The following is a 57,671-nucleotide window of genomic DNA, read 5'->3' on the forward strand; positions in this document are numbered from 1 at the left end:
GAGAGCCGGGGCTCGCGGTCGAAAACCCGTGCGGTCCACCCCCGCGTATGCGAGAATGCCGCACCGGGGTCGTCGCTGGTGGACGACCGGGACGAACTGGAAGTGACGCATCAGGGGGAGTGGACCGCACATGGTTTCGAGGATCGCGGCGTTGATGACGGGCCTCGCGGCGTGCTTCATGCAGGCCCAGGCTGCGGGCGAGCCTGCGCTCAAGGTCGGCGTCTTCGACGTGGACGCCTCGCCGGCGATCGGCAGCCCGATGGCGTACAACCCGACCCGGGAGGTCCAGCTTCCGCTCCGCTGCCGGGGCGTCGTCCTGACCGGCGCGGACACGCCGATCGTGCTTTGCGCGGTGGACTGGATCGGGATCGGCAACGACGGTCAGGCTGAGTTCCGCAGGGCACTCGCCGAGGCCGCCGGGACGACGGTCGATCGCGTCCGGGTCCATACGCTCCATCAGCACGACGCGCCCCATTGCGACTTCACGGCCGACCGGTTGCTCGCGGAGCAGGGGATCAACGCGGAGTTCTTCGACGCTGCGTTCAACCGCCGTGTGATCGCGAATGCCGCGGCGGCCGTCCGCTCGGCGATCGGCGCGGCCAGGCCGGTGACGCATTTAGGGCTGGGCGAGGCCGAGGTGGAGAAGGTCGCCTCGACCAGGCGGATCCTCGGGCCCGACGGCAAGGTCCAGTACGTCCGCTACACGGCGTGCCCGGATCCGAAGGTCCGCGACATGCCCGTCGGCACGATCGACCCGATGCTCAAGATGATCAGCTTCTGGGACGGCGAGACGCCCATCGCGGCGCTGTCGTATTACGCCACCCATCCGCAGAGCTACTACCTGACCGGCAAGGCCAATCCGGACTTCCCCGGCATGGCCCGCAATGCGCGGCAGGACGCGACGGGCGTCCCCCATATCCACTTCAACGGCGCCGGCGGTGACATCGGTGCCGGCAAGTGGAACGACGGCTCCCACGCCAATCGCCAGGTCCTGGCCGACCGCGTCGCAGCGGGCATGGAGCGGGCCTGGAAGGCGACGAAGAAGACGCCCATCGCGGCCGCCGATGTCTCCTGGAAGGTGGCCTCCGTCGCCCTGCCGGTCGCGCCGCATCTTGACGAGGCGAAGCTGGTCGCGACGCTGAAGGACGCGGCCGCGAAGCATCGCGATCGGGCCATCGCCGCCAATGAGCTGGCGTGGCTCCGCCGCTGCAAGGCCGGCGAGACGATCGAGCTGGCGTGCCTCCGCCTCGGATCGGCCCGCGTCCTGCACATGCCCGGGGAGCTCTTCGTCGAGTACCAGCTCGCCGCCCAGAAGCTCCGGCCGGATCTGTTCGTCGCCATGGCCGCCTACGGCGACTATGCGCCCGGTTATATCGGCACCGAGATCGCCTATTCCCAGGGGGGCTACGAGACCGAGCCGAGGTCCTCGCTGGTCGCGCCGGGCGTCGAGCGGGTGCTGATGGAGGCCATGGGGCGGTTGCTGCGAGACTGACGGAGCCGTTTCTCACATCGCCGGGAAGGTGGCGGGGTGGCCGTGGTGGAACACCACGGACGATCGGGCCGTGGCGGCGGACGGACCTTGCTGGTTGACTGAGGCGGTCCCGTGGTGTTTCACCACGGCCACCCAAAGACCCTGCGCGACGGCAAGCGGCCTCGGTCCGTGATTTCGAGGTTCGGGATGGCGACAGCTCCGGCCATCCCGCGGAAGTCCCGGACCATGGAGTTGACCTCGCCCCCGTGGTAGCCTTGGCGCAGCGAGCCCATCAAGGCTCCTGACCTCTCCACGAAGAAGGCGATGTCGTCATGATCATCCGCTGCGTCCGTCCGCTCGCCGTGTTCCTGGCACTGGCCGTAACCACCCATGCCGGCGCCGCTCTCGATAAGCTCCCGCCGCTCGCCGCCTCCTGGATCTGGCTCGACCGCGACACGCCGCCCGCCGAATCCTACAACCTGGTCATCCTCGCTCGCCGCGATCTTTCCCTGGAGGCCGTCCCGCGGACGGCCGTCCTGCGGGTCACGGCCGACACGTATTACCGCCTCTCCATCAATGGCCAGTGGGTCGCCGACGGCCCCGGCCGCGGCTGGCCCGACCACTTCGAATACGACGTCCTCGACGTGACACGCTACCTCCGGCCCGGCACCAACCAGGTCGAGATCCTCGCCCGCTATTACGGCGTCGGCGACTTCCACCACGTCCCCCAGCGCCCCGGGCTCCTCGCCCAGCTCGACGCCGCCGATGTCGAGGGCTCCTTCCGCACCCTCCTCACCACCGACTCCTCCTGGCAGGCCGCCGAGGCCACCGCTTACGTCCGCAATACCCCCAAGGTCAGCATCCAGATGGAGCCGTTCGAGATCCACGACGCACGCCACTCGGCCGACGCCGAGGCCCCTCGTTGGTCTGCCGCCCGCGTCGTCGCCGCCACCACCGGCGGCCCCTGGTCCGGACTCAGGCCCCGCGACGTCCTGCTGCTCACGCGAAAGCCGTTCCCCATCAAGAGCTTCCTCGCCGCCAGCGTCGTCTCGGCCAGGGGCACGAACTTCTGCCTCCCCGCCGCCGTCCTCATGCATCCCGGACTGATCGAGGCCAACAACCACACCGCGATGTCCTGCGGCATGGCCACGGTCCTGGAGAACGCCCGGCCCATCACGCTCGACCTCGAAACCGACGGCCTCGACGCCGCCATCGACGGCAAGCCGATCAGGTCCGGAACCCCCGTCTCGCTCGAACCCGGCAAGCACCTGGTCCTCGCTTATGTCTCCGCCATCTACACTCACAACAAGGAGCAGTCCTTCCGCATCCGCCAGACCGACGGCTACACCCTGTCCAACCCCCTTGACCCCGCTCACGAAAACCCGTGGTGCTTCCTCCCCTACGCCGAGTTCGCCGCAGTCGGCTCCGACCAGACCTGGAACGGCTTCACCGCCGAGGTCCCCAGGCTCAAGGCCGCCAGCGACGGCTTCAGCAAGGCCCGCGCCGAGGCCCTCCGTGACGTCACCAACCTGGACGCGTTCAGGACGGCCCTCGCCCCTCGCGCCCGCCTGCTCTCCTCCTCCACCATGTTCGTCCTCGACCCCTACTGGCAGTTCACCCACCGCAAGGTCGAGGCGGGTCATACGCCGAAGGTCGACCACCCCGAGGCCCTCACCGCGGCGGGCCCCGCGGGTGCCGCCGTCGTCCACCCCAGCGCGGGCGGCGACGTCGAGCTGCTCTACGACCTCGGCGAGCAGAACGTCGGCCACTATGACCTCGAACTCGACGCCCCCGCCGGCGCCACCATCGACATCTTCGGCGTCGAGTACCTTGCCCCCGACGGCCGGATCCAGTTCACCGGCAACTACCGCAATGGCATGCGATTCATCACCCGCGAGGGCCTCAACCGCTACACCTCGCTCAAGCGACGCAGCCAGCGATTTCTGTTCGTGACCTTTCGCGGCCTGACGGCGCCGGCCACGATTCGAAAGCTCCGGCTCATCGAATCGACCTACCCCGTCCAGCCGATCGGCTCCTTCGCCGCCAGCGACGAGCGTCTCACCCGGATCTTTGACATCTCGACCCGCACGCTCAAGCTCTGCATGGAAGACACCTTCACCGACTGTCCCCTGTACGAGCAGACCCACTGGGTGGGCGACGCCCGCAACGAGTCCCTCTTCGCCTACAACACCTTCGGCGCCCACGACCTGGCCCTGCGCTGCATTCGGCTCACCGCCGAAAGCGTGGGCCGGCTGCCGATCGCCGGCTGCCAGACCCCCTCGTGCTGGGACGTCCTCATCCCCAACTGGTCGTTCCTCTGGGGGCTCTCCGTGTGGGACTACTACGCCGAGACCGGCGACGCCGACGCCGTCCGCCCCTACTGGCCCGCCGTCGTCGCCAACCTCAAGGGCACGGAAAAGCTGCTCAACGACCGGGATCTCCTGAGCGCCCCCTACTGGAACTTCTTCGACTGGACCGGGATCGACTCCGCCCACCACACGGTGCTGCATAACAGCCTCTTCTGCGTCGGTGCCATCGACGCCGCCAAACGCCTGGGCCATGCGGTCGGCGATCACTCGCAGGACGCCTGGCTTGATTCCTTCCGCGGCCGCCTCGTCGCGGGCATCAACCGCACCTGGAATGCGGCCAGGGGCGCCTATCCCGACTCGATCCATGAGGACGGCTCAATCAGCCCGTCCACCTCTCAGCACACGAGCTTCCTCGCGCTTCTTTATGACGTCGTCCCGCCCGAGGCCCGCGACGCCGCCGTCCGCAACACGGTCGCTCCCCCTGAAGGCACGGTGAAGGTCGGCTCCCCGTTCGCCGCCCTCTACCTTTACCACGCGCTCGAGAAGATCGGTCGAGACGACGCCATCATCGCGTCGATCCGCGAGAATTACCTCCCCATGCTCGACGCCGGCGCCACCACCGTCTGGGAGTCGTATGCGTCCGGCACCACCGGCGGCGGTGGCTTCCCCACCCGGAGCCACTGCCACGCCTGGTCGTCGGCCCCGAATTACTACCTCCCGCGGATCATCCTCGGCTACCGGGCCACCGCGCCGGGCGCCGCGGAAGCGACGATCAGCCCCCGTCCCTCCGGCCTGAGCTGGGCTCGCGGCACGGTCGCCACCGCCCGCGGCCCCGTCGTGATCGACTGGAAGCTCGACGGCAAGACGTTGACCGTCACCTGCCGCTCCCCCGCCGGCATGACCGTGCACTTCGCCCGCAATCCGGCCCTGGAGGGCAAGACCATCGTTTTCAACGGTCGGCCCGTGGACTGAGCCCCCGTGCCGTCGGCGCCTCCTACCTGGCCGGCAGGACGGCGATGCAGGCCACATCGCCGGACGAGCCTGGGCCTCGGGCCGTGCGCGAGAGGACCTTGCCGTCGGCGGCGAGGTGAAGGATCTCCGGCTTCGTCCCGACCCAGATCGAGCCGTCGAGGCCGAAGGCGACGGCGGTGGCACGGGGCGGCACGGCGAAGGTGGGCAGGGAGCGGCCGTCGGCCGAGAACCGGAGGACCTCGGCGTCCAGGCCGATGGTCGAGACGACGCCCGTCCCGGGGTCGCAGGCGACTCCGTAGAAGTCCTTGCCCTCGATGCGACGGACCCGGATCATCCGCCCCTCCGCGTCGAGGTGCCAGAGCCGGTTTGCACTCCCTGCCAGATCCGGATGGCTGCGCTCGCCGAGCCAGACGCTTCCGTCGGTCGGGTTGACGGCGATCGAGGCGTACGAGAAGCCGTCGCAGGGCTTCGCGAACAGGATCTCACCCCTGCGGTTCAGCTTGCGAATCCACTTGCTGGCCAGCCAGAAGGCGTCCGTCTTGGGGTCGTATGCCATGTCCATGCCGGCGACGGGGTACGAGTCGACCAGCTTGCCCGAGGGATCCAGGACCACGGTCTCCCCACTGTCGAAGGTGTGGCCGCCACTGCACCAGAGGTTGCCTGTCGCCGGGTCAACGGCCAAGCAGGACGCCCGGATCCCGGCGGCCCGCCAGAGCAGCCGCCCGTCCAGGTCCAGCACACTCAGTCGTTCCGCGACGTTTTCCGCCACGTAGATCCGTCCTCGAGCCGGATCGACCGCGATCCTGCGGTCGCTGCCCGACTCCATGGCCACGGCGAAGTCCTTCAGTACGCGAATCTCGCGGCCGCCGCCATCAAGGAACCGCAGGGTATCGTGCTGGGGCCGCGCATTTTCGAACTCCGGATCCGAGTCCTCGAGAACAACCGCGGCCGGAAGTGTGGACGGCGGGGTTTCCTCGGCCGGGGCGACCTCGAACTTCGTGATCGGGAACCGCGAGGGACGGCCGGCAAGCCTCGCGGGGTCGAAGAGGCTCTCGTCCGCGAGCGATCGCATGACCAGGGCCTTCAGGGCTTCACCGTGCAAGTCCTTCGCGAGGATCCGCCCATCGGGGCCGATCAGGAAATTCGCCGGGACGGTGCGGAGGAGGTAATCATGGCCCGGACCGGTGTGAAGTGGCCCGGCAAGACCCTGCGGCCAGACGAGGCCATTTTCCCGTGCTACGGCCCCAGAATCGGGCAAGTTCCCATTGCACGAGAGTCCGATCAGGGCGAACCGCGGGTTGCCGCCCAGGGCCTGGTGCAATTCCCTGAGCACGGCCGCATCGGGCTCGTGAAAATGGGTCGAGGCCATCCAGAAGTGAAGCAGGACGAGCTGCCCCGCGAAGTCCTCCAGCCGGATCCGACCGCCTCCGATCTTCGGCACGGTGAACCCCGGGGCCAAGGCACCGACGGCCAGGCCTGGTAGCGGCGAGGCCGCGACGTCACCCAGGTCAAGGGGGACGGTTCGCGGCCCCTCGGGGACCACCACGGTCCGCGACGTCCGGACGATCTGGGGCGGCTCCTCACCGTCCCGGAGAGGCCGGTCGTTCAGCGTCAGTCGCAGGTCGTACTCGCCGGCGGGGACGTCCTCGATCCGGAAGCGTCCTTCAAGGTCCAGCGCGGAGGGGTACGAGCGCCGTCCCTCGCCCTGCGATCCCCAGCGGTTGGTCTTCGTGACCAGCTGTACGGGCTGCCATTGGGGCCAGTTGACGGCGACCGGCGGCGCCCCGGCGAGCAGGACGCGGCCGGTGACCGCCCGGCCCCGGCCGCCGATGGTGACGTTCACGGAACCGCCGGCGGGGACCTCGATACTCTCCTGCCAGCCCCAGGACGTCATGTGGTTGAGGCTCAGCCCGCGGACGAGCTTGCCCGGCCCCGGCAAGGCCCTCTCGATGACGAACCGTCCCTCGGCGTCGGTCCTGGTCGAGCCGCTGAGGATCAGCCAGTAGTTTTCCCCCCGGCGGTTCGGCAATTGCGGCGTGTAGGTGATGGGAACTTGCTTGCCCGGCGAGTCGCCGAGCTGCACGCGGCCCTCGATCCGCCCCCAGGGCGTAACCACAAGCCGGGGCGTTTTCGCGAGCTCATCCGGATGAATCGCGGCGAAGCCCTCGTCATGCGAGACCAAAACCAGATACGGATCATCCTGGGGTGGGATCATGAATCGCCCCCGATCGTCGGCCGCCAGGAGGGCGCTCCGGCCATTCGACAGCACGCGGGAGCCGGACAAGCTGGTGTACTCTCCTCGCTTGATGATGGCGACCTGAGCCCCGGCGGCGGCCTTGCCGTCCGCGAGCACGGCGACGGCCTCGATCGCGCCGATGTGCGCGGCCGCGAGAGGCGGCCGCGACGGCTCCCCGGGGACCTGCGACGTTTCGGCCTGCGCAACAGCAAACCCACCAACGATCGCCACGATCGGGACGAAAACCGTCAGTGCCGACAGCACAGCCGCTCTCGGCAGCGGCGACCGATACAGCATGCGGCCGAGTGCCTCGATTCGGCGACGAACCTGGGACGGACGGGCCATCGCCAGCCCATGCGCGGGAGAAATGCCGGACACCCGAACCGCCATCCGGGCGAGCGTCCGACCGTAGCCGGCGACGTCGCCCAGCAGGTCGGCCGCGACCGCGTCCGAGACGCCGTCGCAGGCCAGGGCGTGCGCCCCGCGGATCCGCCAGGCCAGGGGATGGAACCAGAGCACGATCTCCGCCACGCCCGCCAGTGCGTTCCAGACCAGATCCAGGCCCCGGACATGGGCGAGCTCGTGGGCCAGCACGGCACGTAGCTCGTACGGTCCCTCGATGTCGATCCGGCCCAGGAGCAGGACCGGCCGCCGCAATCCGACCAGACAGGGCGAGAGCACGTCGTCCGTGGCCGCGATCCGGACCGGCCGGACTCCCAGGTCATTGCCGATCCGCTGGCCCTCGTCCTGGATCGACTTCGGGGCATCCTTGGCCCTCGCGAGGATTCCCCGAATCCGCCAGCCGCCGATCGCCGTGCGGAGCGACAGCACGACCACCCCGCAAAGCCACGCGGTGAAGAACCAGTCTCGCGGCTCGGGTAACCTGAATGAGAACACGGGCGACGGCGCCTCGACGGAACCACCGGCGTCCTCACGCCTCGGCGGCTCCTGCCGCGTGGGGACGGGCCGCGGGGCGGGCGGAATGGCCATGGTCCCGGAGACGGCCGGGAGGGGGTCGGTCACCGTGGTGATCACGGGAGGTGGTTCCTCGTCCATCTCATCCGCGATCGGAGCGGCCTTCACGGACGGGCCGGACAGCCGCCAGGTAAGGATCGGCGGTGTCATCGCAAGCCAGGGCAGGGCGGCCAGGCCGCAGAGCACGGACCTCCACAGGGCCACTCGCCACCGCGGGTTGCACCGCAAGAGCATCACGTGGGCCGCCCAGGCCAGCACGAGCAGGACCGTCGCCTTCGCGAGGACCTGCGTCATCGGCGAGACTGTGGCGAACGACTCGGACAGCCGCATCACGACGCCTCCCCTCATCTCGGCCCTCCTCTGTTGGATGTTGATGAATCGCCTTCCTCATCCGCGAGCCGCTTCAGCTCGAGAAGCTCCTCCGCGCTCAGCTTCTCCGACCGGATCAGGTTCATCACAAGCGCCCGGGCCGAGCCGCCGCAGTACGCGTCGACCAGCTCGTCGAGCATCGTCCGGAGGGCCGACCGCGGCCGCGTGGCCGCCCGGTAGACGTACGCCTTGCCCACCTTCTTCCGCGTGACGTGCCCCTTCTCCACGAGGATCGTCAAGTACGACCGCAGCGCGGGGTTCTTGATCGGCTCCGGGAACCGCCCCTGCAATTCCGCGGGCTTCATCTCTCCGTGCTCCCACAGGAGCCGCATCACTTTCAGCTCGCCCGGCGTGAATCGCGGCATCGTTCGCTCCCTCCCTCTTGAATATGCAGAACATACTGCACGTGCCGGCCCCGATCAAGCCTGATGTGCAGTATATTCTGCATGTTAGGGGAGGGCATTCCGATCGATTCCCGGAAGGACCGTGCCTCGGCCGGCGCTCGACGCACTATCAGGATGGAGAGAGAATGGACAGTCGGTGGGGAAGGCCCGGGGGAGCGGCGATGAAGGCAGTATCTGGCAACGTGGGCACGCTGGCTCGGAACCTGGAAGCGGTCTTCGGTGGCTGCATGCCAGCCGCATCCTCCGAGGGCGACCTGCTGCGGCGGTTCGTCGTCGACGGGGATGAGGGGGCGTTCGCCGCGATCGTGGAGCGGCACGGGCCGATGGTGCTGGGCGTCTGCCGGCGGATCCTCGGGCCGGGGGCCGACTCCGACGACGCCTTTCAGGCCACGTTCCTGGTGCTGCTCCGCCGGGCCCGGTCGGTCGAGAGCCTGCCGGAGCTTGCCCCCTGGCTCCACGGCGTCGCCTGGCGGGTCGCCGCGCGGGCTCGCGCGGGGAAGGCGCGACGGCGGATCGAGGAGGCGAAGGCCGCCCGTGGGGAAGCGACCGGGCCGCATCCCGGATCATCCGCGGAATCCGCGGAGGTCCGGTCGATCGTCGACGAGGAGATCGGCCGCCTGCCGGAGAAGTACCGCCTGCCGGTGGTCCTTTGCGGCCTAGAAGGTCTCTCGCGGGAAGACGCGGCCGACCGCCTTTGCTGGCGGCCCGGCGTCCTCCGGGGCCGCCTCCAGCGAGGGCGGGATCGGTTGCGGGACCGTCTGATCCGCCGCGGGCTGGCGCCGACGGCGGCCCTGGCGGTCGCCGAGGGCCTGGAAACGACGGCGCCGGCGGCGGTCGCGCCGGAGTTGCTCGCCGCGGCGCTGTCGGCCGTCGTTCGCGATCTGGCCGTCGGCGCGGTGGCGAAGGAAGTGACGCCGACTGCGGCGGCGACGCTGGCCGGGGCGTTCCTCCGCGGGCAACTCCTGGTGCGGACAACGGTTGCCGTGACCGTGCTGGCCGCGGCGGGACTGACGGTCGCGACGTTGTCCGCGCTCGTGCTGGCGGCCGGGCTGCGGACGGCCGAGCCGCCGGTGGTCGAAGCGCGACCGCAGGATGTACCGGTCTCGAAGGTCCGCCAGTTCGAGGTCAAGGTTGTTGGACCGGGCGGCAAGGCAATCCCAGAGGCGACGGTGGAGATCCAGACTCCGGAGCTGGGGATCCGACGGGGCAAGCTCGTCGGGCGGATGCTGTTCAGGAGTCTGTTCACGACCACAACCGATGGGCAAGGCGTGCTTGTCATCGATCTGCCACCCGACTGCAAGGACCTCCAGATCCTCGTGAAGAAGCAGGGCTACGGGCAATATTACGCGGAATGGCGATCAGGCGAGCACGCGACGGTGATCCCCGAACATGTTGCGGCCGAGCTCGATCCGGCCTGGCAGATCGGCGGGGTCGTCGTCGATCCCGACGGCAAGCCCGTGGTGGGAGCCTCCCTGGGGTTGAGCATCGCCATCAAGAACCCCCCCGGCCGCGCGATGCCACTTTATCGCGGAGACACGGCGACCACCGATCCCGAGGGACGATGGCGTTTCGAGGATGTCCCCCGGTCGATGGATCAGGTGGGGGTGGAGGTCAATCACCCAATGTTCCGTCCCCTCCGCCGGTCGCTTTCTCGTGCCGAGTTCGAGCGGACCGAGGGCCGCGATCCGTCCGCCCGGCTCGTCCTGGAGCGCGGCCTGATCGTCACGGGAAAGGTCACGGACCAGGCCGGCAAGCCGATCGCCGAGGCGATCGTTCGGACAAGGTTCAACAATGACCGACGCGAGGCACGAACGGCCCAGGACGGCTCCTATCGCCTGGTCGGCTGCGAGCCACAGATGGCACGAATCGTCGTCCTGGCGAAGGGCCATGCGACCGACATGAAGGAGCAACAACTTGCCGACGGCATGAGCCCCGTGGACTTCACCATGAAGCCTGCCGCCGGCCTCAAGGTCAAGGTCCTGGACGCGGCCGGCAAGCCGGTCCCGAAGGCCCGGATCTTCTTCCAGCGCTGGCGGGGGCCGTTCCGGTACTTCGAGTTCGACGGCGTGAACCAGTATGCGGACGACAATGGCGACTGGTCCTGGGACGAGGCGCCGCTCGACGACCTCGTCGCCGATATCTGCCCGCCCGGCGGCACGCAGCTTCCTGAACAGCCGATCCCGGCCCACGACGCCGCGAGGGTTGTCACCTTCCGCCTGCCGCCGACGCTTGTCATCGCCGGGCAGGTTGTGGACGCGGAGACGAAGGAGCCGATCCGGACCTTCCGCGTCGTCCCCGGGGGGAGGTGGGACGCCAACAACCAGTTGAGCTGGTCCGACCAGGAGAGCTTCCCGGCATCGGACGGGCGGTTCGAATACCGCCCCTCACGGCCCGATTCGGTGACGCTCGTCCGCGTCGAGGCCGACGGCTACGCCAGCCTCGTCTCGCGAGACGTGCGACGCGACGAGGGGGACGTTTCCCTCCGGCTCGAGCTCAGGAGGGCCCGCGGGCTCGTCGGCAAGGTGCTGACCCCGAAGAACCAGGCCGCCGCCGGCGCGAGCCTCGCGGTCGGCGTCGAGGGGACCCAGGTCGTCGTCGGGAACGGCGAGTTCGAGTCGAACACCGACTGCAGGCGAGCCACGGCCGATGACCTGGGCCGATTCTCGCTCCCCGCCCAGGCGGGCGACTTCCAGCTCGTTATCCTGCATCCGGAGGGATACGCCTGGATCGACTCGCCGGCGACATGGGAGACGGTTCGCCTCATTCGTCTCGAGCCCTGGGCTCGCATCGAAGGGACCTTCCGCATCGGGACGAAGCCGGCGGCCCATGTCCCGATCAGCGTGCGTGTCGTGCCGAACCGACCCGGACCAGCCGGCAAGGGAGGCCCTCGCATCCTGAACTGGAACCACGAGGCCGTCAGCGGCCCCGACGGCGGATTCGCCTTCGATCGCGTTCTCCCCGGCAAGGGAATCATCGGAAGGGACATCACCTTCATGGTGGACCAGGGCGCCACCGAGGTCACGTCCTCGTGCAAGATCCGCGTCGACCTCCCCGGTGGCCGGACGACGAAGGTCGATCTCGGCGGCAGCGGCCGGGCCATCGTCGGCCGGCTGGAGTTGCCTGACGGCGTCGGCGAGAAGGTGCCGTGGAGTTTCGCCAACATCGACGGGGGACGCGAGGCCGCGGACTCGGACGGCTTCCCCCGCCTCACGGTCACCGTGGCCCCGGACGGCCGCTTCCGGATCGACGACGTCCCGCCGGGCAGGTATCGCCTGGTCGCCCGCTTCGGCTCCTACGAGGTTACCCGCCGGCAAGGGCTCGAGGGCTTCACGTGCACTCGGGCCGTCGATGTCCCCGCGGCCGATCGCGGGCCGGCGAACACGCCGGTGGACCTGGGAGTGATGAAGATGGAGAAGAAGTGAGGCTCATTCCGGGTGATGGGTTCAACGCAGGAGCTTCGCCACCGTCGCCATCGGCAAGTAGAGATGTCTCGGATCATCGAGCAGCGGGGTGAACTCGTGGTGGGCGTAGAAGTGAATGGCCGCATCATCCAGGGCATCGACGACGATGGCGTGAACTCCCAGGTTCGCGGAGAGATTCAGCGAACGTTGGAGGGCGTCGAAGAGGAGTCCCTGGCCCAGGCCCTTCCCCTGCGCCGATTGATCGACGGCCAGTCGAGCGAGAAGCACGACCGGGACCGGGTGGCTGGGGAGCTTGCGTGAAGCCTTCGGGGGGAGGTTCGCGTAGTCGATCGAGCCGGCCGCGAGCGTGTAGTAGCCGATCACGCGCGTCTCGCCTGGAGCCATCGCAACGAACGTCTTGCCGAGCTTCCGCGATTCATACTGGCCGGCACGAAGCCGCAAGAAATCATCGAGCACCGGCCGGCCGCATGAGAAGCCCGAGCGGTCGTGAACGCCGGCGAGCGGTTCGACGATCCAGTCAACCACGACGAGCCTTGTGGCGGGCGGCCGCCTTCAAAAGTGTCGGGCCTGGCTCCGGAGGATTGGCCAGGAGATCCAGGAAGCGATCACGATCGCGATCCGAGAGCGTGGTCTTCGCCTCCTCCGCAAACGGCAGGTCATCCTCCGCAACAACGCGAGCCCGCCGGATCCGGACCTCCGTTTCGCTCACGTGCTCCAGGATCACCGTGGCGTTGGCGAATGACTTGGGCAGGATGACGCGAGCCTTGGCATCGGTCATGCGCGTTTCGGACTCCATGATCATCGCACTCCTGGAAGGTTGATCATCGATCTTAACTCTTGTGGGATGCTGAAGCAAGTGGGACGAATCCACCTGAGGATGCTGGCTGGACGAAATGCCGCTTCTTTCTCTGGACAAGTTGCCCCGTCACGTCACCAGTATCTGTCATGAGCGACCAACCGACGACCGAGGAGCTGGTCCGACGGGCCATGGGCGGCGACATCGCGGCCTTCGGATCGCTCTACGACCGCACGGTGCGGCTGGTCCGGGCGGTCGCGGCGGATGCCGGACGTGATGCGGCGGAGGACGTGACGCATGAGACGTTCCTGAGGGCCTTCCGGACGCTGAGGACGCTCCGCGACCCGGCACGGTTCGCCCCGTGGCTCGTGGGCATCGCCCGGCTCGTCGTGCGGGAACAACGGCGAGTCCGCAGGTTCGAGCCGTTGCCCGAACAGGGCCCGGTGCAGGTGGGGGCCGGCAGCCAGGACGAGGACGCCGAGGATCTCCTCCGCCTCGTCGCCCGGCTGCCGGAGGAGGAACGGCTCGCGGTCCGGTTCTTCTTCCTCAACGAGCGGAGCATCGAGGACACGGCGCGGCTGCTCAACCGGTCCCGGTCCGGCACTTACGCCGTCCTGCAACGGGCGAAGGCACGGCTGGCGAGGTGGCTTCAGGAATGTGGGGTGAGCCGATGAGCGATCTCGACGACGAACAGCTCGATCGCCTCGAATCCGCCCACGCGGTCTTCGCGAGGGCCGACGGAGCCGCCCGTGCGCGGCTCCTTGCGGCATTGGCGGCGGACGTCCCGCCGGCAACTTTTGTCCGCAAGTCGAGGATCGAGCTCATGAAACGCTACGCCCCCGGCGGCGCGATCGCCGCAACCGTGCTCATCGCCGCGTGCATCGCCTGGATCTTGAGCCAGCCCCCGCACCTGTTCGCCCAGGTCGCCGGCGCCATGTCTCGGGCTCAGGGATTCCGGTGCGACATGATCCAAGTCTCGCCTGGCTACAACAACACCGAGAACGCGGAACTGGTAGCCCATGTCTTCTGGAACCCTTCCGGCGAGGAACGGCTGGATCACCTCCAGGACGACAGGCTCGATGAGAGCCTCATCTTCCGCCCCGGTCAGAACGGCCTGCGCATCTCGCACGGTAACAGGCAATTCCGCATCGCCCCGAAGTCGTCCTCTCGGGAGTACTCCATCGGCCTCTTCGGCGGCCTCGGCAACTACCGCGGCAAGGCCGAGCCGATCCCCGGCGCGAAGGAGATTCGCGGCGTGAAGGCCGAGGGCTTCACCGTACCGTGGCCCACCATCGTCGGCGATGACACCCACCCCGACGCGAAGGTCCAGGTCTGGATCGACCGGGCGACGAGCCTCCCCGTCCGGGTCGATCTCGTCGGCATGGCCCCCGCTCCCCACACCAACGTCGTCATGCGGTTCGAGGACTTCCGCTGGGGGCCGCAGGATCCCGCGCTCTTCGATATCACGCCGCCGGCCGACTACGCGAAGATGCCGACCAGCCACATCAAGGCGGATCAGATCACCCAGTACCTCAAGGACGGACTCGCCATCTTCGCGAAGTACAACGACGGCAAGTACCCGGCCGTGAAATACGTCTACGGCGACCAGCAAGGTGAGGCCCTCCGCTCGCTGATGAAGATGCCCCGCGAGGCGCAGGGCTGGGCCCTCAACGACGATCTCGAATGGCGGAAGACGAAGGAGGGCGAGTTCGCCTACGGGTCATATTGCCTCTCCTGGATCAACTCCCTCCAGCGTGATTTCCCCGAGGCCGTCTACAACGGCAAGACCGTCACCCCCAGGGACGCCGGCAAGGTCCTCGTCCGCTGGCAGCTCGACGACGGCGATTACCGCGTGATCTTCGGCGATCTCACCTCGGCCACGGTTCCGGCGGACCGACTCCGCGAGATCGAGGGGCGATGAGGTACAATGGGGCCCCGGCGCGGCCAGCGCCGGGGCCTCGTTGACGATCGCCGACGATCCCCCAAGAAACGCGACCGCTCATGAACTGCAAGACAGACCTGGTGCCGTGTCTCGTCGGACTCACGTTCCTCTTCCTTCTGGATCCGGCGAGCCCCGCCTCGGAATTCGGCCTGAAGTCGTGGCGCGTCGAATCGTCGGTCTCGTCCGAAACCGTCACCGAAGCCCTCCGGCATTTCCAGAGTCGAGTTCGAGACCTGGGCGGGCCGGCTCCCGAGGACCCGAACCATCCCGGCCCGATGACGCGCCTGGTCGTCGCGGAGGATCGCGACAACCCCTCGTTTACGGGCCTGCCGCCATCCCGGCGCGATGAGGCCTACCTGTTCGAGTCCGAAAAATCGGGGCTGGTGACGCTCCTCGCCGCGACGTCGGCGGGGCTTGTGCACGGGATCTCGGACCTGGAGACGAGGCTCCGTGCAAACCCGGGCGGAGTGCGGATCGCGTTCCCGGAATGGTCCGAGGGCAAGGCAGGGCGGCTCCTCGAATCGCCGGCGATCCGCGGCCGCGGCGAGTACCTCAACATCGGCTACGACCTGCCGGGCATCACGCCTCATCGGTGGGACACGGCCAGATGGCACTGGTACGTCGACCGACTGGTCCTGGCACGTCTCAATCGCTGGTACTTTTACCTCTGGATCGATGGGCAATCGATGTTCTCCGGCTCGAAGCTGGCGGAGAAGCCGGAGAACCGTCGGCTTCACGAGGGGGTCCGCGAGGCCATTCGGTACGCGCACCGGCGCGGGCTGAAGGTGACGTTCATGGTCTCGCCGACGATGATGCCGAAGGATCTCTGGCTGGCCCGCCCGGACTGGAAGGCGGACATCAAGTATGCGCGGGATGGCTTCGCCTGCGTCTGCCCCAATGCTCCGGGTGCCTGGGACACGATGAAGGCCGTCTGGCAGGCCGAAATGGACTGGTTTCGCGAGGCCGACGCCGTCCAGGTCTGGTTCTACGACCCCGGCGGCTGCTGGTGCGAGCAGTACGGCTGCAAGCCCCACCAGGCCGAAAGCCTGGCCCGCCAGGTCCGCGAGTTCGGCTCCCTGTTCCGGCAGCTCAACCCGGCCGCGGAGGTGGAATACAACTTCTGGCCCCTCTCGCTCTGGGAGGCGGAGATGAAGGTCCAGGTCCGGGAAGACCTTGCTCGACGCATCCTGGCGGATTCGCCGACACCCGCGCAAGCCATCACCGCCGTGGGCACACCGGAGGGCGTGCCGATCCCGGTTCCGGACCTGGAGCAGCGGCTGGGAATGCGAGCCGCCGGGTTCCTCTTCTGCACGAACCCGGAGTCGAGCTACGTCTTTCCCACGCCGCACCTGCGCTATCTCCATCGCTGGGCCCAGGGCTCGCGGCGATTGGGGCTCGACGCCGTCTTCGGCCATCGGCTCGAGGCTCGCACCCGCGATTCGGGCACGTTCCTGATGGGGCAATGGTTGTGGGACCCGGACCAGCCCGCCGACCAGGTGGTCCGCCGGTTCAGCGAGTGGCAGACCGCCGACGATGTCGCGGGCCGTCGGCTGTCGGAAGCCATCGGCCTCCTCGACGAGCTCGATAGGGGGATCAATCCCGAGCTGGGGCGTAAGCTCGATGACTCGCTCTCCTCGCTCCTGCCCTCGTTGCCCTCGGCCTGCCGCGAGGACCTCGAATACTGGCCTGCCGTGGGGGCGGCCCTGCACGCGATCGCCGCGTCCGAGGGCGCCGATGGCCCTGGTCTGGATGCGTTCGCCGACCGGTTCACGAAGGCGCTTGCGAAGAGCGCGACGTTTGCTCCGCTCGTGCCTCGTGCCGGGGAACTCTTCCGAAGTTATCGAACGATGATCCGGAAGGTCTGGGAGAAGGAGGTCTACTGACCTGGCATGACGACCGAGTCTGGACCTTCAGATCGGACAGGCGGGCAAGCGCATGGCCCTGGCCCGCCTGTCCTCGGGTCGCGATCCGACAACGGTCCTTTCAGGCTCGTTCGCGAGCCGACCTGGCCCGATGGACCTCGTAGAGCAAGAGACTGCCGGCCACGGCCAGATTCAGCGAGTCCGCCGCGCCGACCATCGGGATCCGGACCAGGTCCGAGCAGAGGTCGCGCTGGTAGGCGGTCAACCCCTGCCGCTCCTCGCCCAGGATCAGGATCGAAGGGCGGGGGAACGGAAATCGATGCAGCTCGGCCGGCCCATCGGGCGAGGCGCCGACGACCCGGCAGCGGTGGCGGCGGAGCCAGTGCCTGAGGCTCCCCGCGCTCGTCCGGATGAACGATTGCCGGAACAGTGCCCCCATCGAGGCCCGGACGACGGCGGGGCTGAACGGATCGACGTGCGGCCCGACCAGGATGAATCCGGAGCCGCCGATGGCCTCGGACGTCCGGATCAGGGTGCCCAGGTTCCCATCCGAGTGGACCGATTCGAGGATGATCCAGCACAACCCGGCCCGCGGCGAGGCACCGTGCAGGGGTGTCCAGCGCTGGGCGACCACGGCACCGACCCCGGAGGCATGCTTCGTGGTGGAAACCGATCGGAAGGTCTCGGGTGTGACCTCGATCGTTGGGAGGCCGCCGCGGCGTCGATCGCGGACCAGCTTGCGGGCGATGGGAACGGTGAGGAGCTTGTCGCTGTAAAGGATCGTCGTGAGGGCAAGTCCACTCTCGATCGCGTGGACGACGTTCCTCACGCCCTCGACGAAGAAGGCTCGGCGGGCATCGCGGTGGGCGCGGTCGGACTGGAGCCGACGGATCTCGTCGAGCGTGGCGCGGACGATGGGCGGACATTCATGGTATTCAGCTTCATGCGGCATTCTCCCGGTACATTGAGCCTGGGGCTCGGTCTGGTGAGGGGCGAGGTCGTCACGCGGCGGTCGACTCAAGCCGTCGCACGTTCAGGGCGTGGACTTCGCCTCGTCAAGGATAACGCCTTGAGCGAGCCCCGGCTATCTCCAGGGCGATTCATCGCGCAGACCAGAGCCGGAAATCGACGTACCTGGCCGCAAGCTGAAAATCTCCGTCCGTGGTGAGCAGGACGAGATCGTAGCGACGACACAGTTGGATCAGCAGGGCATCGATCGTCCCAACCTGAATACCGCGGCGGCGACACGAATTGCGGATCTCGGCGGCCTCGATGTGGTCTTGCCGGGCGGGTTGCAGGAAGGCGAGGATCTCCAGCCGCTCTAGTAATCCGTCCCGTTCCTTCGGGCCATGGAAGCCTTGCAGTATCTCCTGAAGAATCAGGCCAGTCAGAAAGACCTGATCCCCGCCGAGCAGGGCCGTTTTCAGTGCCATTACCTCTGGAGTGCCGGAGTTGGCATCGCGGCGAAAGGCAAGGGACCAGACGCTCGTGTCGACGAGAAGGCTCATGCCTTGCGAGCCCGTTCCGCCTTGTAATCGAAAGCTGAATCCCACTCGAGCTGGCCGAAGAGCTCCGCGACTCGCCGTAGCTCACGACGGGCGATGAACTCCTGGAGGGCTTTCGTCACCGCGGCCTTCTTCGTGGGCTCGCCGCTCACCCGAAAGGCTCGCTCCAGGAGATCGGGATCGAGTGCAAGATTGGTTGCCATGTGTGAAACCTCCTACTTGAGTCTACACACGTCCGGAGTCCAGTCAACATCGCCTCCCTGCTGGAAGTCCTGTCCTGTCCGGATCGACGGCTGGTCTTCCACTCGTGCAATTCGCGTCATTCGAGGTCGAGATTCCCGCGGGTGAGTGAGCGGCAAAGCCGCGTGTCCGCGCGTGGATGGTCGGCTGTTGACCTTGCCAGCGGGGCCGGTCGCGGGTCTAATGTTCCAGGAAAGGCTACGGAACCCCCGACCCTGCCCGGCACCACAGGCCTGACCTGGACATTTCCCGTCTCGTCCCGTCTGTCGGTATTGCCGGTCTACAGATCACGTTGCAATCCACGTTGTGTGGACTCGTCACGGTCTCTCGGTCGGGGCCCGGTTTTGGAGCTTTTCCCGATGCTCGACCGCATCGCCTACCAAGGCATCACCTTCGACGACGTCCTCCTCGAGCCCGGCTACGCCGAGTTCATGCCCCGCGAGGTGGACACCCGCACGCAGCTCACCGCCAAGATCGCGCTCAACATGCCCTTCCTCTCGTCTCCGATGGACACCGTCACGGAGGCGGAGCTCGCCATCGCGCTGGCCCAGGAAGGCGGGCTCGGCGTCATCCACAAGAACATGTCGATCGAGGAGCAGACCCGCGAGGTCGACAAGGTCAAGCGGTCGGAGAACGGCATCATCGTCGATCCGATCACGCTGCCGCCGGACGCCACGGTCGGCCAGGCGCGGACGATCATGGGCGGGCACAACATCTCGGGGGTGCCGATCACGGTCTCCGGGGGCTTCCTGAAGGGGATCCTCACCCGCCGTGACCTGCGGTTCCTGGAGTCCAACGACCTCCGGATCGACGAGGTCATGACCAAGGACAACCTGGTCACCGCCCCCGCCGATACGAGCCTCGAGGAGGCCGATCGGATCCTGACGAAAAATAAGGTCGAGAAACTGCTGCTGGTGGACGATGAATACCGACTGAAAGGATTGATCACGATCAAGGACATCGACAAGCTGCACCGCTACCCCAACGCCTGCAAGGACGGGCGCGGGCGGTTGCGCGTCGGCGCGGCGGTCGGAGTCCACGATTTCGAGCGCGTCTCCTCGCTCATCGAGGCGGACGTGGACGTCCTGATCGTCGACTCGGCCCACGGTCACAGCAAGAACGTGATCGAGACCGTGCGGCGGATCAAGAAGGACTTCGACATCCAGGTCGTGGCGGGTAACGTGGCGACCGGCGAGGGCACGAAGGCGCTCGTCGAGGCCGGGGCCGACGCGATCAAGGTGGGCATCGGGCCGGGCTCGATCTGCACCACGCGAGTCGTCTCCGGGGTCGGCGTGCCGCAGATCACGGCGATCTACCAGTCGGCGAGGGCCGCGGCCGGTCGCGTGCCGATCATCGCCGACGGCGGGATCCGCTACTCCGGCGACATCACCAAGGCGATCGCCGCCGGGGCCCACAGCGTCATGATCGGCGGCCTCTTCGCGGGGCTGGCCGAGAGCCCCGGGACGACGATCATCTACCGGGGCCGCAGTTTCAAGAGCTACCGTGGCATGGGGTCGATCGGCGCCATGGCCAAGGGGTCTCACGAGCGATATCGGCAGGATCCCGCCCCCCGGGGGACCGACGGCAAGGCCGCGGTGAGCCAGAAGCTCGTGCCCGAGGGGGTCGAGGGCCGGGTCCCGTACAAGGGGCCGCTCTCCGACTTCGTCTTCCAGCTCGTCGGTGGCTTGAGGGCGGGCATGGGATACTGCGGCACCCGGACGATCGACGAGCTGCGGACGAAGGCCCGGTTCATCCAGGTCACGGCGGCCTCGGTCCAGGAAGGCCACCCGCACGACATCGCGATCACCCAGGAAGCTCCGAATTACTCGAGCTTCAGCAACGAGAGCGAGACCGGCCGCGGCCCCGCCTGAGCGGGCCGGGCCGTGGCCTCGCGACGAGGTCAATCGGAAGATCCCGACGGAATTGTGTCCCATCGGCCGGGAACCCGGCGTGACCGGCTGTCTCATTGGAGGACAGGATCGAACGAGGCGGGCCCCGCCCGCCTCGCTGGGGCGAGGCGAACGGAATCGCGGAATCACATCTCGAACCGGATCCCGCGGCGGATGACATGTCCCGCCGCCGACCCTCGCCGGACCCCGGCGCGGGCCGGCCGCGCGGCGATCGATGCCCCGCCGTGACGGCTCCGGACCGATCGGCCGGCAAGGCAAGTACCTGGAAAGCAAGGAGGCGTGGCTTGCGTCCCTCAACGAAGGCATTGACGACGACGATCCTCGGGGCTGCTCTCGCGGCCCAGACGGTCTCGGCCCAGCAGTCCCCGCCATCATCCGCGTGGCGACGCGACCGCGACCGGGCGGCGGCGGCGACCGAGCCCACGCCCTCCTCGCGGCCCGATCCGGCACCCACCCCGGGCGGGCCCGACGAGTTCGACACGACCCTGAACATGGCGGCCACCCGCGGCGCCCGCTACCTGCTCCGCAACGGGCTCGATTATATCAACTATCAGGAATATGAGCGGGCGCTCAAGTTCCTCCGCGAGGCCGAGGTCCGCCAGCGCGAGCTGAGCGAGCCGGAGAAGCGGAACCTCAAGCAGGCCATCGAGCGGGCCCAGCGCGGGCTCCGCGAGGCCGCGGGGGCGGAGACCCCCTACGCGGTGAGCCGGCGATCCGGCCGGTCCGGCGGATTCGCTCCGGCGAAGTCCGCCACCCAGCTCGCCGCCGCCTCGGTGCCGGGCGAGACGAGGAACACGAGCACGGCCTCGAAGGAGCCCCGTCCCGCCCCCCGGAAGAAGACGAGCGAAGGTGACGATCAGGGGCAGCCGATCCGGCTCGCGGGGGCGGAGACGGTGGAGCCGCCCCCGGCGAACGCCGATCGGCCGGAGATGCCCGCCATGCTGCCCCTCGGCGACGAGTCGGCCGCTCCGTCGCCCCAGCCGGCCGCTCTCGCGGCCAGGCCGGCCGCAGCGGCCGACGACCTGCCGGCCGTGGCCGGATCCGGGACCGTCACTCCGCCGCCCCCTCGTCGGGAGGAGCCCGCCTCCTCCCAACCGCGGCCCGAGTCCCTCGCCGCGGCCGAGCCCGCGACGGCTGAGCCGGCGGCCGCGGCCCCCGCTCCGGCGTCCGAGGAAGTGTCCCGGCCCGCGCCGGAGCCGTCGCCGGGACCGCGGATGCCCGAACCGGTCCCCCTTGCAGACCTGAAGACCGTCGACGAGGCGGCGAAGCCCGCGGCGGACGCGAACGCCATCCCGGCCGCCGCAGAGCCGGCCCCATCCGCCAAGCCCGAGGGGCCAGCCGGTCCCGCCCCGGCCCCGATCAACCTGGAGCCCCCCTCGGATCCGGCCCCCCGGGCCGTCGAGGGAGCCGCGCCGGCCACTCCCGCGGCCGGAGCCGAGGAGCTCCCCTCGCTCCCGCTCGGTGACCCGGTACGAACCGAGCCCAAGGCCGCCGAGCTCCCGTCGGCCGTCGCGCCCACCGTGGCCGAGCCCGCCCCGGCGTCGAGCCCCCTCGGGGATGAGCTCCCGCAACTCCCCCTCCGCGGCGCATCCGAGAACGCCGCCGGCAGTCCAGCCCCGAAGCCGGAGGAGCCGAAGGCCGACGCCCCGAAGCCGGAGGAGCCGAAGGCCGACGCGCCGAAGCCGGAGGAGCCCAAGGCCGATGCCCCGAAGCCGGAGCCTGTTCCGGCGATCGCGGCCGCGACCGCCGAGGAATTGCCGGCCCTGCCTCGGTCCACGCCCGGCCCCGCGGATGAGGCGTCGCGGAAGGACCCGCTCCCGCCGCCCGCCGCCGAGGTCTCGGCCGCTCCGGTTCTTGCCCCCGAGCCGGTGCCGGCGTCCAGGCCGGCCGCCGAACCAGCTCCGTCGGCGAAGCCCGAGGCGGTGCCGAGCATCCCGGGAATGAGGCTAACGGAGACACCCGCCTCGCCTGCGGAGGCCGCGGCGACTCCCGCGCCGGCCGCGTCGGAGATGCCCCGCACCGGAGCCGGCGTCGTCGGTCCGGCCGCCTCGTCCCTGTCATCGACGCCGACCACCCCGAAGACCACGCTGCTGCCCGAGCAGCAGCAGCGGATCGACGAGATCGCTCGCCTTCAGGATGAGGAGAGGCGTCGGGCCCCGACTGTCCCGGGTCAGCCCAGGGTCGAGGATTTCACGGCCGACGCGCGGAATCAGACCGTCACCCAGATCGACATCAGCCGGGCCCCGAGCCCGGCCGAGGCGAGGCCCATCCGGGCCATCCCCGTCCCCGAGGATTTCACCGAGCTCGGCAAGCGCGAGTGGAGCCCCCAGCGCAAGTACTGGGCGGCCGCCGCGACCTGCCACCTGCCGCTCTACTTCCAGGATCCCATGCTCGAGCGGTACGGCCATAGCGCGGAGACCTACTTCGGGCGGGCCGGCCGGTTCCTCACCTACCCGGTCGACGATCCGCGGCAGACGACCCAGCGGAACCAGCTCATCCAGCCGGGCTTCTCCGTGGGCCTCATGGCCTGGCAGATCATGACCCTCCCCTACGCCCTGGTCGTGGATCCCCCGTGGGAGGCCCAGTATGACCTCGGCTACTGGCGGCCCGGCGACAAGATCCCCACGGACATGTACTATCAGCCGCTCTACGGCACCGGCCCGCCGCTCCGCGGCAAGAAGTACTGATCGGCTCCCGAGCCGGTCCTGCCAGGCCGACCCTCGGCCTCGTTCCCAACGACGCCAGGGCTCCATCGCGAGCCCTGGCGTTTTGCATGGCGAGCCCTCAGTCTCCACGGCGTGACTCTCCATTCGGCTCTCAGACCGCGGAGGGTCAGCACCTCGCCGCGGGTTGCGGCGTCCCAGCCCCTGGGCTCGAACGAGCCTGGACGGGCATCAAGGGCCTCGGTGCGGTGGTCCCGCGGGAGCCGTCGGCGCTTCCATCGACGTCGATGACTGGGGCGGCGAATCCGGCCGGCCTGAAGTCGACCGCCGACGTGGCGAGGTCCCATTCCTCGGGCTCTGGCCCACCCCATGCTGGCGGCTTGCCCTCTGGGTTTCACGCCCGCGCGAAATCGACATCCAACGACCGATCCGAGGTGCCGGCCGCCCCGCCCGCGGCGTGCCGATGTGAATTCCCGGCGAAGAGGGGCCGCTTGATATTGGCATGGGCGCAGGTTTCTTCGATGATGGGAGGGATCAGCGAGCCGGGCTCCGCGGGCCGCCGGGTCGACGGCGGCGGATGTCTCGACATGCTCTCCTTTCACAGGTGCAGATCTCAGGGATTCGCGGCGGATCGATCGGCACGGGCTTCGGAAGCGTCCCATCCCACCTCGCGAGGCGACAAGGATCTGGAATGCCGGACATCAAGACGGAAGCAACGACACCCTGGGATTGGGGCCAGGAGCGCGTGACGGTCGGTCGCCACTTCCTCCGCGACCTGGAGTCGCTCTGGTCCGAGGTCCTGAAGCTGGCGGCGGTCGTCGAGGACGCCCTCAACCAGAGCCTCAGGGCCCTCTGCGACGGCCGGGTCGAGCTCGCCGATGAGATCCGCCGCCGCCAGCCCTCGATGGAGCGGTGGGAGGTCCAGATCGAGCGGGAGTGCGTCCGCGTCCTCGCCCTCCACCAGCCCGTCGCGTCCGACCTCCGCCGGGTCGCGGCCATCCTCCGGATCAACAGCGACCTGGAGCGGCTCTCGGCCCTTGCCCGGCACATCGCCAAGCGGGTCAAGAAGCTGGCCAGCGACCCGGAGGCCTTCCCGATCCCCCAGCCGCTCGAGAACCTCGGCATGGAGGCGCTCGCCCAGGTCCACGAGAGCCTCGACTCGCTCACCGAGGCGGACGTCCCCCGGGCCAGGGCGGTCATGGCCGCGGAGAAGCGGCTGGACGGCCAGTATCGGTCGGTCCTGACGCTGCTCAAGCGGAGGATCGTCGAGGATCCCCGGCGGATCGACACCGGGCTCCGGCTGATCAACACGGCGCGGAACATCGAGCGGATCGCCGACCACGCCGCCAAGATCGCGGAGGCGGTCGTCTACCTGAAGGAAGGGGAGATCCTCCGCCATCGCCCCCCCGCCGACCGGGCCGCCGGTCGGCCCGGCCTCTGACGGCATCCCCCCGCCGGCCTCGACGGATCCTGGAGGAGCACCCATGCCGTTCCTCGGTTACTTCAAGGGGCAGCCCACGGAGCACGTCATCCGGTACAGCTCCGGGCGGATCGCCCGCGAGGGCCAGGGGCTGGCCTTCTTCTACCTGAAGTACAACACGCAGATCGTCGTCGTCCCGACCAGCAGCATGGACGCGAATCTGGTCTTCAACGAGGTCACCAGCAATTTCCAGACGGTGACGATCCAGGGGCAGTTCACCTACCGCATCCACAACCCGCGCAAGGCCGCCGAGATCCTCAACTTCACGATGGACCCGGCGACGCATCGGCACCTCTCCAACGATCCCGATCGCCTGGCGCAGCGGATCACGAACATCATCCAGATGGAGACCCGCACCGAGATCCAGAAGCGATCGCTCGAGGAGGTCCTGACCCAGTACGAGTCCATCGCCGCCTCGGTGCAGGGCCGGATCAAGGGCTCGGCGCTGCTGGACCCGCTGGGCGTGGAGCTGCTGAGCGTCTACTTCGTCGCCGCCAAGCCCACGCCGGAGGTCGGCAAGGCGCTCGAGGCCGAGTATCGGGAGGGCCTCCTCCAGAAGGCCGACTACGCCATCTCGGCCCGCCGGGCCGCGGCCGTCGAGGAGGAGCGGAAGATCAAGGAGAATGAGCTCAACACCGAGATCGCCCTGGAGCAGCAGCGGCGGCAGCTCATCGACCTCCAGGGCGAGAACGAGCTCCGCCAGGCCAACCATCGCGGGCAGGCCGCGGAGCAGGAGGCCGCCTACCACAACCGGGTCAAGCAGAATGACCTGGCACTCTATCGGGGGATCGACCCCCGCAAGGTCCTGGCACTGGCCCTCTCCGAGCTCGGCGAGAACGCCGGCCGGATCGGCAACCTGACCATCACCTCGGATATCCTCGCCAGCCTCCTGGACGCGAGGGGCGGCCCCGGCTCGTCCGAGTCCACGCCCACCGCCTGAGCGGGGCCCGATGCCCCGCCGGGGAGCCCGCAGCGTATGCCCACCCGCGACAAGCTCGTCATCGTCACCCGGAAGACGGCCCTGGAGGAGCTGATCGAACGGTTCAACACCGTCGATCAGGCCCGCTTCTACATCGAGCACATGGGGGGCGACTTCGCCGAGTACCAGGCCGCGCACGACGCCTACCGCCGGGCGGTCGAGACCCTCCGCGAGGCCCTCCCACGCGGGCTCCGGATCCAGTGGATCGAGCGGTCCTTCCTCCCCACGTTCACGTTCGGCGGCTCGGATGTCGTGGTGGTCCTCGGCCAGGACGGGCTGGTCGTCAACGCCGCCAAGTACCTGGACGGCCAGCCGGTGGTCGCGCTCAACCCCGACCCCGCCCGCATCGACGGCGTCCTCCTCCCCTACGGCGTCCACCGGGCCGGCGAGGCGATCACCCGGGCGATCCGGGATGAGAAGACCTGGATCGACGTGACGATGGCCGAGGCCTCCTTGAACGACGGCCAGCGCCTGCTCGCGGTCAACGACCTCTTCGTCGGCGCCCGGACTCACGTCTCGGCCCGCTACGTCCTCCGCTTCGGGGGCCGGGAGGAGGCCCAGTCGTCCAGCGGCCTGATCGTCTCCACGGGCGCCGGCTCGACCGGCTGGTATCGGTCCGTGCTCACGGGCGCGGCGGGGATCGTCGCGGCGGTCTCGGGTTCGCAGGAGATCCTCGCCGTTCGGGACCAGTATGCGTTCCCCTGGGAGGTTCGCGAGCTGGCCTTCAACGTCCGCGAGCCGTTCCCCAGCAAGACATCCGGCGCGACGATCGTCCACGGCAGGGTGACTGAGCGAGAGCCCCTGGAGATCGCCTCGCGGATGCCCCAGAACGGGGTCATCTTCAGCGACGGCGTCGAGGAGGACCGGCTCGATTTCAACAGCGGCGCGATCGCCCGGATCGGCCTGGCCGGGCGGACGCTCCGCCTGGTCGTCCCGCCCGGGCAGGCGGACCAGGCGGAGTGGCGGTGACGCGGGACGGGCGGAGCGATGATGCGGCCGGATCGGCTCACGACTTCGGCAGCAGGCTCGGGTCGAGCCCGATCTTGCCGTTGAGCGAGGCCATGTAGCCGCGGGAGCTGATGCGCTCGAGCTCGGCGCGGGCGAGGTCGCAGCGGTTGCGCAGGTCCTCCGCGTCGTCGGAGGCCTCGCGGACGGACGCGGCGCGTTCCTCCAGGTAGCGGACGCGACGGCTCCAGAGGCGGATGTCGCTCTCCTGCTTGGCGGCCAATCGCTGACGATACCAGTCGCTGGACATCAGCGCCTCTCGCGAGAAGAGGCCGCGGACCTCCGGGTCGTGCGCGTCCTTGCCCTCGAAGGAGCCCTCGGCCATGATCGCCAGCAGGGCCCGCAGCGGCGGGCACGCGTCCTTGACCGAGCCGTCCTCGAAGTACTGGCGGGCGACCCGCTGCTGGGCCTCGGTGATGTTGTGGACGCCGTCGACGAATGCCTCCAGGTCCTGGGTCTCCGGGCGGAGCAGCTCCTCGGGGAAGACCCGGGCCGGATGGTCGAAGATCCGGCCGAAGAACGTGTGCGCGAACTTGGCCGTGATCCGGTAGCCCAGCCGGCTCGCCAGCACGGGCTTGCCGTCGTGGTCGAAGTCCTTCAGGGGCTCGAGGTAGCCCTCCGCGATCAGGAACTCCGGCTGCCGCTCCTCGGGGTTCAGGCGGCACCAGATCTCCGGGATCAGGAGGCTGATGTCGTGGTCCACCCGCATCTTCGGCCCGACGTAGCCGGCCGCGGTGGAGAAGCCGGCCAGCCCGGTCAGGATGTAGGAGACGAGCGCGGCGTTGAGGTCCACGATCGGCCGCAACGCGTTGAACGGCCCCTTCGTGAGCGCGCCCTCGGAGCCGGCCCCGGTGGTCGAGGGGCTCTTGCCGGTGAGCGAGCAGATGAAGTCCATGAAGAGCTCGGGCAGCTCCTGGTAATGGATCGGCCCGTAGACGGCCAGGGGGCGGATGCCGGCGGCGGGGTCCGGCGGGTTGTTCCGGCGGCCGAGGAGGACGGCGCCCACCGGGACGGCCAGCGGCCGGCCCTCGGGGATCCCGCGGGAGAGCCGCATGCCGCGCTCGGCGACGTACTTCGGCAGGGGATTGAGCAGGTCGGGCCGCGTCTGGAGGTAGCGCGGGTTCTTGCTGGGCTTGCCGTCCACGAGCCTGGGGTTGGCGGAGCAGACGAAGTAGCCGGTCCCGGACTTCGCCACCTCCTTGAGGAGGTCCTGCATCGGCGGCGTGAACTCCTCGAACTCCGTGACCCGGGCGACCATCGCCGCTGCCTGCGCGGCGGTCAGGGGCTCGAAGTTGGACAGGAAGTTGTCCGGCCGCGCCATGTCGGATTCGGTGGTCCGGTCGAGGCCGCGGTGGATGGCGTCATCCGGCCTCTGGAAGAGGCGGGACTCGCAGTTGACCGCGAACTTGTAGCTGCCGGCCGGCGGCCCCGGCGGGGGCGACTCGATGGCCTCGGCGGGGATCACCACGGAGGCGGTGATGTCGTCCCCGGTCTGCACCTTCGCCGCCGCGATGAAGTCCTGGCGGAGCTTGAACGTCCGCCATCCCTGCGACGACAGGAGGCCGACGCGGAGATACGTCCCCACGAGCTGCCGCCCGAACGCCTTCAGCTCATGGCCGGGGAAGCCGTTGACGATGTCCACGCCGAACATGTCCCGCCACCGGCCCAGGTCCTCCTGGGGGGCGAACCGCTTGATGATGAAGACGATCGGGTAGATGTAGTTGGGGAACGACGCCAGCCACTTGTTGTACTCGTCGGTGTAGTCGTCCGAGGGCGTCAGCAGCTTGACGACGCTGCCCAGGGTCCGGAGCGGGCTGAGCACCGGACGGCTCTCCCGCTTGGTGTAGTCGGGCGCGTGCCCCGGCTTCCAGCGGTCGGAGTAGTCGCGGTCGAAGATCTGCTGGACGAGGTCGAAATCCCGCTCCACGTCGGCCACGAAGATCGGGCCGTAGATCATGTAGTCGCGCAGGTTCTTGGAGATCTCGCTCTTGCCGCCGCCGCTGACCGTGCACGGCTTGTGGCAGGAGAGCCCCTCGGCCACGGTGCCGATCAGCCGCCAGCTCGCGGCCCCGGGGTGCTTCTCCATGTGCATCTTGTACCCGGAAGGGACCATGTACACCTTGCCGGGGGCCAGGGGGATGGAGACCTCCTCGCCGTCCTTCCGCCACCAGACCTTCAGCTCGGCGATGTCCGCGCGGGCATCCGGCGGGATGTAGACCAGGTCGGGATGCCGGCGGTCGACGGCGTGCCCTTCATGCTGCAGCTCCATCGCATCCGGCTCCGCCTTCGCCAGGTCGGCGACGGTCCGGTCGTCCTTGCGATAGCGCGCGGCGTCGAACTGGTAGCCCAGCGAGTAGCTCGCGAAGGCGAGCGCCCCGCCGGAATGCTCCTCCTCGACGTTGCCCAGGAGGTTCGCCGCGTACGAGATCTGGGTCTTCACTTCCTTCTTGCAGTAGCCGTAGTAGTTGTCGGCGATCAGCGTGACGATCACCCCGGCTGCGGACCGGCAGGTCAACTTGAAGGCGGTGCCGTCGTTGTACTTCTCCTCGGGGTCGCGCCAGCACATGCCGTCCCGCCGCTGGCGTTCGGTGGCCTTGTCCCAGGCGGGCAGGCCGAGCGATCGCTTGGTGAGCTGCGTCAGGTGCGGGGCGAGGATGACGCAGCCGGTGTGGCCGGACCAGCCGTGGACGTCGAGCCCCGCGTCATTCTCGGGCAGGTAGGGGTCGCCCGCATTGCCGAAGATCGACTCCACGAAGTCGAGGTTGCTGATCAGGCAGCCCGGCGCGAAGAAGTGGACCTCCATCGACTTCTCGGGGCAGACCCCCTCCACCTCGGGGCAGACGATCGGCCGGAGCAGGAGCGAGACGAACGTCCGCAGGGGCCGCGACCGTTTGGAGGTGTAGGGGATGACCAGGAAGTCCGGCGGCGGCGCGACGGCCTGGCGGAAGAGCGCGGCGAAGGTCGCCCGCGGGACCGACTTCTTGTCGCCGGGGACCGGCAGGCCCCCCTCGGTGACGTGGAAGGTCCCCTCGGTCGTCCGCCGGTCGCTCCGCGGATTGTGAAGCACGCCGTTGTGGAGCCGGTAGGAGGAGAGGTAGGGGTTGCTGTAGCTGTCCTCCCCTTCCGTGATCGAGAGCTCGCGCGCCAGGCCGTGCCGCGGCAGCACGAGCGACTCCGCCGGGAGCCGGAGCGGGCTTTCCAGGTTCAGGTCGGAGAAGGAATCGGCGAGATATTGCTCGATCCGTTTGTCGGTCGGGCAGAGGTCCCCGGTCCGATGGAGGAAGGGCGTGTCCCCGGCCGTCCAGGCCCCCGTCCCGGTCATCCGGCGAGCGGCCCCGCCGTCCCGGGTGATCCCCAGCGTTGTCTCGAGTCTCATGGGCAACCTGGTCCCTCCACCGATCGTCTCCACCTGGCGGACAGCTATCTTGCACAAATCCCGCCGGATTTCCAGCCTGCCAGACGCGCCGATCGTCGTCCCGATGGCCGACCGGCGAGGCCCGAAAAGTCCCGTCGGCCGATCCCTAGTTCGGCCCGGCCTCCCGGCCCCGCCGCCATTCGAGGATCGCCGCGGCATCCGTGGCCCGGTCCCTCCGCAGCAGGTCGTCCAGCCGCGCCCGGCGATCGGGCGGGGCGAGCTGGAGCATCCGCGCGACGGTCAGCGGTGGGTCCTCGGCCGGCCCGGAAGCGTCCACGACCTCGGCAACGTAGATCGTCCGGTCGCCCGTCTCGCAGCGGGCCTCCACCCGGCACTCCATCCAGTCCAGGGCGTCGGGCAGGATCGGGCTGCCGGTCGCCCCGGACCGGGAGCCCACGCCGGAGAGCTTGTCCGCGTCGCGGCCGGATCCGATGCCGAACCGCCAGACCCATTCGAGATGCCGCTCGCCGATCCGGTGCAGGCCGAACGCATCGCTCGATTCCACGAGTTCCCGCGTGTGGTGATGGCGGGCCAGCGCGATGCAGGCCCGGGGCAGCTCGGGGACGAGCGAGATCCCCAGGACGAACGTCGCGATGCAGCCCCCGCGGCGGCCGTCCGGCGCGGCGGCCGTCACGACCCAGAGCGGCCGATCGAGGTCATCGAACATCCGAGACGCGTCGAGGACGGCCATGGGCGAGCACCTTTCATCGCTTGACTCGGTCATGTGTACGCGTAATCCGCCTCCAGCGGCGTGATGTGCATCGGGACATCGGCGGCGGGGAGCAGGCCCTTGCGGTCCCGGACCATGAAGTTGAGGGGGAAGGCCCGCCGGAACCCCGCCCGGGAGAAGCCCTCGGCGACCCACCCCGGGACGGCGAAGGCCTGGACCACGTCCGCGCCCTGTCGGCCCAACTCGCGGCGGAGCGAGTCCGCGGCGCCGTGCCAGGCCGCCGGTTCGGGATCGTCGAGGACCAGGTCCGCGACCTTGCCCAGCCGCACCCTCCCCCCGTGCTGGGGCACCAGGCCGAGGACCGCGAAGCCCCGGATTCGGCCCGAGGGATCGACGAGATGCCAACCCGTCATCCCCCCCCGCGGGTAGGCGAGCAGGTGATTCAGCCGGCCCGCCGTACGCCGGGTCAGGATCGAGAACGCCCCCGCCCTCGCCGCGATCTCCTCGACCTCATCGCCGAACGCGGAGACCGGGCGCAGCTCCGGCGCCGCGACCGGCCGCGGACGGCCCCTAACGCCCCTGGCGAGGTCGCGGCCGAACCGGGCCCATCGCCCGGCCCGACCCGGGCCCGACGCGCGGAGCCAGTGGGCCGGCCGCAACACCGCCGAATAGACCGAGATCGGCGGCCGGGTCGCGTACCCGGCACGAGGTCCGATCGCGCGGGCCGCCTCGCTCCCCCCGATGAAGAACTGGGTCGGCGCCTGGCCGTGCCCCAACCTCATCAGGCTGACGCCGAGGCCCGGATGGCCGGGCGAACCCAGCCAGTCGATCAGGTGCAGGGTCGGCACCGATCCGCCCGCGACCGACGCCCCCTCGAAGCTCGTCCGGCAGATCCCCACGTGCCCGACGATCGAACCCGCCTCGTCCCGCGCCAGGTAGCTGCGAGCCAGCCCGCCGCCATCATCGCCGCCGGGGTCCAGGAACTTCCACCGGAGGACCCGGACCGCGGCGAAATCCGACGCCGGATCGACGTGGAAGCCGTCCGTGAGGAATCGAGCCAGGTCCTCGAGATCGTCCGGCTGCGTCGGGCGGAAGTCACGCGTCATGGTCCCGGACACCTTACCAGGTCTCCATCCACGCCCGGAAGTGCCCGCCACGATCCCCGAGAGAGCCGGCAGCCGCTTCTTGACTCCGCGTTTCAGCGGCAGTAAGCTCGAATTGAGATTGAATCTCAGTATCATTGTGCACGGTCTGTGGGAGTCTCGACCCCGTCGCCGCGGGGCCGGCGGGTGGTCCGGGTGCATGGTGTGCGTTCGAGGAGGGGGCGATGGAAACTCGATGGGACCTGAAGGTGAGATGCCTGGGCCACTTCCACCGGGGCGAGGTCTTCGAGGCCGATCGGGTGGCGACGCACGCGGTGGAGCAGCATCCCGATGACGGCGAGCTCTGGCAGATCCACGGGCTGATCTGCGCGCGGCTGGGGGATTTCGAGGCCGCCTGCGACGCCCTGGAGACGGCGGCCGTGCTCGTGCCGCTCAATCCGGCGGCCCAGTGCGCCCTGGCGGAGTGTCATGCTCGCGCGGGGAGGGTCGACCTGGCGAGGGGCCTGTATCGGGGCCTGGTGCGGAGGCCGGACTGCCCGACGGGCCTGCTGCCGTCGGCGGCCTCGGGGCTGGGCCGGATCGGCGACAACGAGTCGGCCCTGGAGGCCTGCCATGCACTCGCCCGCCGCGACGGCCGGCGGCATGAGGCCTTCTTCGGGATCGCCTATTACATGCGGCTGATCGGGCATGACGCCTTGGAGATCCTCCCCGCCGCCGCCCGGGCCCACGAGCTCGCGCCGGACTGTCCGTCGTACCGGACGCTGTATGCCTCGCTCCTTTCGCAGGTCGGGCGAGAAGGTCAGGCTCGCGAGCTGCTCCGCGGCCTGCGGCCCGACTCCGTCCGGTGCGCCGGCTGCCTGCGGCGGATCATGGCCATCCTGAGCCGGGGCGACCGGGCGGATGCCGCCGCGCTTCAGTCGTTCCAGGTCCAGGCGGCGCGGCTGGCGGGAGCGGGCGGCCCGTGCGGGGAGGACTGCTGATCGCGGCTCGCCGGGATCTCCTCGCGAGCTCAGTCGACGGACAGGTGCTCCACCGCCCAGCCCTTGCCCTCCGCCATGACCAGCACCTTGATCGTGGAGGGGGCGGGTGACGTCTTCGTCGAGGACTTCCCGCGGGATGCCGTCGGCGGGGCCGTGGCCCGGAAGGTGTACTCGGTCACGACGATCCCGTTGCGATCGGCGGGCTTCGTGCCGGTCAGCTCGGCCGTCCCCATGAGCGCGGGATGGGTCCGGGCGTAGTCGCGCAGGTTGTCCTGCCCCATCAGGGACTTGAAATCGGTCGTGGTCCGGGCGAACGCCTCCGCGACCTTGCCGGCGCGGAGGTCGTCCAGGAAGGCCGAGGCCAGGGCGAGGCCGTCGTCGCCGGCCGCGCCGGAGTTCCGCGCGCAGCCGGCGAGCCCCAGGGACAGGCCCAGCGGCAGCATCAGCGTCAGGCTCCTGGTGGCGTGCTTCATCGGGGTCTCCTGCCGCTCATCGCCCGGGGATCAGTAGGAGTCGCCGCTGATGGTCTCGCCGCCGGCCCGGGTGCCCAGGCTCCTCCAGACGGCCTGGTTGATCGTGCTCTTGATCGAGCGGACCGAGCCGTCCAGGAGCAGGGCCGACACGCCGCCGGGGTGATAGCTTCGCGCGGTGATCGCCGCGTAGGTCGGCAGCGTGATCGACTCGCCGTCGCGCATCGAGGTCAGGTCGATGTCCGTCTGCTGCCCGTTGACGGCCGTGTAGACCTTCGTGTTGGGCGTGAAGGTCGTTGTGAAGCCCACCTCGTGGACGTCGCCCTCGACCCACTCGGTGTGGCCGTTGCTGTCGAACGTCCCGCCGAGGTATTGCATCAGGTCCGCGGGGGTCAGCGGGGGCGTGACCCCGAGCGTGGACGGGGTCTTCGTGTCCCAGTAATTCGGCTGGTAGGCCTTCGCCTCCGACAGGGCCAGGGTGCTGCTCAGGCCGTCGGTGATGGCTGACGGGCCGAAGGAGCGATTCGGGACGAACGGCCCGTCGCCGACCGTGTCGCTTGCCGGGTCGTAGATGAACCAGGTCCCCTGGTTGAAGCAGTAGTTGTTGGGGTAGTAGATCATCGACGTCCCGACGCGGGCGACGTCCTGGACCTCGCTCGGGCAGAGGAAGGCGCCGACGCGGGTCATGGCCAGGGTCGGGCTCGAGGTGAACTCGAACTGCGCGTTCCAGTTGACCGCGTTGTACAGGTTGCCCTGCTCCAGGTAGGGCAGGATCCGGACCAGGCCGGACCACGGCTGCGACGTCCGGCCCTTCGGCATCACGGTGACGGGCGGGAAGACGTTGCTCGTCGAGAGGTAGTTGTGGAGGGCCAGGCCGATCTGCTTCAGGTTGTTGATGCACTGGGCGCGGCGGGCGGCCTCGCGGGCCGACTGCACCGCCGGCAGCAGCAGGGCGATGAGCACGGCGATGATCGCGATCACCACCAGCAATTCGATCAGGGTGAAGCCTGCGCGGGGGCGACGGCCGGCGATCCGATCGATCATGATCCTCAATCCTCGCGGGGGGCGGGGCGGCGGACGAGCCTCGCACGGGGCCCGATCACCGCCGCCGTGAGCCACACTACACGGCATCGGCGTCAGACGTCGCCGCGTCTTTCGTGAGATCTTTCTCATGCCGGATCGGCCGCGATCAGGCGCGGCAGGAGGAGGCGAAAGGTGCTCCCCGAACCGGGCCGGCTGGCGGCCTCGATGCGGCCCCCGTGGCGTTCGGCCAGGGCTCGGGCGATGCTCAGTCCCAGGCCCGTGCCGCCGGTCCGGCGGCTCCGCGACGGGTCGACGCGATAGAAGCGGTCGAAGATCCGCGGCAGGGCCTCCGCCGGGATGCCGATCCCCGTGTCGATCACCTCGATCGTCGCGAGGTCGCCCTCGACGAGGCCGCGGACGGCGACCTCGCCGCCGCGGTGCGTGTACTTGAGGGCGTTGTCGATCAGGTTGTCGAGGACCTGGCGGAGCAGGTCCGGATCGGCGCGGACCACCGCGACCGGGAGGTCCTCGAGCCGGAGCGAGACGCCGGCCCGGCGGGCGGCCTCGGCCGCGTCGGCCGCCGCCGCCCGCGCCAGGTCGTCCAGGCGGACCGGCCGTCGCGGGAGATCGGCGAGCGCCCCGAGGTCCTCGCGGGAGAGGATCAGGAGCCGCTCCGAGAGCCGCGCCAGGCGGTCCGCCTCCTCGACGATGCTCCGCAGCGTCGCCTCGTACTCGTCGGCCGACCGTCGCGCGATGAGGGCGACCTCGGCCTCGGCCCGGATCGCGGCGACCGGAGTCTTCAGCTCGTGGGCGGCGTCCCCCGTGAACTGGCGGGTGGCGGCGAAGGCCCGATCGATCCGGTCCAGCATCGCGTTGATCGTCGCTCCCAGCCGCCCCAGCTCGTCCCGGCCGTCCGAGGGCGTCACCCGCTCCCCCAGGTTCGCCGCCGAGATCCTCCGCGCCGATTCCGTGATCCGGTGCACCGGCGCCAGCGATCGCCCGGCCAGGACGTAGCCGCCGAGCGTGGCCGCGACCAGCCCCGCCGGCAGGATCGTCCAGAGCACGCCTCGCAGCTCGCCGATCTCGTGCTCATAGGTCGCCAGCGAGGTCGCGATCTGGACCGTCCGACCCGACGGGCCCTCGCCGATCCGTCGAGCGGCCAGCCGAAACCGCCCCGCGGATCCGAGCGCGACGCTCTGATGGCTGGTCGTACCCGACGGCAACCCGGCGACCGCCGGCAATCCGGCCGCGGCCGGCGTGGGGCTCTGCTCCTCGACCGCGCCGCCGGGCCCGAGGACGCGGATCACGTAGATCTGGTGGAAGGCGGCGGGAAGCTCGGCCGGGAAGGTTGCGCGCCGGCCCGCGGCGATCCGGTCGCTCGCCTCCTCGAGCTCGAAGTCGAGCGTCGCGTCCACTCGACGGAGGAGCGAGCCCGCCATGAGCACGTAGATGGCGACCCCCAGGCCGACGAGCGTGATCATCAGCACGACCCCGTACCAGGCCGTCAGTCGGGCGCGGACGCTGGCGAACGCCATGGCTCTGCTGGCCTCATCCCCGGAGCTCGTAGCCGACACCGCGGACCGTCCGGATCCGGCCCCCCGCCCCCACCTTCTCGAGCTTCTTGCGGAGGTAGTTCACGTAGACGTCGATCACGTTGGTGAGCCCCGACTGCGGGTCGTCCCAGACGTCGCGGGCCAGGTCGTCGCGGCGGATGGCCCGGTCCGCCCGCCGCATGAAGTACTCAAGGAGGGCACACTCGCGGTCGGTCAGCTCGACGTGCCGGCCGCCCGAGGAGAGTCGCCTTCGGACGCGGTCCAGGTCCAGGCCCGCCGCGTGCAGGACCGCGTCGGCCGCTTCCTCTCTCCGCCGGAGGCAGACGCGAAGCCTCGCCAGCAGCTCCGCCCAGGCGAAGGGCTTGGTCAGGTAGTCGTCCGCACCCGCGTCAAGCCCTCGCACGCGGTCCTCCACCTCGCCGCGGGCCGTGAGCATCAGCACGGGCGTCCGGTTCCCCGCGGCCCGCAGCGCGGCCAGCACGTCGATCCCATCCCGCCGCGGCAGCATCACATCCAGGATCAGGCAATCGAAGGCCTCCGCCGTCGCCGTCGCCAGGCCGGCCTCGCCGTCCTCGGCCGCGGCCACGTCGTACCCCTCCTCGGTCAGGCCGCGCAGGAGTGCCCCGCGGAGCTTGTCCTCGTCCTCCACGATGAGTATCCGCGCCATGTTGAATATCCGGGAGGAATACGCCCCTCGATCCACCGATCCCTTCTAGCACCGCGCCCGCCCCTCGTCCATCGGCCGTCGGGCCGCGGGCGACGAATGCCGGCATGGATCTTGCGACTCTAATTTCTATTCAGAACGTTGCGCCGCCGGGGCGGGGAAGTCCGCGCGATCGAGGGGCGTGGACGACGCGTGGGAGAGGATGCCGCATGGAACCGATCCGGTCAATCGACGAGCTCGCCCGGCGTAATGTGTCGATCATCGCGGAGATGGAGCGGGCGGCGTCCGGCGTGCGGTCGCGAGGGGAGCGGGTGGCGGACCGGATCGCGACGGCGGTGGGGAGCTGGCCGTTCATCCTCGCGCAGTCGGCGATCCTGGGCGTCTGGATCATCCTCAACCTGCTCGCCTGGTCCCAGCACTGGGATCCTTATCCGTTCATCCTCCTGAATCTCGCGCTCTCGTTCCAGTCCGCGTACGCGGCCCCCATCCTGATGATCAGCCAGAATCGTCAGGCGAAGCTGAGCGAGCGCCGGAACCACCTGGACCTGCAGATCAACATGCTGGCGGAGCAGGAGACGACCGAGATCCTCCGATTGCTGCGGATGCTCTGCGAGCACACCGGCCTGCGGCTCGACGAGGAGCGTGCCTCGGAGGAAGCGATCCGGCAATCCAGCCTCGTCAAGCAGATCCAGGGGGAGATCGAATCCCAGATCGAGCAGGTGGCCGAGGTGCTCGACGCCCACGCCGGTGAGGCCAGGAGTGACGACCCAGCCCCCGTCACCGCAGCATCGTCCCCGGCTTCGGATCGGACGCAGGTTTCGCGGGAGGATTGCGCGGCCGGCTGATTGGATTTGGGCTTTCGAGCCCGCGCGCCAGCGGCTAAGATGACGCCCTCCACAGTCGCGGAGCGCCCAGGAGTGTCCACGCCGTCGCCGTCGAGGAAGGATCCCGTGAGTACGGCCGTCGCCACCGCCGCCCACGGCAGCAGCCGCACCCTGCCCCCGGTCCTGGGGCGGCTCCTTAGTGCCAGCTTCTGGCTGGCCCTCCGAGTCCCCCTGCAGGCACTCTTCGCCCTCTGGACGACCCGCCTGATCGTGGGCGCGATCGGGCCGGGGATGAGCGGGGCTTACAAGTTCGCCTGGGGCTTCGGCTTCTTCCAGATGCTCTTCGAGTTCGGGATCAGCTCCGCGCTCCAGCGGCAGATCTCCGACTCGTGGACCCGCGACGACCGCGACGGCGTCAACCGCGCCGTGGCCTGCGGCCTGAACTTCTACGCGGCGATGGCCCTGGTCCAGGTCGTGGCGCTGCTCGCGGTCATCTACGGGGCCTTGCCCTACTCGCAGTTCGCGATCGGGTCGCCGGCCGTGACCGCCCGCGTCCTCAGCGACCAGCTCCTGGGCGATCCGCTCCACGGGATGGGCTCGATCGCGTCCAGCCTCCGGGAATATGACTTCATCGCCAAGCTGCTCTGGCTCCAGATCCTCACGGCCCCCTGCTATGGGCTCTCGGTGGTGGTCGCCAGCGTGCTCCAGGCGGCGCGTCGGTACGATTTCATCCCCCGCCTCGAGATCGCCATCACGATCCTCCGGTTCCTCATCCTCCTGGGCGGGGTGATGGCGGGCCTGGACTTCTACTGGATCGTCGTCGCCCAGATCGCCGTGCAGGTGGGCCTGTCGCTGGGCCCGGGCCTCTGGGTGATGGTCCACGACCTGGGCCAGTCGCTCCGCTTCAACGGGGCCCGGCTGGAGGACTACAAGGCGCTCGGTCACATCAGCTTCTACATGGCGCTCATCCAGCTCAGCGTGGTCCTGGGGGACAAGATCGACACCACGATCCTCGGCTTCATGCACCCGACACCGGGCCAGGCCACGGCGGTCTACGACGTGGTCAGCAAGCCGTTCCTTCAACTCCGCCAGACCGGCTGGATGCTCGCCTACATGGTGATGCCGGCGGTCGCCAGCCTTTCCGCCGCGCGCGACCTGAGGGGCCTGGAACGGGTCAAGTATGACGGCACGCGGCTGCACGTCGCGGTCCTCTTGCCGGTGGGCCTCCTCGCCTGGATCTACGCCGCGCCCTTCCTGTCGCTCTGGATGGGATCGCGGCTGGGCCAGGATGCCGGCAGCTACGCCGGCCTGATGCGACTCTTCCTGACCGCGGCCCTGCCGCTGGTCCTCTCGGTGCCGGTTCAGATGGCCATCGGCATCAACCGGATCAAGGTGATCGCCCTGGCCGCGATCGGCGGCGCGCTCATCAACCTGCCGATCAGTTGCTACCTGACGGCGCGGATCGGCGTGGCCGGCGTGATCTGGGGGACCGTGCTGACCACGTTCGTCTCCAACCTGGTCGTCCCCGGCCTCTATATCTTCCGCGTCCTGGAGCTGGACCCGAAGACGATCCTGACCCGAACCCTCGGCGCCCCGCTCGCCGGCGCGGCCGCCCTGATCGCGGCGACCTGGCTCCTGGGCCTCGCCCTGCCGATCGCCGCCAGTGGCACCGACCTGCGGGCGCGGACGGGCCCGCTGCTCTTCCATCTCGCCGTCGGCTCCGCCGCCTATGCGGCGGGGTATCTCGCCGTCTCCTACGGCCGCCGCGACCTGGTCGAGGTGCTGGGGAAGTTCCGGCGGGCGTGACAGAGCCAGCGCATCAACCCGTTACATCGAACGCCCAGTCCACAGCCATTCGCCAGCCCGGGACGGCGGGCTCGGCGTCAGCTTCTTCGCCCGAGTGAAACGCGTCGGGGTTGTCCGGGGCGTCGGCGCGGAAGACCCGGATGCAGTCGTCCACCGGGTCGACGTCCCAGACGATGAGGGTCCCGGCCTCGAAGTAGTCGGCTCGCTTCGCGGCCATCTCGGCCTCGGCCGACGGCCCGAAATCGCCCTCGCCCCGGACCTCGACGGCGAAGGTCGGCGGGCCATCCACGAACCGCATCGAGTTCCTGGGCAAGGGGCCGTCGTAGTAAGCGACATCCGGGCTGAAGGACTGCCGCCCTGAGCTCAACTCGGCGACGGCGAACCCCATGTTGTCGGTGTACGCGTCGCCTCGACGCAGGATGTCCGTATAGCCGGCGAGGCTTCGGTAGATTCTGCCGGCCACGAGGTTCGGGCGGCGACCCGTCGGCCTGATCGGGATGATCCGCCCGCCGATGAGCTCGGCCTTGCCGTCGACGCGGTCGAGGTCGTCGAGCGAGGCCGCCGTTGGAGGGATCGTCGACATCGCGAAGCTCCTTCGGGCGGGACGACATCGGGGACAGTCGAGATCGAGCTCGTCACACTGATATCCGATCACGAATGGCCTCGGAAGACCTTACGGGATCTCGATCTCCTCCGCGGGCACCCGTGCGATGACGTGGCGGCCGACGAAGCCGTAGTAGCGCTTCCACTCCTCGCCGAGCTTCACCTCCTCGGCCTGCCAGATCAGCCCGCCTTGATCGAAGGCCTTCTCCGTCACGGGTTTGCCTTCCTTGATCGTAATCCTCGAGATTGGGGCTCCCTCGTACTGAGTCCAGCGCCCGCGGATCGGCCGGTTGGGCAGCGGCACGGCGCGGACCTCGACCCCCTCCTCGAACTCGCCGGCCAGGGTGAAGAGGGCCCGGTGGCGGCGGACATCGTCGGGCGTGGCCGGCCGGTTCAGCTCGGGGAAATTCAGGGTGGCCGTGAGTCCCCAGGGGAGGAATCCCGGGGGCGACCCGGCGGGGGGGCCCAGGAGGCCGCCGTACTCCTTCAGCAAGGCCCGGCAGGCGGCGATGCCCGCGTCCTTCTCGGCGGGCGGCCAGCCCAGGATGAACTCCGGGAAGCCGTCGATCCTCGCGAGCTGCGCCGCCGCCCGGTCGCAGATGCGGAGCTTGCCCGTCGTCCCGACCGGGGGCAGGAGCGGATCGAAGGGTGTCACGCTGAAGCCCATGGAGGCGTTCGGCCACTCGACCGTGATCGTCGTCTCATCCTTCCGTCGGGTCGTGCCGATCTCGGTGGTGTCGGCCAGCAGCCGATCCACGAGCGTCCGGAAGGACGGCTGGGCCAGGAGCGGCGAGGAGACGAGTTCGAACAAATGGTGACGCCCGCCCCGCAGGGTCGCCGACCATGGCGAGTCCTCCCGGCCGAACAGGGCCTCGGCCGCCGCCGCGATCGCGGGGCGCTCGCGGTGTTGCCAGAGGGGTTCGAGGATCTCGAGATTCCAGTCCTGGACCATTTCCGGGACGAGCCGCCGCGCGACCAGCGCGTACTCGTCGATCGCCCGCTCATCCCCGGCCTTGATTCGCTCCGCGATGAGCCGTGCAAACGAACCGGCGAGCCGCGCCGGCCGGTACGTGTCCCCGTGCGGATCCGGTTTCATGTCGGCGGCCATCCGGGCGGAGAGCATTGCCATCACCGGCACGGCCGCGACCGGGTCCCAGCGGCGGAGGTGCATGCAGAGGGCATTCGCCGCGTCGAGGTCGTAGGTCGGCAGGTTTCGGCCCGCGTCTTCGGGCCGGGACATCGCGTCCACGCGGCGGGCCATCAGCGCGGAGACGGTCGGCTCGTGGCCGGTCCGGAGCGAATCCCCTTGCCGATGCGGCGGCTGGTCCCGCAGGACGGGCGGGCCTTCCACGGCGACGATCTGCCCGGCCGCCTCGCCCCACTGCGTTGCCGTGGCGTCGTCCTTCGCGAGCGTCCGATACCAGCGTTCGGCCGGCGACAGGCCGCGGGTCTTCTCCCAGTACGCGCGGAACGCCCGGGCCTGGGCCTGGAGGTCGTCCGCGGCGGATCCGGTCGGCTGCAACCAGATCGATCCGACACCCTCGATCGTATTCGAGCCCAGGATCTGGATGAGCAGGTTGCGGGCGAAGTGCCGGACCGGCATGGCCTGGCCGCTGGACATCCCCCCGCTCGAAGGAATGACCGAACGGGTCAGTCGACCGTCGGATTCGAGCGTGCGGATCAGCGGCCCGACGGCCGCATCGCCCTCGGCGGAAAGGAGGCGGAGGGTCGTCTCGTTGGCGGGCTGGCCGTTCTGAGGCGCATTCTGAGGCGCGTTCACCTCGTCCAGGTCGCGGACCAGGGCGGCGATCCTCGGCCCGCGATCCGCCCCGGCGGCGGGCTCGGGGATCGGCCCTCGCGGCGTCTCGGAGGCCCGACGCTCCTGGTCCGCGAGCAGCATGGGGAGCTGGTCGAGGAAGTCGAAGTAGCCGGGCTTCGGCGCGTTCCAGTCTCCCCGCTGAGGCGGTTGGAAGCCCATCGCCTCGGCCCTGGTGCGGATGGCCTTGCTCGCCCGATCCACCTCGCGAAAGCGGAGCAACGCCAGGCGATCGTCGCCCCGTCGGTGGGCGTTGAGGCCGGAGATGAAGAGGGCGCGGAGCCAGTCGGTTCCCAGCGAAAGATAGGAGATGTGGTAGTCGGTCAGGTCGGGCTCCAGGCCGTCGGGCTGCCAGGGTGTGGCCGCCGCGAACAGCTCCTCCACCAGGTCGGCCCGGCCGAGTCGAAGCAGGATGCACGGGGCGAGGGGGTGATAACTCGCGGCCGTGACCCCGAATTCCTCGTCGCGACGTTCTGCCCGGCGCGTCCAGGGCGGCATCCCGAGGATGCGGCCGGATCGTTCGCGGGGTCTCGCGGCGTATTCCTTGATCCTGGCCCGGACCTCCGCCTCCAGGTCCGCGGGCCCACCGACCTCGGCGACCGGATAGATCAGCCCATTCCAGGCGATGGCGAACCGTGGCTTGCCTTCCTCGCCCGGGAGGACCCATCCCGCGGTCGTGACGGGCGCCCCGCCACGGTGTCGAGCCACCGGAGCCGCTGCCTTCGGTGCGGCGGGGACGGGTGGTCCCCCGAAGCCCCGGAAGGGTCCCGGGTCATTCGGATTCGGCCCGGCCGAGTCCTCGACGCCGACGACGATGGTGCGATACTCGCAGGCCCGAGGGTCGGCCAGGCCCTGATCGAAGAGAGCGGCCGCGGCGTCGACGAGGAACCGCGGCAGCTTCGTGGCGGGGGGCGTCCATGGTCGGTCCTGGGCGGGCGGGACCGGCAGGGATGTTCCTCCGAACGGCCCCGGGGGCGCCGGCGGGTCGGCGGACAGGGCGAGGCCGGGGACGAGGAATGGCAGGACGATGGCAAGTGCGGATGCCATGGCGGTCGGTCGGGCGCTCATCGCGGTGCCTCCTCCTTTAGTCGAGATCGACGAACGGCCAGATGCCCCCGGGCCACGGGGCGACGTCCCAGGCCGCACGCCTCCGGCGGTCGATCGGGAAGCCGAGCATCCTCGCCAGCGCCAGGCGGCTGATCGAGCGAGTCGAGATCCGGATGGTCTGCACCTGATCCCGTGGGGCTCGGAAGAAGAAGGTCCTGGCGGTCTCGCGATCGGCGGGAATCCTCCGGACGATGGCCGCGATCGCCTCCGGATCCACGCACCCGAGGGGGCCGACCACATTCGGGAGGACGACCATGCTCCCGTCCGGGACGCGTCCGGAGAGCTCGAGGATGGCGTCCTCCACCGGCCGGGCGACGACCCTCGCGGCCTCCGCGTCGTAGCGAGCCAGCGCGGCGGCGAGCACCGCGACCGCCTGCAAGGTGCTCCCGCGATCCTCGGCCGAGAGCGGAACCCGGGCGGCGACCGCCTGCCAGAATCGCTCCGCCAGCCGGTCGGGCTCGATCCGCTCGACGAGCGGGAGGAGCGCGGCCATGGCGCGGGCGGAGCCGATCTCGAGGGCCCGCCGCGGAGCGGCCCTCGCGCCCTGGAACTGATCGAAGACCTGGGCAAGGAGCTTGCGCGCCTCGTCCGGGCGCGAGTCGGCGAGTCCGACGGCCATCTCGCCGATCGCCATCGCCTTGAGGATCGGCACGGACATGAACGCGTTGTCCTGGAGCGGGTCGAGGATCTCCGGCAACCTCCGCGCGCGGGGCAGGTCCGAGACGGCCATCCGCCGGCAGGTCCTGAGGAAATCCCGGGGATCCACGGGCAGGCGCGAAGCCTCTGCGCCGGCGAAGGAGAGGCGAATCTGCCGCTCCGCCTCGGCGGGGTCCGTCACCGCGATCCGCCGGGCGATCTCCCCCCGAAGCCGGCGAGCGGTCGGTTCGTCCGGGGGCCTGCCTACGGTCTTCCCCTCGACGATCGCCAGCGCCGCGGGCAGGTCCACGAGCGCCAGCCGGGGTGCGAAGCTCTGGGCTACGGAGGGAATCGCATCGAATCCCGATCCCTGCGTCAGCAGCGGCTGCGCCAGGCGTACGACGCTCCGGGCCTTCTCGATGTCGCCCGCCGACTCGTGGCGATCCACGATCTCCTGCAGGAGGCCGAGTCGTGGCCCACTCCCCTCGATCCGTCGGGTCTCCACGAGCGCCCGGCCGAGCAGCCCGGCCCGCTTCTCGCGGAGCAAGCCTGCGTCGCAGGCGTCGGCCAGGGCGAGGAAGCCGGTCGCCCGGGCGTAGGAGTCGCGGTCCGAGAGGACGAGCCTGATCGCCTCGTCGAAGCTCGATTCCGCCCGCGCCCTCGCCAGCTCATGGATCATGGTGGACGGCTGGGGAAAGACGCGATCCCGGAGCTTCCGGAGCGTCCCCTCCGGATCGCCCCAGGCCATCGCCTGCTGGGAGATCATCGGGTCGTACGAGTTCGGCCAGGCGGGCTCGAGATCAAGCGGAGGCGTCAGCATCTCGCGGGCGAGGGTCCGTTCGGCGTCGCGCGGGACCGGCCAGGGACGCGTGGCCATCGGCTCCGGGGGCTCGGTCGTCCTGGAGACGACGATGTCCAGCCCTTCGCGGCCCGGCGTGACGAGGAGCCCGCGGAAGCGAAAGCGCTCCTTGCGGACGAACAGGAATCCACGCTCCCGCTCGAAGCCATCGAGCCGGAATGCACCCGCGGCGTCCGTCCGCGTCGCGGTGCGTTGTGGGCCGTCGCCCGACTGGAAGACCTCCGCCCCCTCCACGGGCCGCCCGTCGCGGTCGAGCACGCGTCCGACCACGGCGTCGGAAGGCGGGATCTTCAGGGCGATGAGATCTGGGAGCTCGATGTCCTCCCCATCGCGGGCATGGAGCCAGCCCGAGCTGACCGACAGGCAACCCTCGGCCGTGACCGTGACCTGGTAGTCGTCCTTGCGGGGCAGGACGCGAGGGGTCTCGAACCGGCCGTCCGGCCCGGTCCGGGGTTCCTCGTCGCCGTCGAAGTGGAACATGTCGGTCGTCGCCCCGCTGTCGCCGACGGTCTTCATGGCCTGGACCTTCACGAGTGCGCCGGGCACGGGCCGGCCCTCGCGGCCGACCAGTCGGCCGCGGAGCGAGAGCGTCGGCGCCGCGACCAGTCGGATCGACACGGACGAGTCCCGCCCCGCGACGGCCCGGACGGGCTCGCTCGTGGACAGGCCGGGGCTCGCGGCCGAGATCTTCACCTCGAGGCGCGGGGGAAGGCCCTCGAGCTGGAATCGGCCCTCCGCGTCGGTGCGGTCGGCGGCCTGGCCCGAAATGGCCGCCCCGTTCTCATTCATGAACCAGTCGCCGATGACTCGGGCGCGGGCCACAGGCCGTCCCCGGTCGTCGAGCACCACCCCCCGGAGCGGCGGGGCGGCCGGCGGGACCTGGAGCGTGCCGAGGTCGAACTCGGGCGGGCCTTCCGGCACGGTGTACGATGGCATGTGCCCGGCCGGCCAGCGATGGTAGCGCGGCGGGAGGTCGGGGATGGAGAGCGTCACCTTGCCGGGTACGATCAGGACCGAATACCGTCCCTGCGCGTCCGTCACCGCCGGGTTGGTCCCGTCGTTCTCCGGATCGATGCGAATCCGGAGCCCGACGATCGGCGCCCCGGTCCCCTTCTCGACGATCGAGCCCCGGACACGGACGGCCGGCACGATCGCGATCTCCGCGGACGCCTCGCGTCCCGGCTCGATCGTCCGGTTAGGGACGTGACGCGCCCGGAAGGCGGATCCCGCCGGGGGCTCCGCGTTCAGGTAGAGCATGCCCTCCGCGATCGCGGGGATGCGGAACCGCCCCTGATCGTCGCTGATCACGTCGGCCCAGCTATTCCAGCCCCGATTCCCTTCCGGGCCGCGCATCTCCCAGATCGAGGCCGACACCTTCCAGCCCCGCAACGGGGCGGTCGTTCCGGCCGGCGCGACGATCCGACCCGAGATGGAGGCCGTCCGATGGAGCGTGATCGCCCGGGGCCCCGCTGTGGCCGGTGCGTAAATCGCCTGCACCCCCAGGCCGTTCGCCTCGACCTCGACGCTCATGAGATCCGGCGACGCGACCCCCTCGAGGGAGGCTCGCCCCTGATCGTCGGTCGCCCGATCGAGACGCTTGGCCAGCGAGTCGGGGATCGTCCCGATGCCTCGGGCCAGGTTCCCCGGCCGGACCCGAGCCCTTGCCACGGGCCGCCCGTCGGGCCCCTTGACGACGACCTCGGCGCGGGCCGACGGCCCCAGCCGAATCGGCGGCAATTCGCCCTCGAAGGGCCGCTCCGCGGGCAATCGCCGCACCCAAAGGCGCGAGCCGGGCTGATGAACCCAGAGGATCGGCCCGGCATTGTCGTACAGGCCGAACCGGTCCGAAATCACCGGGATCCGGAACCGCCCCGCCGGGTCGGTCGTCCCCTGGGCGTTCAGCTCCCGGTTGTCGGCCGTCCATCCCGTGATCTGGACGACCGCGCCCGCCGCGGGCCGGCCGTCGGGGCCGAGGACGCTCCCCCGCACCTCCGTCTCCCCCGCCGCGGAGACGCACGACGCCAGCAAGACCGCCAGGATGCTCATGGTGTCCCTCCCTTCGCCCGGTGCTGCCTAGCATAGCCGTGACCGACTGCGGGGTCGATCCGGACGCCGGCGCGGCGCACAATGAGGGATGCTTCGCGTCCGGGGTCGTCCCGGGCGCCCGACTGGAGGGAGGAACCCATGAGGTATCGCGTCGCGGCTTTCGTGCTCGTCGGGCTGGGTCTGTTGGTCGTCGGAGAGGGGATCGCGGCCGGGCCGGGGCCGGGGGCCGCGAGAGGGAAGGGGGACGGGCCGGTGGCGCACGCCTTCTTCCCGTTCTGCATCGACTGGCACGACTCGAAGAAGCGGACGATGGAGCAGCAGGCGGCGATGCTCAGGCAGCTCGGCTTCGATGGCGTCGGGCACATCTGGCTGGACAACGTGCCCGAGCGGCTGAGGACCCTGGACGCCGCCGGCCTGCGGCTCTACCAGATCACCATGACCATCGACATCACCCCGGGCAAGCCGGCCTTCGATCCGAAATTCAAGGACGTCCTCAACGAGGTCAAGGGGCGGGGCGTGCAGTTCCTCCTGATCGTCAACGGGGGGAAGCCGTCCGACCCCGCCACCGATGACCGCGTGGCGGCGGTCGTCCGCGAGATGTCCGACCTGGCGAAGGGCTCGGGCGCGGAGCTGCTCCTGTATCCGCACACCGGCAACGTCGTGGAGCGGATCGAGGACGCGACCCGGATCGCCGACAAGGTCGATCGGCCCGACGTCGGGGCCATGTTCAACCTCTGCCACTGGCTCCGGGTCGACACCAGCCGGGACTATCGCCGGGTCCTCGAGCGGGCGATGCCCCGATTGCGGGCCGTCTCGATCAACGGGGCCGACGAGTACGACCCCAACCCCGGCTGGTCCCATTACCTCCAGCCCCTCGACCGCGGCAACTTCGACGTCGGCGCCCTCGTGAGGACCCTGGACGAGCTGGGCTACCGGGGCACGATCGGCCTCCAGTGCTACGGCATCGAGGGGGACGTCGCAGACCACCTGGCGCGGTCGATGGGCGCCTGGCGAAAGATGCGCGACCTGCCGGCGGCCGCGGGGCCGGTCGGCACGCAGTCAAAATAGGCTGCGATCGCGGGGCGTCTTCGCCTCTTCTCGGCCACTTCGCCTCGACCGCGATCTGCCTTAATAAGTATGCAGGGGGTCAAGGGCTGGCGTGCAGATTGCCGGGACGAGAGGCGTAGACGCCGCCGGAATCCTGGGCGATGCGTCTGAGGTGATTGCCCGCCTCGCCGGCGGCGAGGTCGACGCAGTGGATGGGGGTCTTCGTGGTATTGGCGCGGGCGATGGCCTCGACGGTGCCGTCGGGGAAGTCGCCGTCGGAGAGGAGGAAGACCGCGTCGGGGCGGAGCGAGAGGGCCTGCAGGACGGCGAGCTTGGGCTCGGTCCCCCCGTCGGGGCCGATCAGGCGGAGCCAGCTCGTGAGCTGGTCCTTGTTCCGCTGGTCGGCCGGCCGGGGGATGGGGCCTCCCGGCATGGGGGTGGTCGTGTCGTTATAGAAAACCACCTCGAACCGCTGGGGCGGCTGGAGGGCGAAGATGCTGTGGCGGAGCTCGATCTTGGCGCGGGTGAGGCGGTCGTCGTCGATCATGCTCCCGGACTGGTCCACGACGTAGACGAAGAACTGGCCGCGCGCGTGGATCCCGAAGAACGAGGTCTGCCGCCAGGCGGGGAGCTCGGCCCAGTCGATCTCCTCGCCGTAGGATCGGTCCTTCGGCGACGTGGCGTAGCCGGGAGGGCGGAGGAGGGGGCTTTTCGGCCGTCGGGCCTCGGCCTCGGTCCGGGACATGACCTGCGGAGGCCCCGAGGGCTTGCGGGCCGGGCCGGCCGGCGAGGGCCTGGCGGGGCTTGCGCCGGTTTTCTTCGCGGGCTCGTCCCCGGCCTTCGGCCGGCTCCCCGCGACGGGCTTCGGCCGGGATTCTCCGGCGGCCGGCTCCTGGCCCGATGCATGACCGGACAGCCCGAGGACCGCCAGCACGGCGAGGACCGCGGCCATCCGGGAGGAGGCGGATCGTTCTCGAAGGGTGGCCATGATTCGCGGGCTCCCGGGCATCGGCGACGCGATCCACCGTCCTTTCGGCCTGACCGAGATTATCGCGAGGCGGGGGGCAACGCCAGGCGATCTGTCCAGCGGGTCGCCCCGCGGCCCCCGACGTGTTACGCTTGGTTCCTGTCACGATTCGAGCGCAGGTGGAGCCGGCCGCTCATCGGGAAGGCTCGGAACAAAGGCGCGGAGAGCCGCGGGACATGCTGGGACTCGAGCTGCACGATTTCCCCCTGATCCTCTGGTATGTCTTCTCGTTGGTGATCCTCGAGGGCCTGCTGAGCGCGGACAACGCCCTGGTCCTGGCCGTGATGGTCCGCCATCTGCCCCGCGAGGATCAGCGCAAGGCGCTTCGATACGGGATCTGGGGCGCGCTGGGCTTCCGCCTGGCCGCCGTATTGATGTCGGCCTTCCTGCTGCGGTTCTGGTGGTTCAAGCTGGTCGGCGGGGCCTACCTGATCTACCTGGCCGTCGCCCACTTCCTGATGCCCTCGCACGAGGATGCTCCGGACCCGGCCTCGGAGACCGGCGAGCGTCGACTCCGGCGGACGTCCTGGCGGAAGTCGTTCTGGGGGACGGTCGTTTCCGTGGAGCTGGCGGACGTGGCCTTCTCCATCGACTCCATCCTGGCGGCGGTGGGAATGGCCGACAGCCTCCCCGAACGGTTCGGCGACGCCTGGCGGTTGATCATCATCTACATCGGCGGCGCGCTCGGCATCATCACGATGCGGTACGTGGCCGGCTACATCATCCGCCTGCTGGACCGTTTCCCCGGGCTGGCCGCGGCCGCCTACCTGCTGGTCGCCTGGATCGGCCTGAAGCTCATCGCCAGCGGCCTCCACGACGGCGAGCACATCCCCGATGAGATCCCGGACTGGCTCTTCTGGGCCGTCATGGTCGCGATCGGGATCGCCGGCATGCTCTCCCGGCCGAGGTCGCACGCCCGGGAGTCGGGGACGGGGCGGGCCGGCGAGGATGCGTCCCGAGAGGAGACCGAGCCGAGCACGACGGCCGGACGGGGGTGAGCGAGGCCCTCATCCCGCGGCACTCGCGCGGTCGGGGTCAGTCGATCGCCTGGGCCATGAGTGCCTGGCGGAGCTTCTGGATGACGCGGGTCTTCTCGTTGCTGATGGTCTTGGGGGCGACGCCCCAGACCTGGGCGATCTCCGCGGGCGTCTTGCCCATGAGCGTCTCGTTGATCAGGTTCGCTTCCTTGGGGCTGAGGCTCTGGTCGATGGCCTCGCGGAGTGCGTCGTGCCACGATCGGGAGTCCGACCTCGCGGCCGGCGACGCGACATCGACCGCCTCGATGGAGACGAAAGACCGCTCGCGCTGGGCCCGCTTCTTGACCATGTCCACGGCGCGGAAGAAGGACAGGCCGTCGTTCGTCTCGCGACTGAAGACGTCCTTGATCCCGGAGCGTCCCACGTCGCCGATGAGGGCCTCGAACCGGTCGCGGCCGAGCTGCTGGAGCAGGGTGGTGTAGACGGCCTGGGTGCAATCGTCCTGCTGCTGGACGGGGATCGCCGCGCGATACCAGGTGCGGCTCAGGTACTTGTCGAGCTGGGTCAGGCCGGACGAGAGGGCGGCCGGGTCGGTCGTTTCGGTCCGGGCGGTCGCGCTCGCGAGGGTCGCCGTCCCCGAGGTGGTCGCCCGCTCGGCCGCGTCGGCCGTGGTGCCGCGGGAGAGGAGGTCGGCGAGCTGCGTCTGGATGAGGGCCTCATCCCAGGCATCGCTCGAGACCGTCGGGAAGTCCGCGCCGATCGGGGCCATGCCCGGCGACGGATCGGCCAGGATGCTGTGCTCCGCGGCCACGCCCGGCAGCACCGTCGCCGCCGCGGCCCCGGAGAGCATCCGCAGGGCTTCCATCGCCTCCAGCATGGGGCGATAGGACCGGCCCGATCGCTTCTTGCCTTCCACGACGCCTGCCAATGCCCCTCTCCCCTTACGATGCCATCCCGGTTCCCGTCGCCCATGTCGGGCGTTTCTCCCGGCTCCTTATCATCACGAGGAACCCGGATCGCCCGTCATCGTGAAAGATAGAATATCCGAGATGTCCGCAGCCCCAAGGCGCCGGAACTTAATCAATATTCCCCCATCGATCGAGGCCAAACCCGCGGATCGAAGGGCCGCCCGGCCGCAGATCCTGCCTCAACGGCATCCCTCTACGCACGATCGCATTGACAGGGCCCCGCCGATCGTCGCGTCGGATCAGCTATGGGCTAATAGTACGATGCAAGCACTGATATTCCAATGGTCTCGCGAGCATTTTCTCGAGGGTCAGCTCTCGGGATGAAGCCGCAATTCGACGGCGAGGCGATGGGCCCGCATGTGCTCGGCCTCGGCAAGGTTCCGGATGTGGTCACCCGCGCGGGCGAGCGATTCGGAGGTGTAGCGGACCCGGCTGGACGATCGCAAGAAATCGGCCACGGTCAGTCCGGAGGCGAACCGGGCCGTCCCCTGCGTGGGCAATACGTGATTCGTCCCGGCGTAGTAGTCGCCGACCGGCTCCGGCGTCTGCTCTCCCAGGAAGAGGGCGCCGAAGTTCACCAGGCGGTCGGCCAGCCCTTCGGCCTCGGGCCCGAGTAGCTCGACGTGCTCCGGTGCGAGCTTGTTGACCGCGGAGACGGCGTCATTCAGGTTGTTTACGACAAAGAGGGCGCCGTGGCGATCCAGGGCGGGTTTGACGGCGGACGCCAGGTCGTACTTGCGGGCCAGGCGATTCAGCTCGTCGCGGACGGATTCGGCCTGCGATCGGGTGGGGACGAAGGCCACGGAGGCTTCCTGGCCGGTGCCGTGCTCGGCCTGGGAGAGCAGGTCGATGGCGATGTTGCGGGGGCTGGCGGTCGCGTCGGCGATGATCGCGATCTCGGACGGGCCGGCGATCGAGTCGATGCCCACGACGCCGTAGACCAGGCGCTTGGCGGTCGAGACCCAGATGCTCCCCGGGCCGACGACCTTGTCCACCTTCGGGACGGACTTCGTGCCGTAGGCGAGCGCCGCCACCCCCTGCGCCCCGGAGATGGCGTAAATTTCCCGGACCCCAAGATGGGCCGCCGTGGCCAGGATGGCCGGGTCCACGCGTCCGTTCCGCGGCGCGGAGATGACCACCAGCCGGGGGACGCCCGCGACCAGGGCCGGCACCAGGTTCATGTAGAGGGATGAGAGCAAGGGGGCGGTGGCCCCCGGGACGCAGACGCCGACGGTGGCGATCGGCCGATATCGGCGCTCGAGGATCTCGCCGTCGGGGCCGTCGATCCGGTAGTCGGCCGGCAACTGCCGCTCGTGGTAGCGGCGGAGGTTCAGGCAGGCGGCGTCGATCGCCTCCAGCAGCGGCGTCGGCATCGCCCGATGGGCCGCGTCGATGTCGGCATCGGACACGCGCGGGCCGGTCGCCGCGAGGTCGACGCCGTCGAGCCGCTTCATGTGGTGGAAGAGGGCCTCGTCGCCGCCGGTGCGGACGGACTCGACGATCTCGGCGACGGCCGCCACGACCTTCGGGTCGGGCATCGCGCCGCGTTCCAGGAGGGAGAGGAAGTCCGGGTGATCGTCCCGGAAATCATGGATGCGAATCATCGTGGGTCCGTGTCGGCTGGAGGCGGTTCGGATCGGGTCTGGAGGCGGAGGATGTCGGCCGCCGCCGATGCCCCAGGCGCCGGGCAGACCGGCTGCAAGCGAGCGGCTCGATCATAGCCGCTCGCCGCCCCCGGCGATAACCCCGGCCCCGTCGTCGTCAGGCCGCCCGACGCCGGGCGAGCCGCACGCGAGCCGTGCCGAGGAGGGCGGTCGCGGCCAGGGCCAGGACCACGGAGCTGGGCTCGGGGACGACCGTGCCGCCGATCCGGATGACGCCGTCGCTGGTGTCGGTCGTGAAGGGGATGGGCGGGTCCGTGTCGTTCGGCCCGGACAGCGAGGTGCCGTCGAGGTTGAAGCTGATCTGGACGTCGCTCGTCGGCGTCCCCGGTTCGACCAAGTAGCTGATGGTCCCCAGCGAATAGACGTCCTGCGGGTTCACGGTGATGGACGGGAATTTCCACTCCGTATCCGAGGCGATCACGTCAGATCCCGGGAACGTGCTGTACGAGAATGTGAAGGCGAATGCGGGGTCGCCGGGGTTCTGCGATTCCAGCCAGGCACCGCCCGAATCGGCGAAGATATAGGGCTTGGTGGTGCTGGTGGCGTCGGCGGCGGAAAATTTCACCCCGGAGCCGGTGGGGACGGTCAGCCCGAACGAGAACCCCGCCAGATCGTAGCTGGTGCCACCCGGCAGCTCATCATTCGTCAGCAGGACCTCGAACGTGCCCGTGCCCGACGAGGGCTGAGTCAGGTTCGCGATCGACAGGACCAGCCCGGCGTGGGCGCTGCCGGCGGCGGCCAGCAAGGTGAGGATCGCAGCGGCGCGGAGCGCAAGGGATGAGCGTGTCACGGTGCGGGTCTCTCCGGTGGGGGTGGGCCTGGCAACGGATCCGGGTTGCAGGGCGACGGGGACGATGTCCTTGCGTCGCAACGAGTCGAGGCTCGCCGTGTTGCGTTCTGGAGTCGCCCGGCGGCGTCCTGGCTAGGGACCTCACCCGGCGCACAACGCGGCACGGTGAGCATGACGGAACCGATCCAGATTGTACAGGGTCGTTAGATTGATGTCGCTTCGAATCGACACGGTGTCACAGACTTGCGGTTCCGTCGTGATCGCGAAGGCCGCCGCAAAGGTGCTTGCCGATCCGCTTCCGGGCCGCATCGTAGTCCGCGAGCGTCACGACGCCGTCGTCCAGATCGGCCCGGCTCGCGAGGATGCTCGAGGCCGCGGTCCGGGGGGAGTACGAGGTTCGTCTCAAAGCCCCTCGAGCCGCGTGTCGGCGTCGCCGAATCGGTCGAGCTTCACGCCCATGCGGTCCATGAGGCCCAGGTAGAGGGAGCAGAGCTTGCGCCGGTCGTCGCCCCTGTCGCGGAAGTCGAGCACCCGGCCGGTCTGGAGCGTGCCGCCCAGGCCGCCGGCCAGGATCAGGGGGACCTTCGAGGCGTCGTGCTTGGAGCCGGACCACATGCTGTTGGTGAACAGGAGGCACGTATTGTCGAGGACCGTGCCGGCCCCCTCGGGCATGGCCTCGAGGCGGGAGGCCAGGTAGGCGAGCTGGCCCACGTAGAGCTGGGTGACCCGGAGGTAGGCCTCGGAGTGGTCGTCGTGCGAGGCCCCGTGATGGGCGGCGCTGACGTTCAGGAACGGGTAGAAGAGGCCGGAGATGTCGCGGCAGAGCAGGAGGGTGGCGATCCGCGTGCGGTCGGTCTGGAACCCCAGGGCCAGGAGGTCGCACATGAGCTTCATGTGCTCGCGGATGTCCTCCGGGAGGCCGTTCGCCGGGCGGGGCATCGTCAGGGCGGGGCGGCCCGCCGCGTCGGCGCGGGCGTCGCCCGCGGCCTTGTCCTTGCGCATCGGCACGACCCGACGCTCGACCTCGCGGACGCTCGTGAGGTACTCGTCGAGCTTCGCCCGATCGGCGGCGCTCACCGTCCGCTCCAGCCCGGCGGCCTCCTCGCGCACCCGGTCCAAAATGCTCCGGTTCCGCTTGCTGCCGCGGTTGTCGAAGAGGGCGTCGAAGGCGAGCGACGGGTAGACCTCCATCGGCACCGGCGAGGTCGCGCTCTGCCAGGAGATGTGCGAGCTGTACGCCATCGAGAAGTTCGTCTCGTGGTAGCCCGTGATCGGCTGCTCGCAGCCGAGGACCATGCTGGGCTGGTCGGTCGCCTCGCCGAGGTGCTGGGCGAGCATCTGATCGATGCTGATGCCCCCCTTCAGCTCCGCCCCCTTCTGGAGCGAGGCGCCGGAGAGGATGTTCCCCGTCTGGCCCGGGTGGATCCCCACGCCGTTGGCGCGCCTGTTGAACAGGCCATTGACGACGTTGATCCTGGCGCGGAGGGGGGCCAGCGACTCGAGGCAGCGGCCCAGCTCCATGGTCTCGCCGGAGCCCTTCGCCCACCAGTGGTCGGGGTTCACGCCGCAACCCATGAAGAGCGCCGCGAATCGCTTCGGCGGGGCCGTCGCCGCGCCGGCGGGCGTGAGGCCCCATGCGGGGACGGATTCCAGCCACGGCAACGCCATCGTCACCCCCGCTCCGCGGAGGAATAGCCGGCGGCTGGCGCCGGCGGGGCGGCCGCGATCCGGGTCATGTCCCGTCCGGGGAGAATCCGACATGGCGATCACTCCGACCTGGGGGCCTCGATGCGCTTGTTCCGGAACTGGGGGCTGGCGACGATCGTCTCGACCAGGACGCCGAACCGCCGGCCGTCGGAATCCAGGGCCTTCCGCATGGCGACGATCGTCTCGTCGTCCGACGGGATGAGCGTCCGCCCCAGGCCGTATGCCAGGAGCTTGCGGCAGAGGTTCTCCGCGAACTCGTCCCGGCGTGTCTTCTGAAGGTACGCGCGGAGGCCCTCCAGGCCCGTGCCCTCGCCGCCGCGGGGGAAAGAGGCCCGGGCATCCACGGGGCGACCTCCGAGGTCGCGGGCCCGCGCCTCGCCGACGGGGCCGTACCCCTCGAAGGCGAGCCCGATGCCGTCGAACCGCTCGTGGCAGCCGGCACACGCCTTGTCGGCACGGTGCCGGGCCAGGGCTTCGCGAAGGGTGATGTCCCCGAGCTTCGCCTCGTCGTCCGGGAGGTCCGGGACGTTGGGCGGCGGCGGGGGGATGTTCTCCCCGAGGAGCCTGCGGACGACCCAGTACCCGCGCTTGACGGGGCTCGTTCGCAGGCCCGGGGAGTTCCTCGTCAGGAAGACGGCCATCGGCAGCAGGCCGCCGCGGCCGTAACATACCGCGTCGTCGACGCGGACCCAGTCCCCCGACGCTCCCTTCGGGGCCGGCATCCCGTAGTGGATGGCGAGCGCGGGATTGACGAAGGTGTGCGAGCCGTCCAGGAACTCGGTCACCGGCCGGTCGTTCCGGACGACGTCCAGGAAGAAGCGGATCGGCTCCTCGAACATGGATCGCCGGAGCTCGTCGTCGAACGCCGGGAACCGCCCGCGGTCGACGCTGTTGTGTTCCTCGAAGCGGCGGAAGTCCAGCCAGTTGCCGGCGAACTCGGTGGCGAGGCCGCGGACGCGTTCATCGCGGAGCATCCGCCGGGCCTGGGCCGTCAGCACGGCCGGCTTGCGGAGCTCGCCGGCGGAGGCCAGCGAGAGCAGCTCCGCGTCGGGCAGGCTCGCCCAGAGGAAATAGCTCATCCGGCTGGCGAGGTCCAGGTCGGAGAGCGGGTGCACCCCGGGCTCCGCGCCGGCCAGGTCCATCCGGTAGCAGAAGTGGGGCGAGAGGAGGATGCTCGCCAGCGTATCCCTGACGGCGTCCTCATGGCCGAGGCCATCCTGCTCGCGGAGAGTCCGATAGAAGCCTTCGATGTCCCGGCGCTCCTGGGCCGAGAGGGGGCGGCGAAAGGCCCGCTCCGCGAAGGCCTGCAGGGCCTTCACGTGACGCGGCTCCGCGTCGCGGCGGCCCGCCTGGACGCTTCGGATGGACGCGGCGATGATCCGGAACTGGTCCCGGATCGCGCCCAGCGGCCGCTCCCCCGCCCCCAGCCGTCGGGCCTTGGCGAGGTAGGCCTGCTCGAATCGCCCCATCTTGTCCTCGGACGACGAGTCCGGATCCTCCGCGCGGACGAAGTCGAAGGCCTTGTCGCCCTTCAGGAAGCCGGTCTCGGCCCGCTCGTACCAGAGATAGCTCGCGTACTGCCGCAACGGCGCGCCGGTGATGAAGTCGAACTGCCGCCAGAGGCGATCCAGCTCATGCCGACCGGCGTCGTCGAGGATCAGCTCATAGAGCGGGCCGTCGTCGCGGAAGTAGCCCGTCATGCTGTGGAAGCCGGCACTCAGGAGCCGGCCCGTGTTTCCGCTGTCCTCCTTCTTGAGGTAGACCCTGCCGCGCTCGGTGACGCAGAAGGCGTCGGGGAAGACGCGGCAGAATCGCGCGAAGCCCGCCTCATACCGGGCGGCGTGCTCCGGGCCGGAGGGCACGGCCATCGCGAGGGCGGCTTTCCGGTTCCCGTCCAGGTGCAGGCCGTCGAGCTTGACCCTCGACGCGTTCCCGACGTACCGCATCCGGTTGGCGGCCATCTGGCGGTTCTTCCAGAGGACGAAGGGTTGCGTCCCCTGGTCGATCCCCCTGGCCGTCATGTTCTTCACCTCCGGGACCAGCCGACCGCGGAGCGTCGTGACGAGATCCCGGATCCGCTCGCACCCGGCCCTCGCCGCGTCCGGATGGGCCGCGTCCGGGGTCGGGAGGGAACGCCACAGGGCTCGGAGCGCGGCGACCGGGCCGGCGTCTTCCCGGCCCTCCTCGAGCGTGCGCCAGATCGTCGCCAGATACTTGCGGCTGAGGCCGTTCGCATCGGCGAGGTCGTCGAGCGACGCCGCGGGGCGGCCGAGCTCGTCGCGGTGGCGGAACCGCCAGGCCGCCAGGAAGTAGTCGGCGAGGTCGGTCTTCTGGCGTCGGTAGAAATCGAGGATCGCCTTCACTCCGTACTTGTCGCGGTCGGTGTCGGCGAGCATCGGGTGCGGGGCGAAGGCGATGCCGTCGGGCGTCAGGACCGCGTGGTCGGCCACCCGACGCGCGGCCTCCAGGTACTTCCTGGCCAGGGCCGGGGACATCGCCAGCGATTCGCCCGAGTTGTCGAATCCCGCCGCGTTGGCCGGGTCGACGGGGAACTCCCCGGTCGGCCGCAGGTCCACGCCGGTCAGGTCGCGGATCGTATGGTCATATTCGGCGTTGCTCAGGCGACGAGCGGGGACGTGTCCCGGGTCGCCGGCGGTGCGCGCCGCCTCGGCCTTTCGCACCCGGGCCACCCAGTCGAGGAGAGATCGTCGGGCGTCGCCCGAGGGCTGCTTCTTCGCCTTGGCGGGCGGCATCGTGCCGGCCTCGAGCTGTTCCTGGACCATCGCCCATCGCGGCAGGTCCTCCGCGACCGACCCCGCCGAGGTGAAGCCGCTCAGGTCGAGGTCGCCCTTGGGATGATCCTTGCCGTGGCAGCCCAGGCAGTACTCGGCCAGGAAGGGCCGGACCTCCGCCCGGAACCGCGGCTCCAGCGCGGACGTCGCGGGCGAGGAGGAGTCGTCGGCCCGAGCCGCGGCGCAGCCTGCGGCGAACATGAGCAGGCAGGCGAGGCGCGGGGGGATCGTGGTCCGCATGGCCTGTCGCTGCTCCTCCGCGGCGCGGGCCGCCGCTTGCTCGTCGCCGGCGCGGGGAGGCGCCCTGCTCGATCGGTCCGGGTGGGGGTGGGCGAAAAATGGCCGTCCCATCATGGTAGGGAGCGGGGGCCGCCGCGCGAAGCCCTCTCAAGCGGGCCGTCGCGTTCGGCTTCGCCTCGACCCCCCGCGCGATCCGGCCGCCGGGGGGTTGATCGCGGGCCGCAACCGCGCGCTCATGGTATCGATCGAAGTCTCTTTCAGGAGGTGTGCGACCATGCGGATGGCGAGCTGGCCCCGTCTCGCGGCAGGTCTGACGGTGTTGGTCGGGATGGCCTGGATGACAC

The 57,671-nt window shown here is 69.7% G+C and carries 41 protein-coding genes (1 of these 41 running past the window's edge); 17 read left to right on the plus strand and 24 right to left on the minus strand.

Features of this window, described 5'->3' with window-relative positions; all coding sequences use genetic code 11:
* Positions 1-130: 130 nt before the first annotated feature.
* Entirely contained in the window at positions 131-1,492 is a 1,362-nt protein-coding gene (locus G6O54_RS21375; protein WP_165227809.1) for a hypothetical protein, read from the plus strand.
* Positions 1,493-1,803: 311 nt separating this feature from the next.
* Complete coding sequence (locus G6O54_RS21380; protein WP_165227811.1) at positions 1,804-4,752, plus strand: alpha-L-rhamnosidase-related protein; 2,949 nt, start codon at positions 1,804-1,806, stop codon at positions 4,750-4,752.
* A 22-nt stretch (positions 4,753-4,774) separates the two neighbouring features.
* On the opposite strand, the gene G6O54_RS21385 is transcribed toward G6O54_RS21380, so the two are convergent.
* Positions 4,775-8,311, minus strand: a complete 3,537-nt coding sequence (locus tag G6O54_RS21385) for a M56 family metallopeptidase (RefSeq protein WP_165227814.1) — start codon at positions 8,309-8,311, stop codon at positions 4,775-4,777.
* A complete protein-coding gene (locus G6O54_RS21390; protein WP_165227816.1) occupies positions 8,308-8,697 on the minus strand; it encodes a BlaI/MecI/CopY family transcriptional regulator in 390 nt (129 codons plus the stop codon). Before G6O54_RS21390 ends, G6O54_RS21385 begins: the two co-directional genes overlap by 4 nt.
* Before the next feature lie 200 nt (positions 8,698-8,897).
* Between G6O54_RS21390 and G6O54_RS21395 the strand changes: the two genes are divergently transcribed.
* Positions 8,898-12,158 (plus strand): sigma-70 family RNA polymerase sigma factor, encoded by a 3,261-nt coding sequence (locus G6O54_RS21395; RefSeq protein ID WP_165227818.1) that lies wholly within the window; start codon positions 8,898-8,900, stop codon positions 12,156-12,158.
* A 21-nt stretch (positions 12,159-12,179) separates the two neighbouring features.
* Here G6O54_RS21395 and G6O54_RS21400 read toward each other — a convergent pair whose 3' ends face one another.
* A complete protein-coding gene (locus G6O54_RS21400; RefSeq protein ID WP_165227820.1) occupies positions 12,180-12,683 on the minus strand; it encodes a GNAT family N-acetyltransferase in 504 nt (167 codons plus the stop codon).
* Positions 12,676-12,954 (minus strand): type II toxin -antitoxin system TacA 1-like antitoxin, encoded by a 279-nt coding sequence (locus tag G6O54_RS21405; protein ID WP_165227822.1) that lies wholly within the window; start codon positions 12,952-12,954, stop codon positions 12,676-12,678. The genes G6O54_RS21400 and G6O54_RS21405 overlap by 8 nt, the downstream gene beginning before the upstream one ends.
* 149 nt (positions 12,955-13,103) lie before the next feature.
* Between G6O54_RS21405 and G6O54_RS21410 the strand changes: the two genes are divergently transcribed.
* The 3 genes from G6O54_RS21410 (at position 13,104) to G6O54_RS21420 (ending at position 16,779) form a co-directional block, all read left to right on the plus strand.
* Positions 13,104-13,628: an RNA polymerase sigma factor gene (locus G6O54_RS21410; RefSeq protein ID WP_165227824.1), complete on the plus strand. Its 525-nt coding sequence runs from the start codon at positions 13,104-13,106 to the stop codon at positions 13,626-13,628.
* Complete coding sequence (locus G6O54_RS21415; RefSeq protein ID WP_165227826.1) at positions 13,625-14,875, plus strand: hypothetical protein; 1,251 nt, start codon at positions 13,625-13,627, stop codon at positions 14,873-14,875. Before G6O54_RS21410 ends, G6O54_RS21415 begins: the two co-directional genes overlap by 4 nt.
* Positions 14,876-14,955: 80 nt before the next feature.
* Positions 14,956-16,779: an alpha-amylase family protein gene (locus G6O54_RS21420; RefSeq protein WP_165227828.1), complete on the plus strand. Its 1,824-nt coding sequence runs from the start codon at positions 14,956-14,958 to the stop codon at positions 16,777-16,779.
* A 100-nt stretch (positions 16,780-16,879) separates the two neighbouring features.
* On the opposite strand, the gene G6O54_RS21425 is transcribed toward G6O54_RS21420, so the two are convergent.
* From G6O54_RS21425 to G6O54_RS21435, 3 genes are all read right to left on the minus strand, one after another.
* On the minus strand, positions 16,880-17,710 hold the full coding sequence (locus G6O54_RS21425; RefSeq protein WP_165227830.1) for a TrmH family RNA methyltransferase: 831 nt from the start codon (positions 17,708-17,710) through the stop codon (positions 16,880-16,882).
* Positions 17,711-17,858: 148 nt separating this feature from the next.
* Positions 17,859-18,266 carry a type II toxin-antitoxin system VapC family toxin gene (gene vapC, locus G6O54_RS21430; RefSeq protein WP_165227832.1) on the minus strand — a complete coding sequence of 136 codons (408 nt, stop codon included), beginning with the start codon at positions 18,264-18,266 and terminating at the stop codon, positions 17,859-17,861.
* Positions 18,263-18,466 carry a type II toxin-antitoxin system VapB family antitoxin gene (locus tag G6O54_RS21435; protein WP_165227834.1) on the minus strand — a complete coding sequence of 68 codons (204 nt, stop codon included), beginning with the start codon at positions 18,464-18,466 and terminating at the stop codon, positions 18,263-18,265. The genes vapC and G6O54_RS21435 overlap by 4 nt, the downstream gene beginning before the upstream one ends.
* A gap of 396 nt (positions 18,467-18,862) precedes the next feature.
* Between G6O54_RS21435 and guaB the strand changes: the two genes are divergently transcribed.
* The 5 genes from guaB to G6O54_RS21460 all read left to right on the plus strand — a co-directional run bounded on the left by guaB (position 18,863) and on the right by G6O54_RS21460 (position 26,504).
* Positions 18,863-20,374 (plus strand): IMP dehydrogenase, encoded by a 1,512-nt coding sequence (gene guaB, locus G6O54_RS21440; protein WP_165227836.1) that lies wholly within the window; start codon positions 18,863-18,865, stop codon positions 20,372-20,374.
* 323 nt (positions 20,375-20,697) lie between these two features.
* Positions 20,698-23,100, plus strand: coding sequence for a hypothetical protein (locus G6O54_RS21445; RefSeq protein ID WP_165227838.1), 2,403 nt, complete (start codon positions 20,698-20,700; stop codon positions 23,098-23,100).
* Between the two features lie 667 nt (positions 23,101-23,767).
* Complete coding sequence (phoU, locus tag G6O54_RS21450) at positions 23,768-24,517, plus strand: phosphate signaling complex protein PhoU (protein ID WP_165227840.1); 750 nt, start codon at positions 23,768-23,770, stop codon at positions 24,515-24,517.
* Between the two features lie 43 nt (positions 24,518-24,560).
* Entirely contained in the window at positions 24,561-25,496 is a 936-nt protein-coding gene (locus tag G6O54_RS21455) for an SPFH domain-containing protein (protein WP_165227842.1), read from the plus strand.
* A gap of 36 nt (positions 25,497-25,532) precedes the next feature.
* Entirely contained in the window at positions 25,533-26,504 is a 972-nt protein-coding gene (locus tag G6O54_RS21460; RefSeq protein ID WP_165227844.1) for a diacylglycerol kinase catalytic domain-containing protein, read from the plus strand.
* Positions 26,505-26,541: 37 nt separating this feature from the next.
* Here G6O54_RS21460 and G6O54_RS21465 read toward each other — a convergent pair whose 3' ends face one another.
* The 3 genes from G6O54_RS21465 to G6O54_RS21475 form a co-directional block, all read right to left on the minus strand.
* Entirely contained in the window at positions 26,542-29,916 is a 3,375-nt protein-coding gene (locus G6O54_RS21465) for a PPi-type phosphoenolpyruvate carboxykinase family protein (RefSeq protein WP_165227846.1), read from the minus strand.
* A gap of 145 nt (positions 29,917-30,061) precedes the next feature.
* Positions 30,062-30,646, minus strand: coding sequence for a flavin reductase family protein (locus tag G6O54_RS21470; RefSeq protein ID WP_165227848.1), 585 nt, complete (start codon positions 30,644-30,646; stop codon positions 30,062-30,064).
* 29 nt (positions 30,647-30,675) lie between these two features.
* A complete protein-coding gene (locus G6O54_RS21475; protein ID WP_165227850.1) occupies positions 30,676-31,743 on the minus strand; it encodes an acetyltransferase in 1,068 nt (355 codons plus the stop codon).
* Between the two features lie 209 nt (positions 31,744-31,952).
* Here G6O54_RS21475 and G6O54_RS21480 point away from each other — a divergent pair, with 209 nt between their 5' ends.
* Positions 31,953-32,708 (plus strand): tetratricopeptide repeat protein, encoded by a 756-nt coding sequence (locus G6O54_RS21480; RefSeq protein WP_165227852.1) that lies wholly within the window; start codon positions 31,953-31,955, stop codon positions 32,706-32,708.
* Positions 32,709-32,737: 29 nt separating this feature from the next.
* Here the strand turns inward: G6O54_RS21480 and G6O54_RS21485 are convergent, their stop codons facing one another.
* The 4 genes from G6O54_RS21485 to G6O54_RS21500 form a co-directional block, all read right to left on the minus strand.
* Complete coding sequence (locus G6O54_RS21485) at positions 32,738-33,181, minus strand: hypothetical protein (protein ID WP_165227854.1); 444 nt, start codon at positions 33,179-33,181, stop codon at positions 32,738-32,740.
* 30 nt (positions 33,182-33,211) lie between these two features.
* The gene (locus G6O54_RS21490) at positions 33,212-34,222 is read right to left on the minus strand and encodes a DUF1559 domain-containing protein (RefSeq protein WP_205678972.1); all 1,011 of its coding nucleotides are present in this window, start codon (positions 34,220-34,222) and stop codon (positions 33,212-33,214) included.
* A gap of 125 nt (positions 34,223-34,347) precedes the next feature.
* On the minus strand, positions 34,348-35,736 hold the full coding sequence (locus G6O54_RS21495) for a sensor histidine kinase (RefSeq protein ID WP_165227856.1): 1,389 nt from the start codon (positions 35,734-35,736) through the stop codon (positions 34,348-34,350).
* 13 nt (positions 35,737-35,749) lie between these two features.
* Positions 35,750-36,421, minus strand: a complete 672-nt coding sequence (locus G6O54_RS21500) for a response regulator transcription factor (protein ID WP_165227858.1) — start codon at positions 36,419-36,421, stop codon at positions 35,750-35,752.
* 206 nt (positions 36,422-36,627) lie between these two features.
* On the opposite strand from G6O54_RS21500, the gene G6O54_RS21505 reads away from it, so the two are divergent.
* Both G6O54_RS21505 and G6O54_RS21510 read left to right on the plus strand, forming a co-directional pair.
* On the plus strand, positions 36,628-37,263 hold the full coding sequence (locus G6O54_RS21505) for a DUF1003 domain-containing protein (protein ID WP_165227861.1): 636 nt from the start codon (positions 36,628-36,630) through the stop codon (positions 37,261-37,263).
* Positions 37,264-37,368: 105 nt separating this feature from the next.
* Positions 37,369-39,048: a lipopolysaccharide biosynthesis protein gene (locus tag G6O54_RS21510; protein WP_250847013.1), complete on the plus strand. Its 1,680-nt coding sequence runs from the start codon at positions 37,369-37,371 to the stop codon at positions 39,046-39,048.
* 13 nt (positions 39,049-39,061) lie between these two features.
* Here the strand turns inward: G6O54_RS21510 and G6O54_RS21515 are convergent, their stop codons facing one another.
* The 3 genes from G6O54_RS21515 to G6O54_RS21525 form a co-directional block, all read right to left on the minus strand.
* The gene (locus tag G6O54_RS21515) at positions 39,062-39,631 is read right to left on the minus strand and encodes a Uma2 family endonuclease (protein WP_165227865.1); all 570 of its coding nucleotides are present in this window, start codon (positions 39,629-39,631) and stop codon (positions 39,062-39,064) included.
* A gap of 90 nt (positions 39,632-39,721) precedes the next feature.
* Positions 39,722-42,535, minus strand: a complete 2,814-nt coding sequence (locus tag G6O54_RS21520) for a hypothetical protein (protein WP_165227867.1) — start codon at positions 42,533-42,535, stop codon at positions 39,722-39,724.
* Between the two features lie 16 nt (positions 42,536-42,551).
* Complete coding sequence (locus tag G6O54_RS21525; protein ID WP_165227869.1) at positions 42,552-46,115, minus strand: MSCRAMM family protein; 3,564 nt, start codon at positions 46,113-46,115, stop codon at positions 42,552-42,554.
* A gap of 138 nt (positions 46,116-46,253) precedes the next feature.
* Here G6O54_RS21525 and G6O54_RS21530 point away from each other — a divergent pair, with 138 nt between their 5' ends.
* Positions 46,254-47,183 (plus strand): sugar phosphate isomerase/epimerase family protein, encoded by a 930-nt coding sequence (locus G6O54_RS21530; protein WP_165227871.1) that lies wholly within the window; start codon positions 46,254-46,256, stop codon positions 47,181-47,183.
* A 79-nt stretch (positions 47,184-47,262) separates the two neighbouring features.
* Here G6O54_RS21530 and G6O54_RS21535 read toward each other — a convergent pair whose 3' ends face one another.
* Positions 47,263-48,150: a vWA domain-containing protein gene (locus G6O54_RS21535; protein WP_250847014.1), complete on the minus strand. Its 888-nt coding sequence runs from the start codon at positions 48,148-48,150 to the stop codon at positions 47,263-47,265.
* Positions 48,151-48,365: 215 nt separating this feature from the next.
* Between G6O54_RS21535 and G6O54_RS21540 the strand changes: the two genes are divergently transcribed.
* Entirely contained in the window at positions 48,366-49,187 is an 822-nt protein-coding gene (locus G6O54_RS21540; protein WP_165227873.1) for a TerC family protein, read from the plus strand.
* Positions 49,188-49,224: 37 nt separating this feature from the next.
* On the opposite strand, the gene G6O54_RS21545 is transcribed toward G6O54_RS21540, so the two are convergent.
* From G6O54_RS21545 to G6O54_RS21570, 6 genes are all read right to left on the minus strand, one after another.
* Positions 49,225-50,094, minus strand: coding sequence for a sigma-70 family RNA polymerase sigma factor (locus G6O54_RS21545; RefSeq protein ID WP_250847015.1), 870 nt, complete (start codon positions 50,092-50,094; stop codon positions 49,225-49,227).
* A gap of 348 nt (positions 50,095-50,442) precedes the next feature.
* Positions 50,443-51,738 carry a histidinol dehydrogenase gene (gene hisD / locus G6O54_RS21550; RefSeq protein WP_165227875.1) on the minus strand — a complete coding sequence of 432 codons (1,296 nt, stop codon included), beginning with the start codon at positions 51,736-51,738 and terminating at the stop codon, positions 50,443-50,445.
* Positions 51,739-51,895: 157 nt separating this feature from the next.
* Positions 51,896-52,588 (minus strand): PEP-CTERM sorting domain-containing protein, encoded by a 693-nt coding sequence (locus tag G6O54_RS21555; protein ID WP_165227877.1) that lies wholly within the window; start codon positions 52,586-52,588, stop codon positions 51,896-51,898.
* A gap of 235 nt (positions 52,589-52,823) precedes the next feature.
* Positions 52,824-52,994, minus strand: a complete 171-nt coding sequence (locus G6O54_RS21560; protein WP_165227879.1) for a hypothetical protein — start codon at positions 52,992-52,994, stop codon at positions 52,824-52,826.
* Positions 52,991-54,349: a DUF1552 domain-containing protein gene (locus G6O54_RS21565; RefSeq protein ID WP_165227881.1), complete on the minus strand. Its 1,359-nt coding sequence runs from the start codon at positions 54,347-54,349 to the stop codon at positions 52,991-52,993. Before G6O54_RS21565 ends, G6O54_RS21560 begins: the two co-directional genes overlap by 4 nt.
* Positions 54,350-54,354: 5 nt before the next feature.
* Positions 54,355-57,327, minus strand: a complete 2,973-nt coding sequence (locus tag G6O54_RS21570) for a DUF1592 domain-containing protein (RefSeq protein WP_165227883.1) — start codon at positions 57,325-57,327, stop codon at positions 54,355-54,357.
* Positions 57,328-57,664: 337 nt separating this feature from the next.
* Between G6O54_RS21570 and G6O54_RS21575 the strand changes: the two genes are divergently transcribed.
* Positions 57,665-57,671 carry the start of a hypothetical protein gene (locus tag G6O54_RS21575; RefSeq protein WP_165227885.1) on the plus strand. It continues 974 nt past the right edge of the window, so the window shows 7 of its 981 coding nt (coding positions 1-7); it begins with the start codon at positions 57,665-57,667; its stop codon lies beyond the right edge, outside the window.

The sequence above is a fragment of the Aquisphaera insulae genome, from assembly GCF_011064615.1.
Classification (GTDB): Bacteria; Planctomycetota; Planctomycetia; order Isosphaerales; family Isosphaeraceae; genus Aquisphaera; species Aquisphaera insulae.

Bases quoted from the DNA above. Each gene is read 5' to 3' on its own strand.
- G6O54_RS21375 (WP_165227809.1), top strand. From the start codon at position 131: ATGGTTTCGAGGATCGCGGCGTTGATGACGGGCCTCGCGGCGTGCTTC.
- G6O54_RS21380 (WP_165227811.1), top strand. From the start codon at position 1,804: ATGATCATCCGCTGCGTCCGTCCGCTCGCCGTGTTCCTGGCACTGGCC.
- G6O54_RS21385 (WP_165227814.1), bottom strand. From the start codon at position 8,311: ATGAGGGGAGGCGTCGTGATGCGGCTGTCCGAGTCGTTCGCCACAGTC.
- G6O54_RS21390 (WP_165227816.1), bottom strand. From the start codon at position 8,697: ATGCCGCGATTCACGCCGGGCGAGCTGAAAGTGATGCGGCTCCTGTGG.
- G6O54_RS21395 (WP_165227818.1), top strand. From the start codon at position 8,898: ATGAAGGCAGTATCTGGCAACGTGGGCACGCTGGCTCGGAACCTGGAA.
- G6O54_RS21405 (WP_165227822.1), bottom strand. From the start codon at position 12,954: ATGGAGTCCGAAACGCGCATGACCGATGCCAAGGCTCGCGTCATCCTG.
- G6O54_RS21410 (WP_165227824.1), top strand. From the start codon at position 13,104: ATGAGCGACCAACCGACGACCGAGGAGCTGGTCCGACGGGCCATGGGC.
- G6O54_RS21415 (WP_165227826.1), top strand. From the start codon at position 13,625: ATGAGCGATCTCGACGACGAACAGCTCGATCGCCTCGAATCCGCCCAC.
- G6O54_RS21420 (WP_165227828.1), top strand. From the start codon at position 14,956: ATGAACTGCAAGACAGACCTGGTGCCGTGTCTCGTCGGACTCACGTTC.
- G6O54_RS21425 (WP_165227830.1), bottom strand. From the start codon at position 17,710: ATGCCGCATGAAGCTGAATACCATGAATGTCCGCCCATCGTCCGCGCC.
- vapC (WP_165227832.1), bottom strand. From the start codon at position 18,266: ATGAGCCTTCTCGTCGACACGAGCGTCTGGTCCCTTGCCTTTCGCCGC.
- G6O54_RS21435 (WP_165227834.1), bottom strand. From the start codon at position 18,466: ATGGCAACCAATCTTGCACTCGATCCCGATCTCCTGGAGCGAGCCTTT.
- guaB (WP_165227836.1), top strand. From the start codon at position 18,863: ATGCTCGACCGCATCGCCTACCAAGGCATCACCTTCGACGACGTCCTC.
- phoU (WP_165227840.1), top strand. From the start codon at position 23,768: ATGCCGGACATCAAGACGGAAGCAACGACACCCTGGGATTGGGGCCAG.
- G6O54_RS21455 (WP_165227842.1), top strand. From the start codon at position 24,561: ATGCCGTTCCTCGGTTACTTCAAGGGGCAGCCCACGGAGCACGTCATC.
- G6O54_RS21460 (WP_165227844.1), top strand. From the start codon at position 25,533: ATGCCCACCCGCGACAAGCTCGTCATCGTCACCCGGAAGACGGCCCTG.
- G6O54_RS21465 (WP_165227846.1), bottom strand. From the start codon at position 29,916: ATGAGACTCGAGACAACGCTGGGGATCACCCGGGACGGCGGGGCCGCT.
- G6O54_RS21470 (WP_165227848.1), bottom strand. From the start codon at position 30,646: ATGGCCGTCCTCGACGCGTCTCGGATGTTCGATGACCTCGATCGGCCG.
- G6O54_RS21480 (WP_165227852.1), top strand. From the start codon at position 31,953: ATGGAAACTCGATGGGACCTGAAGGTGAGATGCCTGGGCCACTTCCAC.
- G6O54_RS21485 (WP_165227854.1), bottom strand. From the start codon at position 33,181: ATGAAGCACGCCACCAGGAGCCTGACGCTGATGCTGCCGCTGGGCCTG.
- G6O54_RS21490 (WP_205678972.1), bottom strand. From the start codon at position 34,222: ATGATCGATCGGATCGCCGGCCGTCGCCCCCGCGCAGGCTTCACCCTG.
- G6O54_RS21495 (WP_165227856.1), bottom strand. From the start codon at position 35,736: ATGGCGTTCGCCAGCGTCCGCGCCCGACTGACGGCCTGGTACGGGGTC.
- G6O54_RS21500 (WP_165227858.1), bottom strand. From the start codon at position 36,421: ATGGCGCGGATACTCATCGTGGAGGACGAGGACAAGCTCCGCGGGGCA.
- G6O54_RS21505 (WP_165227861.1), top strand. From the start codon at position 36,628: ATGGAACCGATCCGGTCAATCGACGAGCTCGCCCGGCGTAATGTGTCG.
- G6O54_RS21515 (WP_165227865.1), bottom strand. From the start codon at position 39,631: ATGTCGACGATCCCTCCAACGGCGGCCTCGCTCGACGACCTCGACCGC.
- G6O54_RS21520 (WP_165227867.1), bottom strand. From the start codon at position 42,535: ATGAGCGCCCGACCGACCGCCATGGCATCCGCACTTGCCATCGTCCTG.
- G6O54_RS21525 (WP_165227869.1), bottom strand. From the start codon at position 46,115: ATGAGCATCCTGGCGGTCTTGCTGGCGTCGTGCGTCTCCGCGGCGGGG.
- G6O54_RS21530 (WP_165227871.1), top strand. From the start codon at position 46,254: ATGAGGTATCGCGTCGCGGCTTTCGTGCTCGTCGGGCTGGGTCTGTTG.
- G6O54_RS21535 (WP_250847014.1), bottom strand. From the start codon at position 48,150: ATGGCCACCCTTCGAGAACGATCCGCCTCCTCCCGGATGGCCGCGGTC.
- G6O54_RS21540 (WP_165227873.1), top strand. From the start codon at position 48,366: ATGCTGGGACTCGAGCTGCACGATTTCCCCCTGATCCTCTGGTATGTC.
- hisD (WP_165227875.1), bottom strand. From the start codon at position 51,738: ATGATTCGCATCCATGATTTCCGGGACGATCACCCGGACTTCCTCTCC.
- G6O54_RS21565 (WP_165227881.1), bottom strand. From the start codon at position 54,349: ATGTCGGATTCTCCCCGGACGGGACATGACCCGGATCGCGGCCGCCCC.
- G6O54_RS21570 (WP_165227883.1), bottom strand. From the start codon at position 57,327: ATGCGGACCACGATCCCCCCGCGCCTCGCCTGCCTGCTCATGTTCGCC.